The sequence below is a fragment of the Variovorax sp. AC194 genome (genome assembly GCF_979257995.1).
On sequence record NZ_OZ409823.1, the window covers coordinates 4,709,739 to 4,764,927 of the forward strand.

51 protein-coding genes (2 of these 51 only partly in view) are annotated in these 55,189 nt (G+C 68.3%); 21 read left to right on the top strand and 30 right to left on the bottom strand.

Going from position 1 to position 55,189, the window contains the following annotated elements; all coding sequences use genetic code 11:
- Positions 1–427 carry the start of a glycerol-3-phosphate dehydrogenase gene (glpD, locus tag ACZYRS_RS22375; RefSeq protein WP_463421027.1) on the bottom strand. 1,250 nt of this gene lie to the left of the window's left edge, so 427 of the gene's 1,677 nt are visible here — the first part of the coding sequence; it begins with the start codon at positions 425–427; its stop codon lies off the left edge, out of view.
- A 121-nt stretch (positions 428–548) separates the two neighbouring features.
- Between glpD and ACZYRS_RS22380 the strand changes: the two genes are divergently transcribed.
- Together ACZYRS_RS22380 and glpK are read left to right on the top strand one after the other, a co-directional pair.
- A complete protein-coding gene (locus tag ACZYRS_RS22380; protein WP_093434009.1) occupies positions 549–1,319 on the top strand; it encodes a DeoR/GlpR family DNA-binding transcription regulator in 771 nt (256 codons plus the stop codon).
- A gap of 32 nt (positions 1,320–1,351) precedes the next feature.
- The gene (gene glpK / locus ACZYRS_RS22385; protein WP_463421028.1) at positions 1,352–2,851 is read left to right on the top strand and encodes a glycerol kinase GlpK; all 1,500 of its coding nucleotides are present in this window, start codon (positions 1,352–1,354) and stop codon (positions 2,849–2,851) included.
- A gap of 18 nt (positions 2,852–2,869) precedes the next feature.
- Here glpK and ACZYRS_RS22390 read toward each other — a convergent pair whose 3' ends face one another.
- Entirely contained in the window at positions 2,870–3,334 is a 465-nt protein-coding gene (locus ACZYRS_RS22390) for an SH3 domain-containing protein (RefSeq protein WP_463421029.1), read from the bottom strand.
- 212 nt (positions 3,335–3,546) lie between these two features.
- Here ACZYRS_RS22390 and ACZYRS_RS22395 point away from each other — a divergent pair, with 212 nt between their 5' ends.
- Positions 3,547–5,235 carry a phosphoethanolamine transferase gene (locus ACZYRS_RS22395; RefSeq protein ID WP_463421030.1) on the top strand — a complete coding sequence of 563 codons (1,689 nt, stop codon included), beginning with the start codon at positions 3,547–3,549 and terminating at the stop codon, positions 5,233–5,235.
- Positions 5,236–5,251: 16 nt separating this feature from the next.
- On the opposite strand, the gene ACZYRS_RS22400 is transcribed toward ACZYRS_RS22395, so the two are convergent.
- The 4 genes from ACZYRS_RS22400 to ACZYRS_RS22415 form a co-directional block, all read right to left on the bottom strand.
- Positions 5,252–6,208, bottom strand: a complete 957-nt coding sequence (locus ACZYRS_RS22400) for an alpha-E domain-containing protein (protein ID WP_463421031.1) — start codon at positions 6,206–6,208, stop codon at positions 5,252–5,254.
- Between the two features lie 29 nt (positions 6,209–6,237).
- The gene (locus tag ACZYRS_RS22405; RefSeq protein WP_198785914.1) at positions 6,238–7,746 is read right to left on the bottom strand and encodes a circularly permuted type 2 ATP-grasp protein; all 1,509 of its coding nucleotides are present in this window, start codon (positions 7,744–7,746) and stop codon (positions 6,238–6,240) included.
- A 167-nt stretch (positions 7,747–7,913) separates the two neighbouring features.
- Complete coding sequence (locus tag ACZYRS_RS22410) at positions 7,914–8,738, bottom strand: oxepin-CoA hydrolase, alternative type (RefSeq protein ID WP_463421032.1); 825 nt, start codon at positions 8,736–8,738, stop codon at positions 7,914–7,916.
- A 228-nt stretch (positions 8,739–8,966) separates the two neighbouring features.
- Positions 8,967–11,396 carry a DNA internalization-related competence protein ComEC/Rec2 gene (locus tag ACZYRS_RS22415; protein ID WP_463422522.1) on the bottom strand — a complete coding sequence of 810 codons (2,430 nt, stop codon included), beginning with the start codon at positions 11,394–11,396 and terminating at the stop codon, positions 8,967–8,969.
- 407 nt (positions 11,397–11,803) lie between these two features.
- On the opposite strand from ACZYRS_RS22415, the gene ACZYRS_RS22420 reads away from it, so the two are divergent.
- The 6 genes from ACZYRS_RS22420 to ACZYRS_RS22445 all read left to right on the top strand — a co-directional run bounded on the left by ACZYRS_RS22420 (position 11,804) and on the right by ACZYRS_RS22445 (position 20,918).
- Positions 11,804–15,370: a transglutaminase family protein gene (locus ACZYRS_RS22420; RefSeq protein WP_463421033.1), complete on the top strand. Its 3,567-nt coding sequence runs from the start codon at positions 11,804–11,806 to the stop codon at positions 15,368–15,370.
- A 63-nt stretch (positions 15,371–15,433) separates the two neighbouring features.
- Positions 15,434–18,196 (top strand): circularly permuted type 2 ATP-grasp protein, encoded by a 2,763-nt coding sequence (locus ACZYRS_RS22425; RefSeq protein WP_463421034.1) that lies wholly within the window; start codon positions 15,434–15,436, stop codon positions 18,194–18,196.
- 32 nt (positions 18,197–18,228) lie between these two features.
- On the top strand, positions 18,229–19,047 hold the full coding sequence (locus tag ACZYRS_RS22430; RefSeq protein ID WP_463421035.1) for a basic amino acid ABC transporter substrate-binding protein: 819 nt from the start codon (positions 18,229–18,231) through the stop codon (positions 19,045–19,047).
- A 22-nt stretch (positions 19,048–19,069) separates the two neighbouring features.
- Positions 19,070–20,044 (top strand): transglutaminase family protein, encoded by a 975-nt coding sequence (locus ACZYRS_RS22435; RefSeq protein ID WP_463421036.1) that lies wholly within the window; start codon positions 19,070–19,072, stop codon positions 20,042–20,044.
- A complete protein-coding gene (locus tag ACZYRS_RS22440) occupies positions 20,041–20,499 on the top strand; it encodes a RidA family protein (RefSeq protein WP_463421037.1) in 459 nt (152 codons plus the stop codon). The genes ACZYRS_RS22435 and ACZYRS_RS22440 overlap by 4 nt, the downstream gene beginning before the upstream one ends.
- Positions 20,500–20,555: 56 nt before the next feature.
- On the top strand, positions 20,556–20,918 hold the full coding sequence (locus ACZYRS_RS22445) for a DUF2845 domain-containing protein (RefSeq protein WP_198789516.1): 363 nt from the start codon (positions 20,556–20,558) through the stop codon (positions 20,916–20,918).
- 3 nt (positions 20,919–20,921) lie between these two features.
- On the opposite strand, the gene ACZYRS_RS22450 is transcribed toward ACZYRS_RS22445, so the two are convergent.
- Positions 20,922–21,857 (bottom strand): LysR family transcriptional regulator, encoded by a 936-nt coding sequence (locus ACZYRS_RS22450; RefSeq protein WP_463421038.1) that lies wholly within the window; start codon positions 21,855–21,857, stop codon positions 20,922–20,924.
- Between the two features lie 143 nt (positions 21,858–22,000).
- Here ACZYRS_RS22450 and ACZYRS_RS22455 point away from each other — a divergent pair, with 143 nt between their 5' ends.
- Positions 22,001–23,140, top strand: a complete 1,140-nt coding sequence (locus ACZYRS_RS22455) for a DSD1 family PLP-dependent enzyme (RefSeq protein ID WP_463421039.1) — start codon at positions 22,001–22,003, stop codon at positions 23,138–23,140.
- A 22-nt stretch (positions 23,141–23,162) separates the two neighbouring features.
- On the opposite strand, the gene ACZYRS_RS22460 is transcribed toward ACZYRS_RS22455, so the two are convergent.
- The 3 genes from ACZYRS_RS22460 to ACZYRS_RS22470 all read right to left on the bottom strand — a co-directional run bounded on the left by ACZYRS_RS22460 (position 23,163) and on the right by ACZYRS_RS22470 (position 25,676).
- Positions 23,163–23,594 (bottom strand): YybH family protein, encoded by a 432-nt coding sequence (locus tag ACZYRS_RS22460; RefSeq protein WP_463421040.1) that lies wholly within the window; start codon positions 23,592–23,594, stop codon positions 23,163–23,165.
- Between the two features lie 106 nt (positions 23,595–23,700).
- Positions 23,701–25,260 (bottom strand): serine hydrolase domain-containing protein, encoded by a 1,560-nt coding sequence (locus tag ACZYRS_RS22465; protein ID WP_463421041.1) that lies wholly within the window; start codon positions 25,258–25,260, stop codon positions 23,701–23,703.
- A gap of 68 nt (positions 25,261–25,328) precedes the next feature.
- Complete coding sequence (locus ACZYRS_RS22470; protein WP_463421042.1) at positions 25,329–25,676, bottom strand: hemagglutinin; 348 nt, start codon at positions 25,674–25,676, stop codon at positions 25,329–25,331.
- 99 nt (positions 25,677–25,775) lie between these two features.
- Between ACZYRS_RS22470 and ACZYRS_RS22475 the strand changes: the two genes are divergently transcribed.
- A complete protein-coding gene (locus tag ACZYRS_RS22475; RefSeq protein WP_463421043.1) occupies positions 25,776–27,506 on the top strand; it encodes a GMC family oxidoreductase in 1,731 nt (576 codons plus the stop codon).
- Here the strand turns inward: ACZYRS_RS22475 and ACZYRS_RS22480 are convergent.
- Genes ACZYRS_RS22480 through ACZYRS_RS22515 form a run of 8 tightly spaced genes read right to left on the bottom strand, consistent with a single transcriptional unit; the run spans position 27,406 to position 34,140 of the window.
- Positions 27,406–28,431: a LacI family DNA-binding transcriptional regulator gene (locus tag ACZYRS_RS22480; protein ID WP_042580493.1), complete on the bottom strand. Its 1,026-nt coding sequence runs from the start codon at positions 28,429–28,431 to the stop codon at positions 27,406–27,408. The two genes, ACZYRS_RS22475 and ACZYRS_RS22480, sit on opposite strands and share 101 nt — an antisense overlap.
- A gap of 1 nt (position 28,432) precedes the next feature.
- Positions 28,433–29,413 carry a 2-hydroxyacid dehydrogenase gene (locus ACZYRS_RS22485; protein ID WP_463421044.1) on the bottom strand — a complete coding sequence of 327 codons (981 nt, stop codon included), beginning with the start codon at positions 29,411–29,413 and terminating at the stop codon, positions 28,433–28,435.
- Between the two features lie 5 nt (positions 29,414–29,418).
- A complete protein-coding gene (locus ACZYRS_RS22490; protein ID WP_463421045.1) occupies positions 29,419–30,372 on the bottom strand; it encodes a sugar kinase in 954 nt (317 codons plus the stop codon).
- 7 nt (positions 30,373–30,379) lie between these two features.
- Entirely contained in the window at positions 30,380–31,123 is a 744-nt protein-coding gene (locus tag ACZYRS_RS22495) for a sugar phosphate isomerase/epimerase family protein (protein ID WP_463421046.1), read from the bottom strand.
- A gap of 32 nt (positions 31,124–31,155) precedes the next feature.
- On the bottom strand, positions 31,156–31,911 hold the full coding sequence (locus tag ACZYRS_RS22500; RefSeq protein WP_233102124.1) for an amino acid ABC transporter ATP-binding protein: 756 nt from the start codon (positions 31,909–31,911) through the stop codon (positions 31,156–31,158).
- A gap of 27 nt (positions 31,912–31,938) precedes the next feature.
- Positions 31,939–32,736: a transporter substrate-binding domain-containing protein gene (locus ACZYRS_RS22505; RefSeq protein ID WP_013540638.1), complete on the bottom strand. Its 798-nt coding sequence runs from the start codon at positions 32,734–32,736 to the stop codon at positions 31,939–31,941.
- A gap of 53 nt (positions 32,737–32,789) precedes the next feature.
- Entirely contained in the window at positions 32,790–33,443 is a 654-nt protein-coding gene (locus tag ACZYRS_RS22510; protein WP_198789506.1) for an amino acid ABC transporter permease, read from the bottom strand.
- A 25-nt stretch (positions 33,444–33,468) separates the two neighbouring features.
- On the bottom strand, positions 33,469–34,140 hold the full coding sequence (locus ACZYRS_RS22515; RefSeq protein WP_013540636.1) for an amino acid ABC transporter permease: 672 nt from the start codon (positions 34,138–34,140) through the stop codon (positions 33,469–33,471).
- Positions 34,141–34,274: 134 nt separating this feature from the next.
- On the opposite strand from ACZYRS_RS22515, the gene ACZYRS_RS22520 reads away from it, so the two are divergent.
- The gene (locus ACZYRS_RS22520; RefSeq protein ID WP_463421047.1) at positions 34,275–35,978 is read left to right on the top strand and encodes a hypothetical protein; all 1,704 of its coding nucleotides are present in this window, start codon (positions 34,275–34,277) and stop codon (positions 35,976–35,978) included.
- Between the two features lie 16 nt (positions 35,979–35,994).
- Positions 35,995–36,732, top strand: a complete 738-nt coding sequence (locus ACZYRS_RS22525; RefSeq protein WP_463421048.1) for a metallophosphoesterase family protein — start codon at positions 35,995–35,997, stop codon at positions 36,730–36,732.
- 3 nt (positions 36,733–36,735) lie between these two features.
- On the opposite strand, the gene ACZYRS_RS22530 is transcribed toward ACZYRS_RS22525, so the two are convergent.
- From ACZYRS_RS22530 to ACZYRS_RS22540, 3 genes are read right to left on the bottom strand one after another with little or no spacing between them, the layout of a single operon-like run.
- Complete coding sequence (locus tag ACZYRS_RS22530) at positions 36,736–37,272, bottom strand: cysteine hydrolase family protein (RefSeq protein ID WP_463421049.1); 537 nt, start codon at positions 37,270–37,272, stop codon at positions 36,736–36,738.
- A 4-nt stretch (positions 37,273–37,276) separates the two neighbouring features.
- The gene (locus ACZYRS_RS22535; RefSeq protein ID WP_463421050.1) at positions 37,277–37,690 is read right to left on the bottom strand and encodes a hypothetical protein; all 414 of its coding nucleotides are present in this window, start codon (positions 37,688–37,690) and stop codon (positions 37,277–37,279) included.
- Between the two features lie 40 nt (positions 37,691–37,730).
- On the bottom strand, positions 37,731–39,320 hold the full coding sequence (locus ACZYRS_RS22540; RefSeq protein WP_463421051.1) for an esterase/lipase family protein: 1,590 nt from the start codon (positions 39,318–39,320) through the stop codon (positions 37,731–37,733).
- 215 nt (positions 39,321–39,535) lie between these two features.
- On the opposite strand from ACZYRS_RS22540, the gene ACZYRS_RS22545 reads away from it, so the two are divergent.
- Complete coding sequence (locus ACZYRS_RS22545) at positions 39,536–40,657, top strand: MBL fold metallo-hydrolase (protein WP_198789500.1); 1,122 nt, start codon at positions 39,536–39,538, stop codon at positions 40,655–40,657.
- 27 nt (positions 40,658–40,684) lie between these two features.
- Here ACZYRS_RS22545 and ACZYRS_RS22550 read toward each other — a convergent pair whose 3' ends face one another.
- The 6 genes from ACZYRS_RS22550 to ACZYRS_RS22575 are packed head-to-tail and all read right to left on the bottom strand — an operon-like array spanning position 40,685 to position 47,860.
- Entirely contained in the window at positions 40,685–40,876 is a 192-nt protein-coding gene (locus ACZYRS_RS22550) for a hypothetical protein (RefSeq protein ID WP_463421052.1), read from the bottom strand.
- A complete protein-coding gene (gene parC, locus ACZYRS_RS22555; protein ID WP_463421053.1) occupies positions 40,876–43,281 on the bottom strand; it encodes a DNA topoisomerase IV subunit A in 2,406 nt (801 codons plus the stop codon). Before parC ends, ACZYRS_RS22550 begins: the two co-directional genes overlap by 1 nt.
- A 52-nt stretch (positions 43,282–43,333) precedes the next feature.
- On the bottom strand, positions 43,334–44,455 hold the full coding sequence (locus tag ACZYRS_RS22560; RefSeq protein WP_463421054.1) for a Kelch repeat-containing protein: 1,122 nt from the start codon (positions 44,453–44,455) through the stop codon (positions 43,334–43,336).
- A gap of 13 nt (positions 44,456–44,468) precedes the next feature.
- Positions 44,469–45,359, bottom strand: a complete 891-nt coding sequence (locus ACZYRS_RS22565; RefSeq protein WP_198789496.1) for a lytic transglycosylase domain-containing protein — start codon at positions 45,357–45,359, stop codon at positions 44,469–44,471.
- A 19-nt stretch (positions 45,360–45,378) separates the two neighbouring features.
- The gene (locus ACZYRS_RS22570; protein ID WP_198789495.1) at positions 45,379–45,837 is read right to left on the bottom strand and encodes a hypothetical protein; all 459 of its coding nucleotides are present in this window, start codon (positions 45,835–45,837) and stop codon (positions 45,379–45,381) included.
- 34 nt (positions 45,838–45,871) lie between these two features.
- Positions 45,872–47,860, bottom strand: a complete 1,989-nt coding sequence (locus ACZYRS_RS22575) for a DNA topoisomerase IV subunit B (protein WP_463421055.1) — start codon at positions 47,858–47,860, stop codon at positions 45,872–45,874.
- Positions 47,861–48,015: 155 nt separating this feature from the next.
- Here ACZYRS_RS22575 and ACZYRS_RS22580 point away from each other — a divergent pair, with 155 nt between their 5' ends.
- The 6 genes from ACZYRS_RS22580 to ACZYRS_RS22605 all read left to right on the top strand — a co-directional run bounded on the left by ACZYRS_RS22580 (position 48,016) and on the right by ACZYRS_RS22605 (position 52,969).
- Positions 48,016–49,239, top strand: coding sequence for an MFS transporter (locus tag ACZYRS_RS22580; protein ID WP_463421056.1), 1,224 nt, complete (start codon positions 48,016–48,018; stop codon positions 49,237–49,239).
- A gap of 17 nt (positions 49,240–49,256) precedes the next feature.
- Positions 49,257–49,397 (top strand): hypothetical protein, encoded by a 141-nt coding sequence (locus ACZYRS_RS22585; protein WP_463421057.1) that lies wholly within the window; start codon positions 49,257–49,259, stop codon positions 49,395–49,397.
- Positions 49,398–49,413: 16 nt separating this feature from the next.
- On the top strand, positions 49,414–49,983 hold the full coding sequence (locus ACZYRS_RS22590) for a class I SAM-dependent methyltransferase (protein ID WP_463421058.1): 570 nt from the start codon (positions 49,414–49,416) through the stop codon (positions 49,981–49,983).
- A 43-nt stretch (positions 49,984–50,026) separates the two neighbouring features.
- Complete coding sequence (gene dapA / locus ACZYRS_RS22595; RefSeq protein WP_443083382.1) at positions 50,027–50,953, top strand: 4-hydroxy-tetrahydrodipicolinate synthase; 927 nt, start codon at positions 50,027–50,029, stop codon at positions 50,951–50,953.
- A 142-nt stretch (positions 50,954–51,095) separates the two neighbouring features.
- Entirely contained in the window at positions 51,096–52,187 is a 1,092-nt protein-coding gene (gene bamC / locus ACZYRS_RS22600; protein WP_198789489.1) for an outer membrane protein assembly factor BamC, read from the top strand.
- Between the two features lie 5 nt (positions 52,188–52,192).
- Positions 52,193–52,969 carry an MBL fold metallo-hydrolase gene (locus ACZYRS_RS22605; RefSeq protein ID WP_198789488.1) on the top strand — a complete coding sequence of 259 codons (777 nt, stop codon included), beginning with the start codon at positions 52,193–52,195 and terminating at the stop codon, positions 52,967–52,969.
- 74 nt (positions 52,970–53,043) lie between these two features.
- Here the strand turns inward: ACZYRS_RS22605 and ACZYRS_RS22610 are convergent, their stop codons facing one another.
- The 3 genes from ACZYRS_RS22610 to ACZYRS_RS22620 form a co-directional block, all read right to left on the bottom strand.
- A complete protein-coding gene (locus ACZYRS_RS22610; RefSeq protein ID WP_198789487.1) occupies positions 53,044–53,310 on the bottom strand; it encodes a hypothetical protein in 267 nt (88 codons plus the stop codon).
- Positions 53,311–53,404: 94 nt separating this feature from the next.
- Complete coding sequence (locus ACZYRS_RS22615; RefSeq protein ID WP_463421059.1) at positions 53,405–53,908, bottom strand: hypothetical protein; 504 nt, start codon at positions 53,906–53,908, stop codon at positions 53,405–53,407.
- Positions 53,898–55,040, bottom strand: coding sequence for a JmjC domain-containing protein (locus ACZYRS_RS22620; RefSeq protein ID WP_463421060.1), 1,143 nt, complete (start codon positions 55,038–55,040; stop codon positions 53,898–53,900). The genes ACZYRS_RS22615 and ACZYRS_RS22620 overlap by 11 nt, the downstream gene beginning before the upstream one ends.
- Positions 55,041–55,054: 14 nt before the next feature.
- On the opposite strand from ACZYRS_RS22620, the gene ACZYRS_RS22625 reads away from it, so the two are divergent.
- On the top strand, positions 55,055–55,189 hold the beginning of the coding sequence (locus ACZYRS_RS22625) for an FKBP-type peptidyl-prolyl cis-trans isomerase (RefSeq protein ID WP_198789484.1). 390 nt of this gene lie beyond the right edge of the window; only the first 135 of its 525 coding nucleotides appear in the window; the start codon lies at positions 55,055–55,057; its stop codon lies off the right edge, out of view.

A 55,189-nucleotide genomic window follows, 5' to 3' on the forward strand; every position in this document is an offset into this window, starting at 1 on the left:
CGTACATGAACAGGCCGATGCGGATCATCCAGGCCGGCCGCATCGAGGGGTCGTGCGGCATCACGAAGCGCAGCGGCCACATGATGTGCGGCGCGCTCTTGAGCAGCACCTCGCGCTCCTGCAGCGCCTTGCGCACGAGCGAGAACTCGTAGTACTCCAGGTAGCGCAGGCCGCCGTGGATGAGCTTGGTGGAGGAAGAAGACGTGTGCGAGGCGAGATCGTCCTTCTCGCACAGCACGACGCGCCAGCCGCGGCCGGCGAGGTCGCGGGCGATGCCGCAGCCGTTGATGCCGCCGCCGACGATCAGCACGTCGCAATCGATCGGTGGCAGAGGCGAACCAGAGGAGAAATCGCTCACAGCAAAAGGGCCCGTTGAATCGTGACTTTGGTCACTGAAGGGCGCCATTGTATTTTCGGGTTTTTTCATTTGGATTCCTTTTGGCGCGATTTTCCTCCGAGTTTTCCCTTAGTCCGGTTCGTTTTCTTTCGCTTTAAAGTGACGCGCCCTGTACGCTGCCCGCAGTCTTTACGCACTCCACGACGCCCCTGTGAATTCCAACCCGCGCCAGATCAACCTCCTGGACACCGTGCGCACGCGCGGCTCCGTCACCGTCGAGCAACTGGCCGACATGCTGGGCGTGACCTTGCAGACCGTGCGGCGCGACGTGCAGCGGCTGGCCGACGAGGGGCTGCTCACGCGCTTTCACGGCGGCGTGCGCGTGCCCAGCTCGACCACCGAGAACATCGGCTACCAGCAGCGCGAGACACTGCACGCCGAAGGCAAGGCGCGCATCGCGCAGCGGGTGGCCGAGCTGGTGCCCAACGACTGCTCGCTGATCCTGAACATCGGCACCACGACCGAGGCCATCGCCAAGGCGCTGATGCGCCACACGGGGCTGCGCGTGATCACCAACAACCTGAACGTGGCGACCATCCTGAGCGGCAACGCCTCGTGCGAGGTGATCGTGGCCGGCGGCTCGGTGCGCGCGCGCGACCGCGCCATCGTGGGCGAGGCCACCATCGATTTCATCCGCCAGTTCAAGGTGGACATCGCGCTCATCGGCGTCTCCAGCATCGAGGCCGACGGGTCGCTGCGCGACTTCGACCTGCGCGAAGTGAAGGTGGCGCAGACCATCATCGCGCAGGCGCGCGAGGTGTGGCTCGCGGCCGATGCGAGCAAGTTCAACCGGCCGGCGATGATCCAGCTGGGCACGCTCTCGCAGATCGATCGCCTCTTCACCGACGCCGCGCCGCCCGCGCCGTTCGCCGACCTGCTGCATGCCGCGCAGGTGCGCCTGGAAATCGCGCGCGGCCACTGAAGCACGGGCATGACACAAGGAACAACGACCGAATGACGACCACCTACCTGCTCGCCCTCGACCAGGGCACCTCCAGCTCCCGCAGCATCGTGTTCGACCGCGAAGGCCGCATCGTCGCCATCGCGCAGAAGGAGCTCACGCAGATCTACCCGCAGCCCGGCTGGGTCGAGCACGACCCGATGGAAATCTGGCGCAGCCAGCTGGCCACCGCGCGCGAAGTGCTCGTGAAGGCGAAGCTCAAACCCACCGACATCCACGCCATCGGCATCACCAACCAGCGCGAGACCACCGTGCTGTGGAACCGCAAGACCGGCCAGCCGGTGCACCACGCCATCGTCTGGCAGGACCGCCGCGCCGAGCCGCTGTGCGCGCAGCTGCGCGACGAAGGCATGACCGACACCATCCGCGAGAAGACGGGCCTGGTGATCGACGCGTATTTCTCCGGCACCAAGCTGCGCTGGCTGCTGGACAACGTGCCCGGCGCGCGCGCCGATGCCGAGCGCGGCGAGCTGGCCTTCGGCACCGTGGACAGCTGGCTCATGTGGCAGCTCACCGGCGGCAAGGCGCACGTGACCGACGTGAGCAACGCCTCGCGCACGATGCTCTTCAACGTGCACACGAACGAATGGGACGCCGACCTCTTGAAGGCGCTCGACATCCCGGCCGCGCTCCTGCCGAAGGTACAGCCTTCGAGCTCGCATTTCGTCGACACCGATGCGGCGCTGCTCGGCCACAGCCTGCCCGTGGGCGGCGTGGCGGGCGACCAGCAGAGCGCCCTCTTCGGCCAGGCCTGCTTCGAGGCCGGCATGGCCAAGAACACCTACGGCACCGGCTGCTTCCTGCTGATGCACACGGGCGGCGCGTTCCAGCCCTCGCACAACGGGCTCCTGGTGACGAGTGCTGCGCAGACCGATGCGACACCGCAGTACGCGATGGAAGGCAGCGTGTTTGTCGGCGGCGCGGTCGTGCAATGGCTGCGCGACGGGCTCAAGGCCATCAAGGGCAGCGCCGAGGTGCAGTCGCTCGCCGAGAGCGTGCCCGATGCGGGCGGCGTGATGATGGTGCCGGCCTTCACTGGCCTGGGCGCGCCGTACTGGGATGCCGATGCGCGCGGCACGATCACCGGGCTCACGCGCGGCACGACCGTCGCGCACATCGCGCGCGCGGCGCTGGAGAGCATCGCCTACCAGAGCGCCGCGCTGCTGCAGGCCATGAGCCGCGATGCGGTGGTCGCGGGCGGCAAGCCGGTGGCCGAGTTGCGCGTGGATGGCGGCGCGAGCGTCAACGACCTCTTGATGCAGTTCCAGGCCGACCTGCTGGGCATTCCGGTGGTGCGGCCCGAGGTCATCGAGACCACCGCGCTCGGCGCCGCGTACCTCGCGGGGCTGTCGACCGGCGTCTACGCCGATGCGCGCCAGCTCTCGAAACTGTGGAAGGTGGAGCGGCGTTTCCTGCCGACCATGGGCCGCGCGCAGGCCGAGGAATCGATGGCGCGCTGGGAGCGCGCGGTGCGTCAGGCCACCGCGACCTGATCCGATGAGTGCCGGGGCCTACCAGCCCCAGACCAGGCGCCGCGCCACCCACCCGGTGCCGCCGCCTTCGTGCCGCACCTTGACCCAGTCGCCGCGGCGCTCCAGCGTGCGCAGCACGTCGCCGTAGCCCGCGCGCTTCACGATGGGGCTGCGCGTGCTCGGCGACTTGCGCAGCACCGCCACCTTCGCCTTCACCACGTGATGCGGCGTCCTGGCGGTCATCGGGCGGTAGACCCAGGCCTTGTCGTTCTCGAAGTCGCTGACGTGCAGCCAGTTGCCCTTGCGGCCGATCACGCGGAATGGATAGCCCTTGCTCACGGTCCAGTGGGATTCGTAGCGCTGGCCGGGGCCAGTGCGCATGTTCAGGGTGTCGACCGCGGCGCTGACCATCTGTCGTTGAGGTGCGGCCGACGCGGACGGCAGGGCCATCCACGAGAGGGCGAAGGCGAGCAGGAGCGCGGGCAGCCGGCTGAATCTGGACATGGAGAGAGGGTTCCTTTCAAAGGGGATCGAAGTTTTTACGGCGAGGCCGCGCCTTGCCGGGCGAGCCCATCTGGGCGCGTGAGGCGCGATAAGTTCCTTGAGGGATATCCCGACGTGCCACCGGCATGGCCCCCGCAGCCGTCGGGGCACTGGCCTTCGCGGCGCATCGGCGGACGCAGAATCCGAACGCCCCATCGACTCGCATCCCACGCTTGACTTCCGCTCCCTCCGACGCCCCCGCATCGCGCGGCAATGCCCTGCTCGCCTGCGGCGTGGTCGGCGCCACGCTGCTCGCACTGATCGCGCTGGGCCACGACGGCCGCCGCATCGCACAGCTCGCGGTGCTCGCCGCGCCGGTGGTGCTGTGGCTCGCATGGCCGTTGAAGAGCGCGCGCATGCGGCGCGTGCGCACGGTGCTCGTGTGGCTCTGGGCCATGGGCTTCGCGCTCGACGGCGCGGTGCGCGCCTACCTGCTCGACACCTACCAGGCCGCGCCCGACGGCGCGATGGTGCTCGGCGCGGCGGCCAACACCAATGCGCGCGAGAGCACCGAATACCTGTGGATGCATTGGCGCTCGGCCGTCGTCTGGTCGGCCGCGCTCGCCGTGGCCGGCGTGCTCGTGGGCATGTTCGCGCGACGCGGCGCCGTCTTCGATGCGGCTGCATCGTCTGTGCGCACGCGGTCGCCGTTCTGGCTCCGGTCGCTGGTGCTGGTCCTGCTGCTCGTCGCCTGCGTGGCCTATGCGAGCAAGCCATGGCGCCGGCTGCATCCCGCGATCTTCTGGGCCGGCTGGTCGCAGTCGGTGCACACGCTGCGCGCCGCCTGGGCCGACCAGGAGAAGGTGCGCGACCGTGCGATGGCGCAGGCCCGGGCCATCGCGCCGGTGGCATTGCAGGCCGGCCCTTCCACGGTGGTGCTGGTCATCACCGACAGCATCAACCGCGACAACATGGCGCTCTACGGCTACGGCCGCCCGACGACGCCGCGCCTGCTGGCGCACAAGGCGCAGGCCGGCGAGCAGATGACGGTGCTCAAGAACGCCTGGTCGGTGGACGCGAGCACGCTGCCCGCGCTGCGCAACATGTTCCACTTCGGCCTGCCCCACGCTGAGAACGCCGAGAACGCCGAGAACGGCAAGAACGGCGAGAACCCCCCGCACCTGCTGGCCCTGGCGCGCGCCGCCGGCTACAAGGTCTGGTGGATCAGCAACCACGACGACCTGGCCATCGAGCAGCAGCACGCGCGCTTCGCCGACGTGGTGGACATGGTCAATCGCACGCCCGGCCGCGCCAGCGCCTCGCTGGACGGCGAGATCCTCGACTGCGTGCAGGAGGCCTTTGCCGACACGAGCACCGACCGCAAGCTCATCGTGGTCCACCTGATGGGCGCGCACCCGCACTACAGCCTGCGCTTTCCCGAGAACGCCAACCCGTTCGACGACGACGTCGATGCGGTCGAGACCGGGCTGGTGAAGGACGGCCGCTCCGCCTGGGTGCGGCGCTTTCGCCAGGAGTACGACGCGGCGCTGCTGTACCACGACTTCGTGGTGTCGGAGCTGCTGCAGCAGACGCGCAGCGCGGGCAAGCCCGACGAATACCGCGCGTGGATGTACCTCTCGGACCACGGCCAGGAGGTCGGCCACGGCAGCGACCGCGCGGGCCACAGCCCGTCGACCGCGTCGGGCTACCGCATTCCGGCCGTGGTCTGGCGCAACCGCGAGCCGCTGCCGGGCGGCGCCGCGCAGCAGCAGCCCTTTCGCGCGGACTGGACCGGATGGACGCTGATGGACCTGCTCAAGATCCAGTGGAGCGGGCAGATGCCCGAGCGCAATGTGCTGGGTGATGCCTACCGCTGGCAGGCGCCGAAGATCCCGGTGGCCGTCGAGTCGTTTTCACGCTAACGGCCCCGGGGCTCGCTCAGTGCGCGGGGACCAGGAAGTCCTGGCTGATGCGCCCGCCGAGCTCGTTCACGCGGTCGAGGAACTGCGTGAGGTACGCGTGCAGCCCCGTCGCCAGAATCTCATCGACGCGCGCGTACTGCAGGTCGGCCAGGAGCTTGCCGGCGCGGCGCTGCGTTTCGGCGCTCTGCTCGTTCTGCACCTTCGCGAGGTTGTTGACCACCTCGGCCAGGCTCGCGTGCAGCGAGCGCGGCATGTCGGCGCGAAGGATCAGGAGCTCGGCCACGCGCTCGGGCTTGATCACGTCGCGGTACACCTTGCGGTAGACCTCGAAGGCCGAGACGCTGCGCAGGATCGCGCTCCAGTGATAGAAGTCGTACTCCTGGTCTTCCTCGGTGGCGGCGCCGAAGAATTCGCTGTTGAGCGCGTGGAACTTCACGTCCACCAGGCGCGCGGTGTTGTCGGCGCGTTCGAGGAAGGTGCCCAGGCGCGAGAAGTAGAAGGCCTCGTCCTGCAGCATCGTGCCCAGCGTCACGCCGCGCGAGAGGTGCGAGCGGAACTTGACCCATTCGAAGAACTGGCCCGGGTCGCGCTCGAAGTCGCCCTGGCGCAGCATGCGGTTCACTTCGAGCCAGGTGGTGTTCTGCGTTTCCCACGCTTCGGTGGTGAGCGCGCCGCGCACGGCACGCGCGTTCTCGCGCGCGGCCTTCAGGCACGAGACGATCGAGGAGGCATTGCTCTCGTCCTTGACCATGAACTCCATCACCTCGTTGGGCGTGATCTGCTCGTACTTCTTGTTGTAGAGCGGCAGCAATTCGCTGATGGACAGCACGCCCTGCCAACCGTACTTGGCCACTTCGGCCGATTGCGGCAGCAGCGAGGTCTGGTAGTTGACGTCGAGCATGCGCGCGGTGTTCTCGGCGCGCTCGGTGTAGCGGGACATCCAGTAGAGGTGATCGGCGGTGCGTGACAGCATTGTTTGTTCTCCTGATTTCCTGCTTGCACTCAGACCGATGACGAGGCGCTCTGCGACTGCGACTGGGACTGCGATTGCGCCCTGGGCGCACGCTCGGCTTCGAGGATCCAGGTGTCCTTGGTGCCGCCGCCCTGCGAGGAATTGACCACCAGCGAACCCTCTTTCAGCGCCACGCGCGTGAGGCCGCCGGGCACCATCTGCACCTCCTTGCCCGAGAGCACGAAGGGCCGCAGGTCGATGTGGCGCGGCGCGATGCCCGCATCCACGAAGGTCGGCGAGGTCGACAGGCTCAGCGTGGGCTGCGCGATGTAGCCGTCGGGCTTGGCGATCACGGCTTTCTTGAAGTCCTCGATCTCGGCGTGCGTGGCGGCCGGGCCGATCAGCATGCCGTAGCCGCCGGCGCCGTGCACCTCCTTCACGACCAGGTCCTTCATGTTGTCCAGCGTGTACTGCAGCTCGTCCTTGTTGCGGCACATGTAGGTCGGCACGTTCTTCAGGATCGGCTTCTCGCCGAGGTAGAACTCGATCATCTTGGGCACGTAGGGGTAGATCGACTTGTCGTCGGCCACGCCGGTGCCCACCGCATTGCAGATCACCACGTTGCCCGCGCGGTAGGCGCGCATGAGGCCGGCCGTGCCGAGCGTGGAGGTGGGGCGGAACACGTCGGGGTCGAGGAAGTCGTCGTCCACGCGGCGGTAGATCACGTCCACGCGCCGCGGTCCGCGCGTCGTGCGCATGTAGACGAAGTCGTCCTTGACGAACAGGTCCTGCCCCTCGACCAGCTCGATGCCCATCTGCTGCGCGAGGAAGGCGTGCTCGAAGTAGGCGCTGTTGTACATGCCGGGCGTGAGCACCACCACCGTGGGCTCGGCCGTGGCGGGCGGCGCGCTCGCGCGCAGGGTTTCCAGCAGCAGGTCGGGGTAGTGCGCGACGGGCGCGATGCGGTTCTGGTTGAAGAGCTCCGGGAAGAGCCGCATCATCATCTTGCGGTTTTCCAGCATGTAGCTCACGCCGCTGGGCACCCGCAGGTTGTCTTCGAGCACGTAGTACTCGCCGTTGCCGTCGGCATCGGGGGCGCGGACGATGTCGATGCCCGAGATGTTCGAGTAGACGTTGTGCGGCACGGTCACGCCCATCATCTCGGGGCGGAACTGCGCGTTGTTCAGGATCTGCTCGGCCGGGATGATGCCGGCCTTGATGATTTCCTGGTCGTGGTAGACGTCGTGCAGGAAGCGGTTGAGCGCCGTCACCCGCTGCACCAGCCCCTTTTCCATGCTGTCCCACTCGTGGGCGGGAATGATGCGGGGCAGCAGGTCGAACGGAATGAGCCGCTCGGTGCCCGAGCCGTCCTCGTCCTTGGCGCCATACACCGCGAAGGTGATGCCGACCCGGCGGAAGATCAGTTCCGCCTCTTCGCGCCTCGATCGCATCACCTCACCGGGTTGCTTCGCAAGCCATTGGTCGTAGCGCTTGTAGTGCTGTCGGATTGCAGCCCCCGCATAGGGCAACTGCTCATACATCTCATCGAATTTGTGCATGGAACGACCAATCTCCTTGAGCCATAGCTTAGCAAGTTCAGGGCCAAACTTTGGCTAACCCCCAGGCTTCGCGCACTTCGTGTCGCTTCGCCAACCCCCTTGCAGGGGGCAACACCTGCGGCCCGGCAAAGCCGGTTCCGCGGTGTTTCACGAATGGCGCGCCCCTGCTATCTCCTGTTGCGGGCCGTGAGAAATTCCTTGATGCGCTTGCCGCTTTCGTCGCTGTAGAGGCGCTCGACCAGCACGCCGCGCTCGGCCTCGAGTTGCTCCCGGCGGCTGCGGCCGCGCGCCGCATACACCAGCTCCTTGATGCGGGCCTGCACGTCGAACGGGCCTTGCGCGAGTTTCTGCGCCCAGGCGAGCGCGGCGGCGTAGGCCGTGCCGCGCGGCACGATGCGGTTCACCACGCCCCAGTCATGAAGCCGGCGGGCGTGATGGACCGAGCCGCCCAGCAGGATCTCGAGCACGGCCTGCGGCGGCAGCGAGCGCACCAGCGAATCGGTGCCGCCGCCGTCGATCGACAGGCCGAAGTTGACGTTGGACATCACGAACTCCGCGTCCTCGGCCGCGACCACGAGGTCGCACGCAAGGCACAGCGAAAAACCGCTGCCCGCCGCCGTGCCCTCGACCGCGGCGATGACGGGCTGGGGCGCTTCCTGCATCGCCATGACCCATTCGTTCAGCGCGTCCGAATGCGCCAGCTGCTCCGATTGCGGGAGCTTGCGCTGCCGCACGAGCCGCCGCAGGTCGCCGCCGACGCAGAAATGTTCGCCCTCCCCGGTCAGCACGATGGCGCGCACGGTACGAAAGCCCGAAGCGGCGCGTATCGCTTTCGCGGCGGCCCGGTAGATCGATGGATTGACGGTGTTGCGCGCCGCGGGATTGCTGATGGTCAGCACCAGCACCGCCCCCTCGCGGTGCATCTGGAGCCTGGCGGTGGGGGTCGCGGTGGCCCCGGCGCCGGTGATGGTGGGAACGGCTGCGGCCATCATGGCGTCCGCCTGCCGATCGGTTGGTGCTGACGCCTGTTCTTGTGAAACATGCGGCCTCCTCATGTTGTTTCGGATCGATACAACGCATCAGGCGCCGCGATACGCGACGAGGCAACCGGCCATACCCCCTTGGTTTAACAATTAGTTCACATTTTTCAGCAATTCCCCTTCAACGCGACCGTGGCGGCGAACCACGCCGGATGGCGGGAATCGGCCAGCGACGGCACGTCAGGGCACGCGGTGCTGCCAGTAGCGCGCATGGCGATCGCGCTCGCAGGCCACCTCGGCGAGCCGCACGCTGGTCCATTGCGCGGCGCCGCAGCGCACGCTCTCCACCACCCGCACGCCGCGCTCCGCATAGCGCGCGACCACCTCTTTCGCCGGGTGCCCGAAGCGGTTGCGGTAGCCCGCCTGGACCAGCGCGATGCGCGGGTGCACCGCCTCGAGCAGCGCCTCGCTCGACGATGTCTTGCTGCCGTGATGAGGCACCAGCAGCACGTCGGCCGCGAGCGCGCCGCCGCGCTGCACGAGCGCGCGCTCCTGGTCGCGCTCGATATCGCCGGCCAGCAGCACGGCCGCGCGGCCATTGCCGATGCGCAGCACGCACGAGACCGCGTTCGATTTGGCCGTGGCCGTGTAGTCCGAGGCGAGCGGATGCAGCAGCTCGAAATGCACGCCGTCCCAGTTCCATTGCCGGCCGGCTTCGCACACTTCCCCGGGGTGTTGCGCGCGCAGCGGATGCGTCGCCTCGATCGAACTGAGCAACAGGGCCCCGGGCTGCATCGCAAGCACCGCGGGCGCGCCGCCGGTGTGATCGATGTCGCGGTGGCTCAGCACCAGCATGTCGAGCCGCTCGTCGAAGGCGCGCAGCAGCGGCACGAGCACGCGATGGCCCGCATCGCTCTCCAGGCTGTAGCGCGGCCCGGCGTCGTAGAGCAGGCTGTGCGTCGCGGTGCGCACCAGCACCGCGCTGCCCTGCCCGACGTCGGCCGCGAGCAGTTCGAATTCGCCGGCGGCGGGCCGCGGCATCTGCCACAGCAGCACGGGCAGCAGCAATGGCAGGCCGAGTGCGCGCATCGATCGCGGCAACGGCATGGCGAGCAACGCGCCGCCTGCCACGCCGCAGGCCGCCATCCACCACGGCGGCGCGGCCATCGACAGCGTGGCGAACGGCAGCCCCGCAAGCCATTGCAGCAGGACGGCGAGCGCCTGCACGGCCCAGGCCGCGACGTGCCACAGCGGCGCCGCGACCGCGCCCAGCATGACCAGCGGCGTGATCACCAGCGTGACCCAGGGAATCGCGATGGCGTTGGCCAGCAGCCCCACCACCGACACCTGCTGGAACAGCAAGAGGCTCAATGGCGTGAGCGCCAGTGTGATCACCCATTGCTCGCGAAAGAACAGGAACAGCCGTTGCACGGCGCCCGTTTTCCGCTCTCCCGCCTCCGTCGAATCGGTGGCGAAGAGCACGCCCACCGCGACGAAGCTGAGCCAGAAGCCCGCCTGCATCAAGGCCCACGGATCGATCGCCACCACCACCGCGGCGGTCAGCAGCCAGACATGCGGCCACGGCCAGCGCCTGCCGGTCAGGCGCAGCAGCGCGACGGTGGCGAGCATCCACACCGTGCGCTGCGACGGCACGCCCCATCCGCTGAAGAGCGCATAGAGCGTGGCCAGCAGCACGCCGCCGATCAGCGCGGCCTGGGGTGCGGGAAGGCGCAGCATCAACCGCGTGCTTCGTCGCCACAGCGCGCCGGCGATGTGTGCGGCGAGCCACGCGAACATGGTGATGTGCAGGCCCGAGATCGACATCAGGTGCGCCACGCCCGTGGCCCTGAACACGTCCCAGCCGGCGCGGTCGATGGCGCCTTGGTCGCCGGTGACCAGCGCGGCGATCACGCCGGCCTGGCGGCGGTCGGCCACGCGCTCGAACACGGCATCGCGCACCGCTTCGCGTGCGCGCTCGATGGGATGCCACCAGGTGTTCGCGACATACGCCGGCGCCGCATCGTGCGTGCCGGTTCGCACATAGCCGTTGGCATGCACGCCCTGCTCCCACAGCCAGAGTTCGCTGTCGAAGCCATGCGGATTGAGGTTGCCATGCGGCGCCCTGAGCCGCACCGTGAGTTGCCATCGCTCGCCGGCATGCACTGCGCCGGCTGCGACGGACGAAGCCGCGCGCCCCTCCGTCGCACGGCCCCACAGCCCGGTGTTCTCCCCGTACCAACCGAGCGCGATGCGCGAAGGCACCACAGGCGGTGCATCGTTGCGCGCATCGGCCCAACGCGCGGATTCGACGTCGAGATGAAACCGCGTTCCAGTCTCGTTGCGCTGCGGCATCCGCGAGACCACGCCGGTCACCTGCAGGTCGCGCCCTTCGAGCGACGGATCGAGCGCATCGCCTGCGTAGGCAACGGCGCGCCAGCCCGCGAGCCCCGCACCGGCCAATGCCCCGCACACCAGTGCCGCGACCAGCAACAGCCGCCCGAAAGCACGCCGCCACCACAGCCCCGCAACACCCGCGAACAGCAAGGCCGCATAGGCCCCCGCCCGCCACAGCGTTGGCTGATGCAACTGCAACGCCGCACCGGCGAGCGATCCCCCCAATGCGGCAAACGCCCACGACACGCCCCTGCCGGACGCACGCGACGGCGTCAGCACACGACTCCACGACACATGATGCAAACCCTCCCCGAACCCGCGCTCGATGGCGCGTTAATTGCTTGGCTTCCAGGGCCTGCCACCCATTGAACGCCCTCGCGCTGGCCCCGCCATGCGGTGGATGTGCGGAGGACGGCGCAGCCCATGGTCATCCATGGGCAAGCCGGCCGACAAAGCAGACGCCGTATGGCGGGGCCAGCCCGGAGGGAAACCCTGATGCGCGGGTCATTGCGGCGTTGCCCTTCGCTTGCGTAGCGGTGCTACGCGGCGCTCAGGGCGCCTTGCACTGCCCCGCGCATCAGGGTTTCGCGAGGGCGTTCAATGGGTGGCAGGCCCTAGGCTAGTATGCGTCTCACAAGAGACATCTTTTCGATGCAATCTCGCAGTACTGCACATAAAAACGCATGTCCATTCACGCCGCACTCCACCACGTCACCCACTACAAATACGACCGCCTGGTGCAGTTGGGCCCGCAGGTCGTGCGCCTGCGGCCCGCGCCGCATTGCCGCAGCAACGTGATCTCGTACTCGCTCACCGTCGAGCCGGCCGAGCACTTCGTCAACTGGATGCAGGACCCGTTCGCCAACTACCAGGCGCGGCTGGTGTTCCCCGAGAAGACACGCGAATTCAAGGTCACCGTCGACCTCGTGGTCGAGATGGCGGTCTACAACCCCTTCGACTTTTTCCTGGAGCCGCAGGCCGAGAACTTTCCGTTCAAGTACACCGCCTCGCAGGCCGAGGAACTCGCGCCCTACCTCGTGGCCGATCCGGCGACGCCGCTGGTGGAGGCCTACCTCGAGAAGATCGACCGCAAGGAGCAGCGCACCATCGACTTCCTGGTGGGCCTGAACCAGCAGGTGCAGCAGGACGTCAACTACCTCATCCGCATGGAGCCCGGCGTGCAGTCGCCGGAAGAGACGCTCACCAACGGCAGCGGCTCGTGCCGCGACTCGGGCTGGCTGTTGGTGCAGCTCCTGCGCCACATGGGGCTGGCCGCGCGCTTCGTCTCGGGCTACCTCATCCAGCTCACGCCCGACGTGAAGGCGCTGGACGGCCCGAGCGGCACGACGGTCGACTTCACCGACCTGCACGCCTGGTGCGAGGTGTTCCTGCCGGGCGCGGGCTGGATCGGCCTGGACGCCACCTCGGGCCTCATGGCCGGCGAAGGCCACATCCCGCTCGCCTGCACGCCCACGCCGTCGAGCGCGGCGCCCATCGAAGGCGGCGTGGACGAATCGGAGGTCGAGTTCGGCCACGAGATGAAGGTCACGCGCATCTACGAATCGCCGCGCGTCACCAAGCCCTACACCGAAGAGCAATGGGCCGAGGTGCTCTCGCTCGGCGATGCCGTCGATGCGCGCCTGAAGGCCGGCGACGTGCGCCTCACGATGGGCGGCGAGCCCACCTACGTGGCCACCGCCGACCGCGACGCGCCCGAGTGGAACACCGACGCGCTCGGCCCCACCAAGCGCGGCTACGCGACCGAGCTCGTTCACAAGCTGCGCGCCGAATACGGCAACGGCGGGTTCCTGCATTTCGGCCAGGGCAAGTGGTACCCGGGCGAGCAGCTGCCGCGCTGGGCCCTCTCGATCTTCTGGCGCGCCGACGGCCAGACGCTGTGGCACGACCCGGCGCTCTTCGCCGACGAACGCTTCCCCACGCACTACACGAGCGAGGACGCACGCCGCTTCACCACCACGCTGGCCGGCAACCTCGGCCTCACCGAGCGCTACATCCAGCCCGGCTACGAAGACACCTACTACTACCTCTGGCGCGAACGCCGCCTGCCGGTGAACGTCGATCCTTTCGAGTCGAAGCTGGACGACGAGCTCGAACGCGTGCGCCTTCGCCGCGTGTTCACGCAGAAGCTGGACGCGGTGATCGGCTACATGCTGCCCATCGAGCCGGGCCACGCGAACGGCGATGCGCCCGCGCTCGCCGGCCCCGGCTGGAAGACCGGCCCCTGGTTCCTGCGCGACGACCGGCTCTATCTCATTCCGGGCGATTCGCCCATGGGCTACCGCCTGCCGCTCGACTCGCAGCCGTGGGCCAGCAAGGGCGACTACCCCTACCTGATCGAGCGCGACCCGACCGCCCCGCGCGGCGCGCTGCCGAGCGCGGCCGACTACCGTGCGCGCTACAGCACAGGCGCTGTCGGTGCAGCCGGCTCCACGGGCGCCAACCTCGGCGACGTGCCCTACACCTTCGGCACGCCGCCCGTGGTGCCCGCATCGTTGCGCATGCAGAGCCCCGGCGATGCGGCCAGCGGTGATGCCGCAGCGGCCGCCGCATGTGCCGCCGACGCGAGCGCCGATGCCTCGGCCACCTCCGCCACCTCCGCCCCGTCCGCCACACCTGCCACCCGCCAGCCCCTGCGCGGCGAATCGGCCCACTGGGTCACGCGCACCGCGCTGTGCGTGGAGGTGCGCGATCCGCGCCGCGCCAACGGCCCGTCGGCCGAGAAGAAGGGCAGCGCCTCGGGCGTGCTCTACGTCTTCATGCCGCCGCTCGCGCGCCTGGAGGACTACCTGGACCTCGTCGCCGCCGTCGAAGCCACCGCGCGCGAGCTGGACATGCGCATCGTGATGGAAGGCTATCCGCCGCCGCGCGATCAGCGCCTGAAAATGCTGGCCGTCACGCCCGACCCGGGCGTGATCGAAGTCAACATCCACCCGGCCCACAACTGGAAGGAACTGGTCGCGCACACCGAGTTCCTCTACAACGCCGCGTTCGAGACGCGCCTGTCGGCCGAGAAGTTCATGACCGACGGCCGCCACACTGGCACCGGCGGCGGCAACCACTTCGTGATGGGCGGCGCGACGCCCGCCGACAGCCCGTTCCTTCGCCGGCCCGAGCTGCTCGCGAGCCTCTTGCTCTATTGGCACAACCACCCGTCGCTGAGCTACCTCTTCTCGGGCATGTTCATCGGCCCGACGAGCCAGGCGCCGCGCGTGGACGAGGCGCGCAACGACCAGGTCTACGAACTGGAAATCGCCCTGCAGGAAATCGCGAAGAACCGCGAGATCTACGGCCAGAACATGCCCGCATGGCTGGTCGACCGCACGCTGCGCAACATCCTCATCGACGTGTCGGGCAACACGCACCGCAGCGAGTTCTGCATCGACAAGCTCTACTCGCCCGATTCGAGCACCGGTCGCCTGGGCCTGCTGGAGCTGCGCGCCTTCGAGATGCCGCCGCATGCGCGCATGAGCATCGCGCAGCAACTGCTGATCCGCGCGCTGGTGGCCCGCTTCTGGGACGAGCCCTACAAGGCGCCGGTCACCCGCTGGGGCACCGAGCTGCACGACCGGTTCCTTTTGCCGACCTTCGTGAAGATGGACTTCGACGACGTCATCAGCGAGATGCGCCAGGCCGGCTTCGCGTTCGATCCCGACTGGTTCGCGCCGCACTTCGAGTTCCGCTTCCCGCTCGTGGGCCAGATGCAGGCGATGGGCGTGGAGCTCTCGCTGCGCAACGCCCTGGAGCCGTGGCACGTGATGGGCGAGGAAGGTTCGGCGGGCGGCACGGTGCGCTATGTCGATTCGTCGCTCGAGCGCATCGAGGTGCGCGTGACGGGCCTGAACGAGAGCCGCCACGTCGTCACCGTCAACGGCAAGGTGCTGCCGCTGCAGCCCACGGGCGTGACCGGCGAATTCGTCGCGGGCGTGCGCTACAAGGCCTGGAACCCGCCCTCGGCGCTGCACCCGAGCATCGGCGCCCACGCGCCGCTGACCTTCGACCTGGTGGACACCTGGATGAAGCGGTCCCTCGGCGGCTGCCAGTACTTCGTGGCCCACCCGGGCGGGCGCAACTACGACAGCTTCCCGGTCAACGCCTACGAGGCCGAGAGCCGCCGCCATTCGCGCTTCACGCGCATGGGCCACACGCCCGGCCTCATGCGCACGCCGCCGGCCACCATCGAGCTGCCGGGCAGCCGCGAATTCCCGTTCACGCTCGATCTGCGCCGATAAGGGGTCATTTAGCACACTGCCAGAGCGGCCGCGCCGTGACGGCGGTGTGACAATCCACCCCCTGTGGAACCTTTGAACGAATCCCTGTTCGACGCCCAGGCCCTGGAGTTTCCAGCGGCCCTGGCGTCGGCGCTCGCACCGGCCGCGCTGCCCGGCCACTTCGACGAGTTGCGTGGCCAGGCCACCGCGGCTGCGCCCGCGAGGCCCGCTTCCGGTGGTGCGGCGCCGGCGACTGCGCCGGCCCCGCTGCTGTACGACGCGGCGGCGGAGCGGCCGGCGGCCACGCCGTCGCAGTCCCAATCGCAATCGTCCCAATCGCAGTCCCAGTCGCAGTCCCAGTCGCAGCAGCAAACGTCGTCCAACGACAAACCGCCGCTCACTCCCGCCTGGAACGCCTTCTTCGACCAGCTCGGCCCGGGCGGCTTCAACGACCTGCCGCGCCGCGCGGTGAGCCTGGAGCGGCAGATCCGCGACAACGGCGTCACCTACAACGTCTACGCCGACGCCAACGGACCGCAGCGCCCCTGGTCGCTGGACCTCTTTCCGCTGATCGTCTCTCCCGAGAGCTGGAGCCAGATCGAGGCCGGCGTGCTGCAGCGCGTGCGCGTGCTCGACCGCGTGATGGCCGACGTGTACGGCCCGCAGCAACTGCTGAGCGAAGGGCTCCTGCCGCCGGCGCTGGTGCGCGGCCATCCGGGCTACCTGCGCGCGCTGCACGGCGTGAAGCCGCCGGGCGACACCTGGCTGCACATCGCGGCCTTCGACCTCGCGCGCGGCCCCGACGGCAACTGGTGGGTGGTGTCGCAGCGCACCCAGGCGCCCTCGGGCCTGGGCTACCTGCTGGAGAACCGCCTGGCCATCACGCGGCAGTTTCCGCAGGCCTTCGAGGCGCTGCACGTGCAGCGCCTGGCCGCCACCTACAGCGCCATGATGGACGGCCTGCAGCGCATGTGCCCGGCCGGCGTGCCGCCCCACATCGCCCTCCTCACCCCCGGCCCGTACAACGAGACCTACTTCGAGCACGCGTACCTCGCGCGGTATCTGGGCGTGACGCTGGTCGAGGGCAGCGACCTCACGGTGCGCGACCAGCGCCTGTACCTCAAGACCCTGCAGGGCCTGCGCCCGGTGCACGGCCTCATCAAGCGGCTGGACGACCAGTTCCTCGACCCGCTGGAACTGCGCCCCGATTCCACGCTCGGCGTGCCCGGGCTCCTGCAGGCGATTCGCGCCGGCAATGTGCTGGTGGCCAACATGCCAGGCTCGGCGTTCCTCGAATCGCCCGCATTGCTCGGCTTCCTGCCGGGCCTGGCGCGCCGGCTGATCGGCGAGAAGCTCAAGCTCCCGGCCCTCCCCACCTGGTGGTGCGGCGAGCGCGCCGCGCTCGAGGCGGTGCTGCCGCAGCTGGGCGATTGCGCCATCAAGCCCACCTACCCCGGCTTCGACGGCCAGACCAGTTTCGACGCGGTGCTCGGCAGCCAGCTCGGCCGCCGCGAGCTCGATGAATGGGCCGGCCGCATCGTGCGCGAGGGCGATGCCCACACCGTGCAGAGCTACCTGCCGCTGTCGCAGATGCCCACCTGGGCGAGCGACCTGGGCCCCGGCCACATCGCGCCGCGCGCGGTGCTGCTGCGCGTGTTCGCGGTGAGCGACGGTGCGCAGTCGTGGCGCGTGCTGCCCGGCGGGCTTGCACGGCTTGCGGGCGCGAATGCGCAGATCGCCTCGATGCAGCGCGGCGGCAGCAGCGCCGACGTGTGGGTGCAGACGCACGGCGAGGTCGATCGCACCACGCTGCTGCAGCCGCACGCCACGCCCGCCTCGCTCGCGCGGCACCGCGCGCCGGTCACCAGCCGCGCTGCGGAGAACATGTTCTGGCTCGGCCGCTACACCGAGCGCGCCGAGAACGCGGTGCGCCTGGCGCGCCTCACGCTCAACCTGCTGGGCGGCGAAGACCAGTCGTCGCGCCCGCTGCTCGAATGGCTGCACCGCATGGCCGTGCGCAATGCGCTAGTGCCGGCCGAGGCGCCGAGCGCGCCGCAATCGCGCCGGGTGTTCGAACGTGCGCTGGTGGCCGAGCTCGGCGACGTGGACAAGGGCGGCAGCGTCGGCTACAGCCTGCGCTGCATCCGCGAGGCCGCTGCTGCCGTGCGCGAGCGGCTCTCGCAGGACAACTGGAACCAGATCGTGCGCGCCGAGGCCGACTTCCTGCGCCGCGCGGCCGAGCAGGCCGGCGAAGGCAGCTTCGCCGCCAGCGCCGCGCTGCGCGCGCTCGAATCGGCCAGCACCGCGCTGGCCGCGATGACCGGCGCGCAGACCGACCGCATGACGCGCGACGACGCCTGGCGCCTGCTGTCCATCGGCCGCCACATCGAGCGCCTGGGCTTTTTGTCGAACGCGCTGGAAGCCGGCTTCGACAACGGCGCCGTGCACGAGGTCAGCGGCTTCGAGGCGATGGTGGCGCTGTTCGACAGCACCATCACCTTCCATGCGCGCTACCAGCAGCGCCGCGACGTGGCCACGCTGGTCGACCTCTTGGTGCTGGATGCCGAGAACCCGCGCTCGCTGGCCTGGGTCACGCAGACCCTGCGCGGCCGCATCGCGCGGCTCGCGGGCAGCGCGCCGGGCAAGCTCACCGCGCTGTCGTACGAGCTGCCCGATCCGGCCACCTGGACGCTGGAACACCTTTGCGCTACCGGACCCGAAGCGAACTATCCCGCGCTGGTGCAGTTGCTCGCCAACTGCGAGACGGCGGCCTACCATGTGTCGGACGCCATCGGCACGCGCTACTTCACGCTCACCTCCGAATCGCTGCGCTCGGTCGGCGCGTGATCTCACAACGATATTTCGAAGGAGGCACTTCCATGTCAGGCATCGCCATCAACCGCCGATTCACACTGACCACCGCGGTACTTGTCGCCGGCCTCATGCTCGCCGGCTGCGGCAAGCAGGAAAGCGCCGCGCCCACCGCCGCCTCCGCGCCGCCGCCCGCCGCCGCCCGCGTGCTGGTCGTGGGCACCGACGCCGCCTACGCGCCCTTCGAATCGCAGAACGAAAAGGGCGAGGTCGTGGGCTTCGACATCGACGTGGTCAAGGCCGTCGCGCAGAAGGCCGGCATCGAGGTGAAGTTCGTCAACACGCCGTGGGAAGGCATCTTCAATTCGCTCGACCAGGGCGACCGCGACCTGCTGGTGTCGTCCATCACCATCACCAACGAGCGCCGCCAGACCATGGACTTCTCGCAGCCCTACTTCGAGGCCCGGCAGCTCATCGCGGTCAAGAGCGATTCGCCGGTCGCGAAGTTCGAGGACATCAAGAACCTGAAGGTCGGCGTGCAGAACGGCACGACCGGCGACGAGGTCGTGGGCAAGCTGCTGGGCAAGTCGAGCACCGCCATCAAGCGCTTCGAATCCACGCCGCTCGCGCTGAAGGAGCTCGAAGCCGGCGGCGTGCAGGCGGTGGTGGCCGACAACGGCGTGGTGGCGCACTACCTGGCCAACAACGCGGGCGGCGGTTTCAAGACGGTGAGCGATGCGGGCTTTCCGGCCGAGCAGTACGGCATCGCGGTGAAGAAGGGAAATGCCGAGCTGCTCGCCAGGATCGACAAGGGCCTGGCGGACATCAAGGCCGACGGCACCTACGCGAAGATCTACGCCTCGCACTTCGGTGCCGAGTCGAAATAAAAAAACAACCCACGATCTCGCCATGCTGCTGCACGTCACCCACGAAACCCGCTACGAGTACGCACCGCCGGTCGAGACGGCGCAGCACCTGGCCCACCTGAAGCCGCTGGCCACCGGTTCGCAGCGGCTGGTGAGCCACCAGCTCGCGATCGATCCAGCACCGGCCCAGCGCAGCGAGTTGCCCGACGTCTACGGCAACACCCGCGCCTTCTTCGCGCTCGAAGCCACGCACGACCGGCTGGTGGTCACCGCCGAGAGCGTGGTCGAGACCTCGGTGCCGGTGCTCTCGAGCGCGGTGGCGCGCGAGCTGCCCTGGGAGGCCGTGCGGGAGCGCTTTCGCTTTCGCAAGGACGCCACCTTCGATGCGGCTTCCGAGTTTGTCTTTCCCTCGCCCTACGTGCCGCGCCACGACGATTTCGCCGCCTATGCGCGCGCGAGCTTCGTGCCCGGCCGGCCCACCTTCGACGTGGCGATGGACCTCACCGAGCGCATGTACCGCGACTTCGACTACGACGCCGACAGCACCGAGATCAACACCCCCGCCGTCGAGGCGCTGGCCCAGCGCAAGGGCGTGTGCCAGGACTTTGCGCACATCATGATCGCGTGCTTTCGCACGCTGGGCCTGCCCGCGCGCTACGTGAGCGGCTACCTGCTCACGCAGCCGCCGCCCGGCCAGCCGCGCCTGGTGGGCGCCGATGCGTCGCACGCGTGGGTGTCGGTGTACCTGCCCGGCCACGGGGAAGAGGACGACGGCCCCGAAAGCGCCGGCGGCTGGGCCGATTTCGACCCCACCAACGGCCGCCAGCCCGGCGAAGACTACGTGACGCTGGCCATCGGCCGCGACTACTCCGACGTCTCGCCGATGCGCGGCGTACTGCATGGCGGCGCCAGGCACACGCTGAGCGTCGGGGTGACCGTGCAGCCCGTGGGGGAAGTGGTCCAGGCGCCGCCGCAAAGCCAGACACAATCGTCATCCCAAGACAAGGAGTCTCCATGAGCGTTTACGACAAACTTTCCAGCCTCGGCATCACCCTGCCCCCGGTCTCGGCCCCCGCCGCCGCCTACGTGCCTTTCGTGCAGACCGGCAACCTCGTGTTCCTCTCGGGCCACATCGCCAAGAAGGACGGCAAGGTCTGGGCCGGCCAGCTCGGCGTGAACATCACCACCGAGGAAGGCAAGCAGGCCGCCCGCGTGATCGCCATCGACCTCCTGGGCACGCTGCACGCGGCCGTGGGCGACCTCAACAAGGTCAAGCGCATCGTCAAGGTGATGAGCCTGGTGAACTCGGTCGGCACCTTCACCGAACAGCACCTGGTGACCAACGGCGCGAGCGAATTCTTCGCCGAGGTCTTCGGCCCCGAAAAGGGCGCGCATGCGCGCAGCGCCTTCGGCGTGGCGCAAGTGCCGATGGGCGCCTGCGTCGAGATCGAGCTGATCGCCGAAGTCGGCTGATCCGTCAGAAAAAAACGCCCCGCTGGCCGGGGCTTTTTTTCGAACCTTCGACCGTCATGAACACCGTCCTGCGAACCCTCGCCTCGACCGCGCTTCTGTTCGCCGTCCTGCAGCCCGGCGGCGCTTCCGCGCAATCGCTCAGCTGCGGCGGCTTTCTCGCGGGCGTTGGCGAATCGAAGTTCTCCGTCCTCAACAAATGCGGCGAGCCGGTGCTCAAGGACATCGTCTGCGTCCCCCGCCCGCAGGTCGAAGTGATCCTCGCGCCGGGCGTGCGCGGCGGCACGCGGCAGATCATCAGCCAGCAGTGCATCCCGATGGAAGACTGGACCTACCACCGCGGACAGGGCAATTTCCTCGGGATCGTTCGCTTCTACAACGGCGCTGTCGAATCGGTGCGCGACGGCGATCGCGTCCAGTAAGAACTAGGGTGAGCTGCCGAAGCTCTCCTCCAGGAATTCGATCAACGCCTGCACGCGCGCCGTGCGCCCCTTGCGGGTCGGCACCAGCAGCACGACCGGTGCGCTGTCGAATTCCCAATCTTTCAGCACCCGCACCAGCGAGCCTCGCGCGATCGCGTCCGCCGCGTCCCATTCGGAGCGCAGCACCAGCCCCATGCCCTGCTCGGCCCAGTGCCGCGCCACGCTGCCGTCGTTGGTGACGAAGGCCGGCGCGATGCGCAGCGTCTCGCGCGCGCCCGCGCGCCCGAGTGTCTTCGCGTTCGCCTTCGCCTTGGGGTTCGCCGCGCGGCGCACATGCCACAGCGTGACGTCCTCGTCGTTCTCGCGGATGACGATGCAGTCGTGCGCCATCACGTCGCGCGGAATGCGGGGCGTGCCGCGCGCGCGCAGGTACGCGGGGCTCGCGCACAGCCAGCGCGCGTTGGCGCTCAGCGTGCGCGCGACCCACGACGAATCGCGCACCGTGCCGATGTGGATGATCGCGTCCGCATCGTGCCGGTCGGGCCACGGCGTCTCGCGCAGGTCGAACTGGATGCGCAGGCCCGGATGCAGCCGCGCGAAGCGCGCGAGCATCGGCGCCACGTACTGCCGGCCGTAGCCGAAGGGCGCAGCGATGCGCAGCGTGCCGGTGAGCCGGCGGTCGTCGCGCTGCATCGATTCGCGCAGCCCCTCGATCTGCCCGAGCAGCGCCGCGGCCTCGCGCGCGAAGCGCTCGCCCTCGGCGGTGAGGCTCAGGCGCCGCGCGGTGCGGGTGGCGAGCGAGAGACCGAGCGCGGCCTCGAGCTTGCGCAGCCGCATCGACAGCGCGGGCGGCGTGACGTCGAGCGAACGCGCCGCGGCGCTGAGCGAAGGCTCGCGCAGCAGGGCCGCTGCCAGTTGCATGTCCTCGATCTGGATCATTAACCTGTGCTTAACGATTGATGAGTCTGCATTGAAGCACAACGACGGCTCGGGAACGTACAGTCCGCGACCAGGCAAGCCCTTGCTGCCCCAGCCAGCGCCCACCCGCGCGCCAAGCTCCTCGACCTGAACGGAACGCTGCCATGAACGCCCCTACTCTCGCCACCATCGACACGCCCGCCGCCATCGTCGAGCGCCCGCGCATGCAGCACAACATCGCACGGATGCAGGCGCGCATGAACGCGCTCGGCGTGCGCTTCCGCCCGCACGTGAAGACCAGCAAGTGCATCGACGTGGCGCGTGCGCAGCGCGACGCGGGTGCGCAGGGCATCACCGTCTCCACGCTGAAGGAGGCCGAGCAGTTCTTCGCCGCCGGCTTCACCGACATCCTCTATGCCGTGGGCATGGCGGCGCACCGGCTGCCGCATGCGCTCGAGTTGCGCCGCCGCGGCTGCGCGCTGTCGATCATCACGGACGGCGTGACCTCGGCGCGCGCCATTGCCGAGTTCGGCCGCGCGAACGGCGAGGCCTTCGAGGTGCTGATCGAAGTCGACACCGACGGCCACCGCTCCGGCATCCGCCCGGACGACGACGTGCTGCGCGAAGTCGCCCACGTGCTGCACGACGGCGGCATGCGCCTGGCCGGCGTGATGACGCACGCAGGCTCCAGCTACGACCTGGACACGCCGGAAGCCCTCAAGGCCATGGCCGAGCAGGAGCGCAGCGGCTGCGTGCGCGCCGCACAGCGGCTGCGCGATGCGGGCCTGCCCTGCGCCATCGTCAGCGTGGGTTCCACGCCGACGGCGTTGATGGCCGAGGGCCTCGATGGTGTGACCGAAGTGCGCGCGGGCGTCTACGTGTTCTTCGACCTCGTGATGCGCAACGTCGGCGTCTGCAGCACGGACGAGGTCGCGCTGAGCGTGCTCACCACCGTGATCGGCCACCAGGTCGAGAAGGGCTGGGCCATCGTCGATGCGGGCTGGATGGCCATGAGCCGCGACCGCGGCACGCAAAAGCAGAAGCGCGACTTCGGCTACGGCCAGGTCTGCGATCTCGACGGGAATGTGCTCGACGGCTACGTGCTCAGCGGCGCGAACCAGGAGCACGGCATCCTCTCGCGCGAAGGCGAGCCCGACACCAACATTGCGACGCGCTTTCCGATCGGCACGCGCCTGCGCATCCTGCCCAATCACGCCTGCGCCACAGGCGCGCAGTACCCCGAGTACCAGGCGCTGGGTGAAGACGGCGCGCTGCAGACGTGGGGCCGCTTCCACGGCTGGTGATCAGCTCTTCTTCACTTCTTTTTCACTTCTTCTTCGGCGCTTCCTTCGCCATGCCGTCGGCGTGGCGGTGCATCAGCTTCCAGTCATCGCCCTCGCGCCGGAAGACCTCGGTGATGCGCAGGTCCATCGGCACCGGTTCGCGCTTGCCCTCCATGTTCACCCTGGCGTGCTGGATGCCGACCCAATAGGCCACGCCGTCGCCTGCGCCCATCTGGAAGATCTCGAAGCTGCTTTCGCTGCCCTTGTCGAAAGAGGCGGCATCGAGCGTGTAGCGCGTGGCGACCTCCTCGGTGCCGTGCACATGCCCGCCGCCCGGCCCGAAGAAGGTGGCGTCGGAAGTGCGCGCAAGCAGCGCACCCAGGGGTGCCGCATCGCCGCACACATAGGCTTGCGCGGCCTGCTCGCGCTGCTTCATGAATCGCTCGAAGTGAGCGAGGTCCTTGCTGTCTGTCATGGGTGTCCTTTTCAACAGGGAATGACCTGTTGTGCGACAGCCGCCGGCCGCGGCATGCATGCCGATACCCGATTGCGATGCAGGACACCTCCGACCCGGAGGGCGTTCAGGCCTTCGCGCGGGTCCCCGTGAGCGTCGGCAATTCGGTCGCGCTCGAGTTGACGTTCACGCTGCGATCGAAGCGCATGTAAGGCCCCGAGAACCGGCACTCCACCGTGTCGCGGAACGCCGACTCCACGAAGGTCCATGTCATGACGAAGGTGCGCGCATCGCGCCACTCGCCGCTGGCCACCACGCGCATCACGTCGGGCTGGTACTCGTGGTGCAGCTTGTTGCCGGTGATGGTGGTGTCGCCCTCGAAGGGCTTCTTCAACCCGGCCTGCACCTTGTGCGTGCCGCGGTCGTCTTCCATCGTGAAGGTGCAGGTGTCGCCTGTGAAATCGAGACGCATCGACTTGACCTTCTCCGCGTTGTCCGGAAAGTCGAAGCGCACGCCCGAGACGTTCGCCGCGACGGGCGAACTCGTCGGCTTCACCGGTGGCAACAGTTGCAATGTGCGCGTGCGGTTCTTCAGCGCGGTGTAGTCCTTCTCATTGGCCGTCGCCGTGCCGCCGAATGCCGCGGGAAAGTGCTTGTAGAGGATGCCCGCATTGAAGCCCGCCTTCGGCGGCAGCGCCGAGTTGAGCGCGAGCACCGCGTTCTGCTCGGGGAACACCACCGCGTACTGGCCGAACAATCCGTCGGCGTTGTAGGCCCCATGCTGGCCCAGCCACCACTGGTAGCCATAGCGGTCCTTGGTGTGCGGCTGGTGGACCGAGGCGACCCATTCCTTCGTGAGGATCTGCCTACCGTTCCACTGGCCGTTCTGCGCATGCAGGATGCCCAGCTTGAGCGAATCGACCGTCTTCCAGCTCAGGCCGTTGGCGCCGGGCGAGATGCCCTCGGGCCCCACGTCCCACTCGTAGCCGGTGATGCCCAGCGGATCGAAGAAGCGGGGCTTCAAGTAATCGGCCGTCGACTGCCCCGTGGTCTTCGTGACGATGGCCGACAGCATGTAGGTGGCCGCGCTGGTGTAGACGAACTTGCTGCCCGGCGTGTAGACCACCGGGATCTTGAAGAACTCCGCGATCCAGCTCGTGCGGATCGGCCGCCACACCGAGCCCGACACCATCGACTCGTGGCCGGTGCGCATCGTCAAGAGGTCGCGCACGGTCATGGCCGCGAGGTTGGCGCTGACGGTGGGCGGCAGATGCTCGGGGAAGAAGGAGACGACCTTGTCGTCGAGGCCGAACTTGCCGTCGGCAACGGCCATGCCCACGGCGCACACGGTCACGCTCTTGGTGAGCGAGTGCGTCATGTGCCGGCGCTCGGGCTTGTAGGGGTCCCACCAGCCTTCGGCCACCACATGGCCGTTGCGCCAGAGCATGAAGCTGTGCAGCTCGAACGCGCCGCGCTCGGCATCGTCCAGGAAAGCGAGGATCGCCGCGGGCGAGATGCCCTGCGCCTCGGGCCGGCTGCGCGGCAGGCCGTCGGCAAACACCGGTGCGCCGGCGCCGGTGGCGGCCCAGCCGATGCCGGGGAGCGACGCCATGGCGGTGCCACCGAGGGAAAGCCGCAGCAGGCCGCGGCGCGAGATGGCGGAAGGGATCGTCGTTGTCTCTTGCATGTTGTTGGCTTCCTGGTCTTCCCTGTCTTGCTGGTGGACAGGTCGCCCCAGTTTGGCGCCGGCAGCTGTCAGTCGCCTGTCGGCTTCGACAGGGGAAACCCGGCCGGCCCGAAGGGATGCACGCCGGCCCGGGCGGCGGAATCGATGATCTCGGTCCACGACTTTCCTGCTGCCCGCAACTGGTCCACCGAGGGCCCGAGGACGTTGCCGTATGCCTGCATCGTCCGGGCTTCGATGCGCGCCAGCAGGTCGGGCGGCGTCAGGTCGCGGTAGGCCTCCTTGAGGCGATTGCGCTCGGCCACGACCCAGCGGGCGACCTGCTCCTCGCCCGTGCCCGCAGCGAGCATTGCCGATGCCGACCGGGCGAGCGCATTCACTGCGGCTTCGTAGCGGGAACGCACATCGGGCTCTGGCATCGTGACTTCTCCTGGCGCCGGCGGATCGGTGCCGGTCCTTCCGCGCCATCGTACAGTTCGAGCTCCCGCGGCAGAACACAACAACGACGGAGACATGCCATGGAATTCGACTACGTGATCGTGGGCGGAGGTTCGGGCGGCGCCACGCTGGCCTCCCGCCTCAGCGAAGACCCGGGCGTCACGGTCTGCCTGCTCGAAGCCGGCGGCGACGGCCGCGGCATCCTGGTGCGGGCGCCGGCCGCCACGGTGGCGATGCTGCCGGGCCGCCCGCGCATCAACAACTACGCCTACCAGACCGTGCCGCAGCCCGGCCTGAACGGGCGCCGCGGCTACCAGCCGCGCGGACGCGGCCTCGGCGGATCGAGCGCGATCAACGCCATGCTCTACGTGCGCGGCCACCGCGACGACTACGACGACTGGGCGAACGCCGGCTGCGCGGGCTGGTCGTTCGACGAGGTGCTGCCGTACTTCAAGCGCGCCGAAGGCAACGAGCGCGGCGAGAGCGCGCTGCACGGCGCCGACGGGCCGCTGCAGGTCTCCGAGCAGCAGAGCCCGCGCCCGATCACCGAGGACTTCGTGCGCGCGGCGGCGGAGTGCGGCATCGCACGCAACGACGATTTCAACGGCCCCGAGCAGGAAGGCGCGGGCCTCTACCAGGTCACGCAGTTCCACGGCGGCACGAAGAACGGTGAGCGCTGCTCGGCGGCCGCGGCGTACCTGCATCCGGCGATGAACCGCCCCAACCTCACCGTGCTGACCGGCACGCAGGCCCTGCGCGTGGTGCTCGAGGACAAGCGCGCCACCGGCGTGGAAGTGCGGCGCGGCGGCACCACCGAAGTCATCCGCGCGCACCGCGAAGTGGCGCTGTGCGGCGGCGCCTTCAACTCGCCGCAGCTGCTGATGCTCTCGGGCATCGGCGACCCCGCCGAGCTGGCCCGCCACGGCATCGCGGTGCGGCATGCGCTGCCGGGCGTCGGCCAGAACCTGCAGGACCACACCGATTTCATCCTCGCCTACACCTCCAAGGACACCGACCTCTTCGGCATCGGCGTGAAGGCCGGGCTGAAGTTGACGAAGGCGATCTTCGAGTGGCGAAAGAGCGGCAAGGGCCTCGTCGCGACGCCCTTTGCAGAGGGCGGTGCCTTCATCAAGTCATCGCCCGAGGTGCGCCGGCCCGACCTGCAATTGCACTTCGTGATCGCGATCACCGACGACCATGCGCGCAAGCTGCACATGGGCTTCGGCTTTTCGTGCCACGTGTGCGTGCTGCGGCCCAAGGGCCGCGGCGACGTGCGGCTCAACGATGCGAACCCGCTGTCGGCGCCGCGCATCGACCCGCGGTTTCTCTCCGAGGCCGAAGACATGGCGCTGCTGTTGCAGGGCGTGAAGAAGATGCGCGAGATCCTGCGCGCGCCGGCGCTTCAGAAGTACCGGCACGGCGAGCTCTACACGGCCGATGCGCACACCGACGAAGCGCTCACGCAACACATCCGCGCGCGCGCCGACACCATTTACCACCCGGTGGGCACCTGCAAGATGGGCGTGGACGCGATGGCGGTGGTCGATCCGAAATTGCGCGTGCACGGCATCGAGAACCTGCGCGTGGTCGATGCCTCGGTGATGCCGATGCTCGTCGGCGGCAACACCAACGCGCCGACGATCGTGATTGCCGAGCGTGCGGCCGACTGGATGCGCGGGCCGATCACATTCGACCGCGCGGTGCAGGACGCTAGAGAGCCTGCGACGAACCCCGCACCATCAGCTCTCCCGGAAGCAGCAGCTGGCGCGGCGCCGAATCCAGCCCCCGCAGCCGCTCGATCAGGCATGTAGCAGCCGTGCGGCCGATGGCATCGGTGGGCTGAGCGACGGTGCTCAGGCCCGGCCCGATCAGCGAGGCCCATTCGGGATCGTCGAAGCCGACGAAGCCCAGGTCATCGCCGAACTGCAGGCCCAGCCGCGCCATGGCCTGCGCCACGCGCAGCGTGACCACGGCGTTGCCCGCGACCACGGCGGCGCGGCGGCCGCGCCTGGCGCGCTTGCGCAAGGCGGTCAGTGCGGCGTCCAGCGCATCGTTTTCACCCTCGACCGATTCGAACACCTCGCCCGCCACGCGCGGCTCGTGTGCCGTCACGCAGGCACCGAACGCCGCGGTGCGCTCGCGCCGCGAGCTCACGCCCTTCTGCGGCTCGGTGACGTAGAGCAGTTCGCGGTAGCCGCCTTCGAGCAAGTGCCCGCAGGTGGCCTGCATCGCTGCGTGGTTGTCGAGCGAGACGAAATCGGTGTGCATGCCGGTGTGGCGCCGGTCGACCAGCACCGCGGGCTTGCCGTGCAACGTGACCGCATCGACCACGTTGCTGCCGCGGCCCAGCGTGTTGAGGATGAAGCCGTCGACCTGGTAGCCCGCGAGCGCATCGATCGCTTCGCGCTCGCGTTCGCTCTCGTTGCCGAGGTTGAACAGCATCACGAGGTAGCCGGCGTCCTGGCAGGCCTTCTCGGCGCCGCGCAGCACCGCCACCGAATACGGGTTGGTGATGTCGGCCACGATCAGCCCGATGAGCCGCGAGCGGCCGTGGCTCAGCGCCTGCGCCATCGGGCTCGGCGAATACGCGAGCTTGGCGATGGCCACCTCGACGCGCGCGGCGATGTCGGGGCTGAGCAAGCGCTCGCGGTGGTTGAGGAAGCGAGAGACGGTGGCTTTGGAAACGCCCGCCGCTTCGGCGACATCGGCGATGGTGGCGCGGCCCGTGGGCTTCATGTCACGCGGCGGCGGTGTCGTACGGCGCCGTCGGCTTCTCACCGGCCAGCGCCTGCAGCAGATTGGTCGTCGCGAGCTCGGCCATCGCGTGGCGCGTCTCGTGCGTGGCCGAGCCGATGTGCGGCAGCGGTGTCACGCGCGGGTGCGTGCGCAGCGGCGAATCGGCGGGCAGCGGTTCCTTCGCGAACACGTCGAGGCCCGCGGCGCGCAGCGTGCCGTGGTCCAGCGCGTGCAGCAGCGCCTCTTCGTTCACGGTGGCGCCGCGGCCGCCGTTGATGAACGAGGCGCCCGGCTTCATGCGCGCGAAGAAGGCGGCGTCGATCATGCCGCGCGTGGCATCGGTCAGCGGCAGCATCGCGAGCACGATGTCGGCGCGCGCGAGCAGGTCGTCCAGCGGCGTGTGCGTGGCGCGGCCCTGCAGCTCGGGCGCCTGCGCGGCCAGGTCGACCGGGCGACGCGCGTGATAGAGCACCGGCATGCCGAAGCCCAGCGCGGCGCGGCGCGCCACGGCCTGGCCGATGCGGCCGAAACCGAGGATGCCCAGCGTCTTGCCGTGCACGTCGGTGCCGAAAAGTTCTTCGCCGATGTTCTTCGTCCAGCGGCCTTCGCGCACGAGGTTCGAGAGCTCGACGACGCGGCGCTGCGTGGCCATGAGGATCGCGAACACCGTGTCGGCCACCGTCTCGGTGAGTACGTCGGGCGTGTGGCACAGCACGATGCCGCGCCTGTGCAATTCGGCGAGCGGGTAGTTGTCCACGCCGACCGACACGCTCGAAATCACCTCGAGTTGCGGCGCCGCATCGAGCAGCGCGGCGTCGACCGTGTGGCTCGATCCGATCAGGCCGTTCGCGGTCGCGAGCGCGGCGGCGAAGGCCTCGGGCGCCTTGCGCGGATCGGCCACGGTCACGTTGTGGGCCGCTTGCAGGCGCGCCAGCTGGTCTTGGGGCAGGGGCCGGAAAACGAGCACGTTCTTTTTTGTCATGGTGTTCAGAGCCCCGCGGCTTCGAGTTCTGCGCGCGTCGGCAGGCCTTCGGTATCGCCCAGCACCTGCACGGCGCGCGCGCCGATCCAGGCGCCGCGGCGCACCGCCTCGGGCACGCTCCGGCCTTCGAGCAGCGCGCTCACCACGCCGGCCGCGAAGCCGTCGCCCGCGCCCACGGTGTCGATCACTTCCTTCACCGGAAAGCCTTCGACGCGGCCGGTGCCGGCCACGTCGCTGTCGTAGTACGCGCCCTCGGCGCCGAGCTTCACCACCACGAGCTTCGCGCCGCGTTCGCGGTAGAAGCGCGCGACGGCCTCGGGCTCGCTGTGGCCGGTGAGGAGCAAGCCTTCTTCGATGCCGGGCAGCACCCAGTCGGCGCGCGAGGCGAGGTCGTTGATCCAGTGGCGCATCGTCTCGGTCGAAGACCACAGCGTCGGGCGCAGGTTGGTGTCGAACGAGATCGTGCGGCCCGCGGCGCGCATCACGTCCATGGTCTTGAGCGCGGCCTGCAGGCTGGTCTCGGAGATCGCGGCGAACACGCCGGTGGCGTGCAGGTGGCGCGCCGAGCGCAACCAGGCCTCATCGACATCGGCCGGCCCCATCTGGCTCGCGGCCGAGCCCTTGCGGTGGTATTCGACCGGCGGATCGCTGCCGTCGGTGACGCGGCCCTTGAACTGGAAGCCGGTGCGCTGCGCCGCATCGCAGATGACGTGCGAGCAGTCGATGCCCTCGCCCTTCATCGTCGCGAGCAGCGCGCGCCCCATCGAGTCGGTGCCCAGGCGGCTGGCCCAGCCGACCTTCAGGCCAAGCCGCGAAAGGCCGATGGCCACGTTGGTCTCGGCGCCCGCGGTGCGCTTGTGGAACGCCTGTGCGTCCTCCAGCGGCCCGGGGCGGTCCGCCACGAGCAGCAGCATGGCCTCGCCGAACAGGGCGACATCGAAAGCGGTGGGTTCTGGCATGTGGGGTCTACGCCCGTGCGGCGCGGATGAATTCGATTTGCGTGCGGGTGACGGCCAAGAGGTCGTCGCCCACCAGAGGGTATTCGATGGCGTGGGGCACATCGGCGGGCAAGGCGCGCAATACCGCGCGCCATGGCGCGGCCGAATCGCCCAGCGGCACCGCCACCCACTTGTGCGGAAGGCGCTGCGCGCCCTTGCAATGCACATAGCGCACGCGGTGGCCGAGCACCTGCGCGGCCTGCAGCGGGCATTCGCCGAGCCAGTGCCAGTTGCCCATATCGAAGGTCATGCCGAGCGACACGCCGGCGCGGTCGGCCGCGTCGAAGAAGGCCTGCAGCGCGGGCAGCGTGCCGGCGCGCACGGTCTGGTCGTTCTCGATCAGCAGCTCGATGCGGGTCTCGGCGAGCTCCACCTTCAAGCCCCAAAGCGAGCCGTGCGAGGACGCCTGGAAATCGCCGATGGACATCTTCAGCCGCTTCGCGCCGACGCGCGTGGCGGCGGCGATGCCGCGCTTGAGCGCCGCGCTGTCGAGCCAGCCGCCTTGGGCCCACAGGCCTTCAGGGCTCGAATAGACAGAAGCAAGACCGTTGAGCGATGGCAGTTCGGCATCCGCATCGCGCAGCATCTCGCCGCGCACTTCCACCGAATCGGCGCCAGCGGTGCGCGCGAGTTGCGAGCACCAGAGCTGGCCGTGCCGCCCCACCTCGGCCGCGCCGAAGGAGGACAGGGAAATCAGGACCTCGAAGGACATCAATAGGCGATCAGTGGGCGATCAATGGGCGATCAATGGGCTTGGTGGGAACTGAGGATCTGGCCGAGGAACTGGCGCGTGCGCTCGTCCTTCGGGTTGCCGAAGAATTCTTCGGGCGGCGCCTGTTCGACGATCTTGCCTTCGGCCATGAAGATCACGCGGTCGGCCACGCTGCGGGCAAAGCCCATCTCGTGCGTCACGCACAGCATGGTCATGCCGTCTTCGGCCAGGCCGATCATGGTGTCGAGCACTTCCTTGACCATCTCGGGGTCGAGCGCCGAGGTGGGCTCGTCGAACAGCATGATCTTGGGCGACATGCACAGCGCGCGTGCGATCGCCACGCGCTGCTGCTGGCCGCCCGAGAGCTGGCTCGGGTACTTCTTGGCCTGCTCGGGAATGCGCACGCGTGTGAGGTACTTCATCGCGACCTCCTCGGCCTCGGCCTTCGTCATGCCGCGCGAGCGCATCGGCGCGAGCGTGCAGTTCTCAAGAATGGTGAGGTGAGGGAACAGGTTGAACTGCTGGAACACCATGCCCACTTCGGCGCGCACCGCGTCCACGTTCTTGCCGCCCGCCGTGAGGTCGATGCCATCGACCACGATGCGGCCCTTCTGTACCGTCTCCAGCCGGTTGATGCAGCGGATGAGCGTCGATTTGCCCGAGCCCGAAGGCCCGCAGATCACGATGCGCTCGCCCTGGCGCACCGACAGGTCGATGCCGGTCAACACCTGGAATTCACCGTACCACTTGTTGACCGCTTCCATGCGGATGATCGATTCCGTCGTCATGCCAGGGGTTCCTTCCAGCGCTCTTGGTTATTGCATCTTCGGGAGGTCGGCCTGCAGCCACTTTTGATAGAGCTTGTTCAGCTCGCCGTTGGCGGTGTTCTTCTGCACGAATTCGTTCACGGCCTTGGTCAGCTCTTCCTGCCCCGGGCGCATCGCAATGCCCATCGACTGCTGCACCAGCGTGAACTTGTTTTCGTAGGTGCCGGCGGGCACGCGCTTGGCGATCTGCGCGGCGACGGTGACCGAGCAGCCGATCGCATCGACCTGGCCCGAGATCAGCGCCTGCATGGCCGAAGCGTCGTCGTCGAAGCGGCGGATCTCGGTGCCTTCGGGTGCGGCCTTGGTCACGGCCACGTCTTGCGTCGAGGCGCGAGCCACGCCCACGCGCAGGCCCTTCAGGTCGGTGGCTGCCTTGATGGGCGTCTTGGTCGCGCCGTACAGCACGATGGTGGCGGCCGCGTAGGGCTGCGAGAACTGCACCTGCTTGGCGCGCTCGGGCGTCACGGCGAGCGAAGCGACCAGGAGGTCGACCTTGTTGGTCAGGAGGAAGGGAATGCGGTTCGGGCCGGTCACCGGCACGATGTTGGCCTTCACGCCCCAGTCCTTGGCCAGCAGCTTGGCCACGTCGGCGTCGTAGCCGTCGGGCTGGTTCTTCGCATCGGTGGTGCCGTAGGGCGGAAAGTCCACGAGCATGCCGATGGTGATCTCGCCCTTCTTCTTGATGTCGGCCACGCTTTGCGCCGAGGCGAAAGGCGCGAACACGGTGAGGGCGGCACCGAGGCCAAGGGCTGCGAGCGCTGCGCGGCGGGTAGAGGTACGGGTCATGGGATGTGTCTCCTGAATAAAGAAAGGAAGCGACGAGAAAAACGAAAAGATGGTCAGCGTGCGAGGGCCCGGGCGCGCTTGCGCTCCATGCGTGCCGCCAGCAGAGAAAGGGGCCAGCAGATCACGAAATAGATCGCCGCCACCACCGAGAACACGATGAGCGGCTGGAAGGTGGCGTTGTTGATGATCTGCCCCGCGCGGGTAATCTCGGTGAAGCCGATGATGGCCGCGAGCGACGTGCCCTTGATGATCTGCACCAGGTAGCCCACCGTGGGCGCGAGCGCGATCTTGAAGGCCTGCGGCAGCACCACGTCGCGCATGCGGGCGCCGTACTTCAGGCTCAGCGCCTCGGCCGCTTCCCACTGGCCGCGCGGAATGGCTTCGATGCAGCCGCGCCAGATCTCACCCAAGAAGGCCGCGCTGTTCAGGATGAGCGCCACGCCCGCGGCGATCCACGGGTTGATGTCCAGCCCCAGCACCGGCGCGCCGAAGAAGATGAGGAACAGTTGCAGCAGGAGCGGCGTGCCCTGGAACACCTGGATGAAGACCATCGAGGCATTGCGCGCCCAGGTCGAATCGGAGGTGCGCATGAGCGCGATGACCAGGCCCAGGACGGCGCCGCCGACGAACGCGATGGCCGACAGCGCCAGCGTCCACTGGGCCGCCTCGAGGATGAAAAGGAATTCGGGAAAGCCGAAGGTGCGCATGATGTTTTCTTCCGTTCGGCGCTCGTTACCGGCGGTCCGGATAGTTGAGCGTGCGCTTGTAGATGAGCTTGAACATCGCCGAGAAGGCCAGCGCCAGCGCGAGATAGATGGCGGCCACCACGATGTAGATCTCGAAGCTGCGGAAGGTCTGCGACTGCAGGTTGGCGGCCACCGAAGTGAGGTCGTCGGCCGAGATGACCGACACCACCGCCGAACTCAGCATCAAGAGGATGAACTGGCTCGTGAGCGCCGGATAGATGGCCTTGAGCGCGGGCTTGATGATGACGAAGCGGAAGATCTCCCAGGGCTTGAGGTTGAGCGCCCGGCCCGCCTCGATCTGCCCCTTGGGAATCGACTCGATGCCCGCGCGGATGATCTCGGTGGCGTAGGCGCCCAGGTTCACCACCATCGCCACCAGCGCGGCCGTCTGCGGCGACCAGCGCAGGCCGATGGCCGGCAGCGCGAAGAAGAAAAAGAACAGCTGCACGAGGAACGGCGTGTTGCGGATCACCTCGATGTAGGCATTGACGATGAAGCGCAGCCACCCCGGCCCCGAGGTCTTGCCCCAGGCGCAGAAGATCGCGACCACCAGGCCCAGCACCGTCGCGATGAGCGAGAGCTGGACCGTGATCCACGTGCCCTTGAGCAAGAGCGGCCAGGCGGCGAAAACGGCGTCGAATTGAAACTGGTAGTTCATGGTTCGGCGTACACGGCAGGGCCGTGCGCAGGCCTCCAAAAGAATGCTTGCAGCTTATATGAAACCGGTTTCAGACTTGACTAGGGATTCCCCTAGGTGGGCGTTTTGACCTACCTTCTGCCTACACTGGCGCGATGCTGAACCCACCCGCGGCTACCTTGACCACAGAGGCGCATGCACCTGCCCCCGGTGCTCCCGTCGTTCAGCATTTCAGGCAGGCACTGCTCTGGCCGCTGCGCCTCATGCCCTCGGCCGATGCGAGGTACGCGCACCACGGCCCCTGGCAGGTGCTGCGCGACATGGGCGATGCGTCGCCCTGGCGCGAAGAGGTCGACGAATACACCGGTGACAGCAGCCGCTTCCACGAGCGGCACTACAACGAGTTCGTGAGCTTCCTGCCGTATGTGCAGCGCTTTCTCTACGGCGAAGGGCGTTCGCGCACCAAGGGCGACGACGCTGCTTCCGGCAGCGACGGCGATTCGCCGATGCGCATCTTCCGCCGCCACGACATCGCGGCCGTGCGCGTGGTGTCGCAGCCCGGCGATGCGCCCATCACGCTGGACGTGGTGCACTGCGACCTCTACTTCTTCTTCGACATCGACGTGGTGCTGCTCAACCTCGAAGTCGGCGCGAACCACCTGAGCCTTGCGCAGGCGCAGGACATCCTCTACCGCTTCGGGCGCGCCTACCCCTCGGGCTGGGAGCCCGACGGCTCCGCGCTGCATTGCATGGCGAGCGTCGAATGGCTGGGCGCCGACGGCCGCGTACTCGCGAGCTCCGATGCGCAGCAGCGCGAGAGCTTTCTCTCGCACGTGGCGCAGCACCGCGCGCCGCGCATCTCCTCGCACTGGGCCTACCTGATGCAGCCGCTGGTGAGCGACCATTCCGAAGACCCCGGCGCGCTGCGCTACCGGCAGATCGAGTACTACCGCATGCCGGTGATGGCGTACCTGTCGATGGACGATCCGCGCCGCCTCACGCGCGACGACTTCGTGCGCCTGGCGCTCGTGACGGGCGCGGGCACGACCGATGCCCACCTGCCCTACGCCGACCATCACCTCGCGGACTTCGAGCACAAGTACTGCTACGACCGCTTCTGGGTCGACGCGGGCGCCGCGCCCAACACACGGTACCTGTGCAACGGCCACGCGCTGGTGGTGGTGGGCGATGCGCATTCCGAATTCTTCTGCTGCCGCGACCGCGGCGTGCTTGCGCAGTTCAGGCACCAGCACTTCCTGCTGTTTCTCATCGCGCATTTCCAGAAGGCGTCGCTCCTGATGTTCTCGGACCAGCTGGTCGAGGCGCTCAAGCGGCTCGATATCCGCAGCACGCCGAGCGTCAAGCAGTTCAAGCGCGCGATCCGTTCGAGCTTCGAGCGGTTCCTGCGCTTCACGCACCGCTACTGGTTCCATGAAATTTCCGAGCAGGCGCAGGTGCGTGCGCTCTCGCACATGTGCGCCGCGCACCTCGGGCTCGATCCGCTGTACGACGAGGTCAAGTCGCGCATCGCCGACATGAACACCTACCTCGATGCCGACAGCCTGCGCCGGCAAGCGAGCACCGTCGTGCGGCTCACGGTGGTCACGCTGTTCGGGTTGATCGGCACGATCACCACGGGCTTTCTCGGCATGAACCTGCTGGCCGAGGCCGATGCGCCGCTGTGGCGCAAGGCGATCTGGTTCGGCGTGGTGTTCGTCGCGACGACGTGGCTCACGATCTACACGATGGTGAAGTCGCAGCGGCTGTCGGACTTCATCGATGCGCTGTCGAACGACCGGCTGGGGTTCCGCGGAAAGATGGCGGCGCTCGCGCGGGTGTGGCGGCCGGGGGCGGACTAGGATTTAGAGTCGGCCGATGCGCATCGCCATCGTCTCGGACATTCACGGCAACCTCCCCGCACTCGAAGCCGTGGTCGAGGACATCGAGCGCCGCGGCGCGGACGCCATCGTCAACCTGGGCGACAGCCTCTCCGGTCCATTGATGCCGCTGGAGACCGCGCGGTTCCTGATGGCGCAGGACTGGGTTCAGCTTGCGGGCAACCATGAGCGCCAGCTGCTCACCGTGCCTGCGGACCGGCGCGGCGCATCCGACGCATTCGCGCATGCGCGCCTCGGCGCAAAGGAGTTCGCGTGGATCGCATCGCTCGCGCACACGCACCGCTTGAGCGCGGAGGTGATGCTGTGCCACGGCACGCCGGCGAGCGATCTCGAATACTTCCTGGAGACCGTCGAGCCCGATGACTTCCGCGCGGCCACGCAGGCGGAGATCGATGCGCGGACCGGCGAGGTCGATGCGGCGTTGATCGCCTGCGGTCACACGCATATCCCGCGTGTGGCGCGTGCCTCCGGCGGGCCGCTGATCGTCAACCCGGGCAGCGTCGGCCTGCCGGCTTACGACGACATCCATCCCCATCCGCACGCCGTCGAAACCGGCTCGCCGAATGCGCGCTATGCAATCGTCGAGCAGCGCGACGGCGACTGGAGCGCCAGGCTGATCTCCGTTCCGTACGACCACACGGCGATGGCACGACTGGCGCAGGAGAACGGGCGGCCGGACTGGGCCCACGCGCTGGCTACCGGGCGCATGCCCTGAGGGTCAGTCGCCGAATGCGATCCGTGCGCTGTCGATGGCGCCGATGCGCACGCCGAAACTCGTGATGTCCGCGAGCGTCGCGTTGTGGTGCGCGCGGATGAACGCGCCGGTGGCATGCGGCTTGTCGTGCGAGGTGTGCGCATCGGCCGCGAGCACCACCTCGTAGCCGAGCGCCGCGGCGCGGCGGGCGGTGGTGTCCACGCAGAACTCCGACGAGTAGCCGCAGATCACCACGCGCCGCACGCCCTGCCCCATGAGCCATGCCTCCAGCGGCGTGCGCAGGAAGGAATCGGGCGTGGTCTTGCGGATCTTCGTGTCGGCCGCATCGACCTCGAGCGCATCGGCGAGCTGCCAGCGTTCGGAATCGAATTCCAGGTCGACCGCGTTCTCGTGCTGGATGAAGGCCACCGGCACGCCGGCCGCGCGGGCGCGCGCGGTGAGCGCGTTGATGCGCTCGATGGTTTCGTGCGCCTCGTGCGGTCGCGGCGGGTCGTCGCAAAGGCGGCGCTGCACATCGATGACCAGAACCGCAGTTGTCATGGCGTCAGAAGGCAAGGCCCCTGACCGACCAGAGGATGGCGCCGGACAAGAGCGTGGAGATGAGGGCGACGACCGCGCTGGCACCGAACGAGGTGCCGATGCCGATCTGGAAGCCCAGTGTGTAGGCCACGAACAGCGCCGCCATCGCCAGCAGCGCCGGCGTGCCGTTCACGTGGTGAATGCCTGCCGCGGCGAAGAAGCTCATGTAGGCCAGCAGGGCCAGCGCCACGAAGAGAGATGCGTAGAAGACCGACTTGAAGGATTCGCCCAGGCTCGGCGACACGCCCGCCACCACCTGCGCCGAGATCTTCACCACCACCGTCACGAACAGCACCAGCGCACAGACCGCGATCGTGAGCTTGAGCGGCGCCATGAAGGCGAAGAAGACGAAGGCGCCGATGAAGAGGAGGTAATGCATGTGAGGTGCGATTGTGGGGCCATCCGCACCGGCCAAGGTCTCAGCTCCAGGCGCTCACTTCCAGCCGCACCTTGCCCGTGATGCCGGGCGCCCCCGGCCCGGCGCCCAGGCTGGAGAGCGGCACGATGAACTGCTGCTTGCCGCCGGCCAGCTGCTTGGGGCTCATCGGCAGCGACGCCTGTCCCGCGGTGTCGGTCTGCCAGCCGTACTTGACGTTCCAGTTCTGCGCCGCGTCGCCCGCCTGGGGCGGCGCGATCTCGATGACGAGCGTGTCGCGAAAGAGCGAGCTGCCTTCGTAATGCCCGTCGAGCCAGAACTTCTTGTTCACCTGGTAGTCGGGCACGCGCACGCCCAGCGTCATGGCGTAGGCGAGCGTCGGGCGGTCCTGGTTGACGCGGGCCTTGTTGGCGAGGAACACGGTCGAGAGATAGATCGAGCGCCGCTCGATCGTCTTCGGATCGGTCAGCTCCTTGTGCGTGCGGCAGGCGGGCGAGTCTTCCTCGGCCACGCGGCGGCTCAGGTACCAGCGCTTGCCGCGTGGCGCGGCCAGGAGCTCGACTTGGTAGAGCGCATCGATGTCGGCGTCCTTGGGGAGATCGGGCGGCAGGGTCACGCCGTCGACGTCGAACCACAGGTCCACCCGCACGTCGCCGAAGAGAAAGCGCACGAGGTTCTGGTAGGCCTCCTCGGAGTTGACGATGCCGAAGTAGCCCGAGTGCGAACGAAAGGCGTAGGCGGTGGCCACGGGCTGCGTCTTCTTGTTCGCGTCGATGGACCAGAGCGAGGCGTTCTCGATGCGCACCAGCCCGTCGCTGCCATGGCCCGCGAACATGCGCGAGAGCCCCTTGGCGGTCTCGTAGTCGCCGCGGTTGGAGCCGACCATGCAGAAGACTCGCTCGGCCGGAAAGGCGGTGGCCGGGAGGTAGTCCATGCGGCCGTTGACGGCCGGCGTGGCGAGGAACTCGGACATCTTCTCGCGGTTGAAGGTGTTCATCTCGTTGGCCGTGAGCCAGGCCGGGATGTTGACGCCGCCCATGTCGATGCCGTTGTGCGGCGTGGCATAGGTGAACACCTTGTCGACGCAGGCGCGCGCGGCGGGGTCGCCCAGCGCCGGGTTCTGCAGGAAGGCGCGCACCACCAGCCCGCCCATCGAATGCGCCACGAGGTAGCAGCGAAAACCCGGTGCGGCGGCCGCCCCTTCGCGCTGCGCCACGAGGTCGCGCACCCGCAGGATCAGCTTGCTCAGCCCCTGCGCGTAGAACTTGATGTTGCGCGACTTGCCGTCGCCCAGAAGCTCCGAGCCGGTGTCGTAGTAGCGATAGATGATGACCGAGGCCGAGGGGATGCCGTCCACGTCCTTGCCGGTCTCGTCGGGCGAGGGCTTCCAGTCGTCGTCCAGGATGTCGAGGCCGTTCTGGTAGACGCTCTGGTACTGGAAATCGGCCAGCAGGCGCACCACCGGCGACTCGAAGACGAACTTCTGCGCAGGCGCGTCTTTCTTGACGGTGGCGCGGTAGACCGTGGAGCCGATGTTGAAGCCGCAGAACGGGTCGGCCGCGGTCTCGTCGCGCTCCGATTCGGTCATGGCGTAGCCACGCACGTAGATGATGGGATAGCGGTTGCCGCTCATGTGTATCGCCTTCTCATGGCCATGAAGGGCCCGAGTGTGCCGGGGTGGCGCGCGGCATGCCATAGAGCGCATGGCATAGGAGCGGGCGCGGCGGGCTCGGTGCGCCCGGCCGCGAATCCCCCTGCCGGCCGAATGTTTCTGTCGCTGAAACCATTGAAACATGCGCCCGGGATAGTCTCGCCCCCAACACAAACACACGTCCAGAGGTTCTTCCCATGGCTGACGATTCGGCTTCGCAGGGGTCCTACCTGCCCCAACTCCTGCGCCGGGGCACGGCGCTCGCCGCGGCCGGCTGCGCCTTCGTCGCGGGGTGCAGCGCCGCCGGCGGCGGAGAGACCCGCTACGAGAACTCGCCGCAGTTCCGCGACGGCGTGTTCCAGAACATGGCCAACCCCGACGAGAAACCCTCGGCCAGCGCCTGGCGCATCTGGTCGCGCTTCATCGTCGGCAGCAAGGTCGACACGGTGCCGGTCGATGCGATTCCCGTGCGCGAAATCAGCGCCAAGGACCTGGACGCGCTCGACGCCAAGGCCAACCACGTGGTGCGGCTGGGGCACTCGTCGCACCTGCTCAAGCTGCGCGGCAAGTACTGGCTGATCGACCCCGTCTTCAGCGAGCGCGCGTCGCCCGTGCAGTGGGCCGGCCCGAAGCGCTTTCACAAGCCGCCGCTCACGCTGGAGCAGTTGCCGCCCATCGAAGGCGTGATCCTCTCGCACGACCACTACGACCACCTGGATGTGGCGACCATCGAATACCTCTCGAAAAGCGTCAAGCGCTACTTCGTGCCGCTGGGCGTGCGCTCGCGGCTGGTGGTGATGGGCGTGCCGGCCGAGCGCGTGACCGAGCTGGACTGGTGGCAGGACGCCGAGCACGACGGCGTGAAGCTCACCGCCACGCCGGCCCAGCATTTCTCGGGCCGCACGCTCTCGGACCGCGGCCGCACGCTGTGGGCCTCATGGGTGGTGCAAAGCGGCGAGCAGCGCATCTTCTACAGCGGCGACTCTGGGTACTTCCAGGGCTTCAAGCAGATCGGCGAGCGCTTCGGCGGCTTCGACCTGGCGCTGATGGAAAACGGCGCCTACGACGCCTACTGGCCCGGCGTGCACATGACGCCCGAGCAGAGCGTGCAGGCCTTCGAGGACCTGCGCGGCAAGGTGTTCTTCTCGGTGCACAACAGCACCTTCGACCTCTCGTTCCACACCTGGCACGACCCGCTGGACCGCATCGCGAGCCTCACGGAGGCCAGGAAGATCGAGCTGGCGACGCCGGTGATCGGCGAGGTGGTGACGGTGGGGCAGGCGCGGACGAACACGCGGTGGTGGCAGGGGCTGCGCTAGCCGCTGCCTGCGCGCCCCCTCCCCTACTTACTTGCCGTTTTCGCGCCGCTCGCGCGCCCGGCGCACCTGCCGCGTCTCGATGGCCTGCGCCGCGGCGCGGTCCTTCTCGCGCCGCTTGGCCGCGCGCTTCATCCGGAAGTGCCGGCCCACCAGGAAGCTGGCGAGGCCGGTCACCACCGCGATGAAAAGGCCGATGACGCTGATGTCGATGCCGCCCATCACAACACCCGCACGATGCTGGCCGGCTTGAAGCCCAGGTCGGCCGCCTTGCCCTTGCGCGCACGGGTGCCGCGCGCGTTGTTCAGGGTGCGGATCTCCAGCGTCTCGTCGCGCTCCTTGCCGCCGCGGCCGATGCCTTCGATCTTCACGCTGCGCGTGTAGGCCGCGGCGCCCGCCAGGGTGTCCTTGGGTTCCAGGTCGATCAGCGTGAGGCCGCGGCCGCCCTTGGGCAGGCTCTTGAGCTCGGCGATGTCGAAGGTCAGGATGCGGCCGCCGGTCGAGGCGCAGGCCACGTGCGTGGCCGCGGGCATCGGCTCGGCGCCGCTCGCGCCGCCCACGAGCGACGGGCGGCACAGCTGCTCGCCCTCGCCCACGTCGATGAAGGCCTTGCCGCCGCGCTGGCGCGACATCATGTTCTCCACCGTCGCGATGAAACCGTAGCCGCCGGTGTTGGCCAGCAGCACGCTCGCGCCCACCGGGCCCGCGAAGAAGTGCGTGACGTGCGTGCCGGCATCGAGCTCGATGAGCGTGGTGACCGGTTGCCCGTCGCCGCGCGCGCCGGGCAGCGACGCCACGGGCACCGTGTAGACGCGCACCGACTTGTCCTTGGAGGAGCCGAAGACCAGCAGCGTGTCGACGCTGCGGCACTCGAAGGCGCCGTAGAGCGCGTCGCCGGACTTGAAGCTGTACTCGGGCGTTGCAGAACCGCTGCCGCCGTTCGCACCGGCCTTCTCGCTGGCCCAGCCCTTCTGCGCGCGGACCCAGCCCTTCTGCGACACGATCACGGTCACGGGCTCGTCGACCACCTTCACCTCGGCCACGGCGCGCTTCTCGGCCTGGATCAGGGTGCGGCGCGGGTCTTCGAAGGTCTTGGCATCGGATTCGATTTCCTTGATCAGCAGGCGGCGCAGCGTGGCCGGGCTGCCCAGGATGTCTTCGAGCTTCTTTTGCTCTTCGCGCAGGCCCTTGAGTTCCTGCTCGATCTTGATGGCTTCGAGCCGCGCGAGTTGGCGCAGGCGGATTTCAAGGATGTCCTCGGCCTGCCGTTCGCTGAGGTTGAAGCGCGCGATGAGCGCCGCCTTTGGATCTTCCGCCGCGCGGATGATCGCGATCACCTCATCGATGTTCAGCAGCACCAGCTGCCGGCCTTCGAGGATGTGGATGCGCTCGAGCACCTTGTTCAGCCGATGCCGCGAGCGCTTCTCGACGGTGATCTCGCGGAACGCGATCCACTCGTTGAGCATCTGGCGCAGCGACTTCTGCGTGGGCTTGCCGTCGATGCCCACCATCGTCAGGTTGATCGACGAGGAGGTCTCCAGCGAGGTCTGCGCGAGCAGCGTGGTGATGAATTCTTCCTGGCTGATGCGGGACGTCTTGGGCTCGAACACCAGGCGCACGGCGGCGTCCTTGCTCGATTCGTCGCGCACCACGTCCAGCACCGAGAGCATCGCGGCCTTCAGTTGCGTCTGGTCGGCCGAGAGCGCCTTCTTGCCGGCCTTGACCTTCGGGTTGGTGATTTCCTCGATCTCTTCGAGCACCTTCTGCGTGCTCACGCCGGGCGGCAGCTCGTTCACCACGAGCTGCCACTGGCCGCGCGCGAGGTCTTCGATCTTCCAGCGCGCGCGCACCTTGAGCGAGCCGCGGCCGGTGCGGTAGGCGTCGGCGATGTCGCTCGCGCCGCTGATGATCTGCGCGCCGCCCGGGTAGTCGGGGCCGGGCACGATGGCCAGGAGCTCTTCTTCGCTCAGCTTGCCGTTCGACTTGATGAGCGCCACGCACGCGTCGGCGATCTCGCGCAGGTTGTGGCTCGGGATTTCGGTGGCCAGGCCCACGGCGATGCCGCTCGCGCCGTTGAGCAGCGTGAAGGGCAGCCGCGCGGGCAGGAGGCGCGGCTCCTCGGTGCTGCCGTCGTAGTTGGGAATGAAGTCGACCGTGCCTTCGTCGATCTCGTCGAGCAGGAGGCTGGTGATGCGCGCGAGGCGCGCCTCGGTGTAGCGCATGGCCGCGGCGCCGTCGCCGTCGCGGCTGCCGAAGTTGCCCTGGCCGTCGACCAGCGGATAGCGCTGCGAGAAGTCCTGCGCCATGCGCACCAGCGCGTCGTAGGCGGCCTGGTCGCTGTGCGGGTGGAAGCGGCCGAGCACGTCGCCGACCACGCGCGCGCTCTTGACGGGCTTGGCGCCCACGGTGCCGTTGGTGCCGCCGAAGCCGAGGCCCATGCGCGACATCGAGTACAGGATGCGCCGCTGCACCGGCTTCTGGCCGTCGGACACATCGGGCAGCGCGCGGCCCTTGACCACGCTGAGCGCGTATTCGAGGTAGGCGGTCTGTGCGTAGTCGGCCAGCGTGAGGGTGGTGTCGCCGTCGGTGGGACCGGCGAGATCGAGCGGAGGTTGGGAGTCGTCCATGAAGAAGAGAGAAAGAAAAACAGTTGCTGCAGGCCGTGCGCTTCGTTCGCGCTCAGCCCAATGTGAAAGCCTCGTGCACCGCGGACTGCACGGCACCGCCGAGCACCGCGCCGCCGCCGGCCACGTAGATGAAGTCGCCGATCACCGCGGCGCCCACGGCATGGCGCGGCGTGGTCATCGGGGCATGGCGCTGCCAGGTGTCGTCCACGGGATCGTAGCTTTCCATCTGGCCGAACACCTTGGCCTGGCGCGGCACGCCGCCCACGAGGAAGCCCCCCTCCCCGCCCATGGCGAAGAAGCGGCCCCGGTACACCACGAGGCCATGGCCCGAGCGCGCGGTGGGCAGCGGCGCGCGCAGCTCCCAGGTGTCGCGCGTGGGCAGGTAGACGTGGTGCAGGTCGGTGTTGTATTCGAAGGTGTTGAAGCGCCCGCCGATCACGTGGATCTGGTTGCCGTGCGAGACGCAGCCCACGTGGTCGCGCGCGCCGGGCAGCGGCTTGCGTGCCGTCCAGCGGTCGGCCTTGGGGTCGTACACCTCGTGCCAGCCGACGCTCGCGCGCTCGGCCGCGGGCTCCGAAGCGCCGCCGATCAGGTGCAGCGCGCCGCCGAGCATCACCGCGGCTGCCGCGCCGCGCGGGCGCGGCAACGGCGCAATCGCGCTCCAGCGGTTGGCGGCGATGTCGTAGACGAAGGCGTTGGTGTCCGAGCGGCGGTTCTGCTCGACGAAGCCGCCGAGCGCGTAGACGCGACCGTCCTCGGCCGTCACCGCGACGTGGTTGGCGCCGCGCGGCAGCGGCGCGCCGTCGAGCCAGCGGTCGGCCTTCGGGTCGTAGATGTGGTGGTAGTCGCGGTTGACCGCGCCTTCGCCGTAGCCGCCGACCACGTGCATGCGGCCCATCGCGGCGGTCGCCCAGGCCATTTCGCTGCGCGGGATCGGCAAGGCGGCGCGCGCCATCCAGCGGCCTTGCGGGCCGGCCGGCGCGGGGCTGTCGGTGACGCGCTGCGATTCCTGCTCGGGCGTCATGTGGTGCGGCACGCCGCCTTGCAATCGCGCGTAGGGTTCCTTCGACGAAGGCGCTGCCGGCAGCGTGTCGTGCGTGGCCGCATGCTGGGCGCGCGCGGCGCCGCCCACCGCGCAGGCGGCGGTCGCGAGGACGAAGCTTCGACGGTGCATGGCTGGCTCCTCTTCAGGACACGGGCGGCTCGACCGCGCCGGCCGGCACCTGCGGTTGCTCGGGAATGTCTGGCATCGCGGGCATGCCGCCGGGCGAATCGGGCGGCATGTTGCCACGGCCCAGCGCCCCGCCCTTGGGCACCACCAGCTCCATGCGGATGCGCCCCGGCGTCTTGCCGCCGCGCGCGCCGCCGCCGCCCGTTGCCACCGAGGGCTTGAGGTAGGCGTACAGCTGCAGCACGGTCTGCACGTAGTTCTGCGTTTCCTTGTAGTTCGGGATCTTGTTGCCCGCGCGCTGCACCGCGCCCTCTCCCGCGTTGTAGGCGGCGAGCGCGAGTTCGATCTGCCCCGGGAACATCGCGATCAGGTCGCGCAGGTACCGCGAACCCGCGGCGATGTTGATGCGCGGGTCGAACAGCTTTTTCTCGATGGTGCTGCGCTTGTCCGCCGCGACGCCGTAGCGCTGCGCGGTCGCGGGCATGAGCTGCATGAGGCCCATCGCGCCCTTGGGCGAGACGGCCTGCGCGTCGAAGCCCGATTCGGTGGCGATCAGCGCCTGCAGCAGTTCGTAGTCGATCGAATGCTTGTTCGACGCATCGCGCAATGCCGACTTGGCGGTCTTGTAGCTGGGCGAGGCTTCGAAGAGCGCGAGCAGGGTCTGCGACGCGGGCGGCACCTTGCCGTCGATCTTGCGGCCGTTGCGCCCGAGCGGGGAGATGCCCTGCGCCGTGTCGAAGCTCTGGCCGCCGCGAAAGAAGATCTGGTAACGCTCGTCGATCTTCTCGGAGGCGAAGTGCGCGACGCCCTTGCTGTCGATGTAGCCGTAGATGTCAGCGGCGTGCGCGCCCTGCTGCGACAGCACGAGGGCCGCACACAGGAGGAACGGACGAAGCCAGCGTGTCATGGCGATGCGGGCCCTTGCCTCAGAACCACCAGCCGTAGCGCTTGCGGCGCCCGGCGTGGACCGCGGCGTCGTCGCTCAGGCTGCGCACGCGCCCCGTGCCCTTCAGGCCGACCCAGATCAGCAGCACGCCCAGCATCACCGCGGCGAGGAAGAACGGCACCTGCCGCACTTCGATGCCATCGGCGAGCAGCCTCACGGCGACCGCGAGAAAGGCGGCGGCCGCGGTCCAGCAGACGATCCGGCGCATCCACAGCCACCCGGTGGCCACGGCGCGCTCCAGCCAGCTGGGTTCGGGGCCGTCGTTGGCCGCGTCGTCCCACCAGCCCATCCAGACGAACAGCACTGCCAGCAGGACAACGAGGCCGGCAAAGAGCATGTCCGGCGGCGTGACCACCGGATGGGCGCGCGCCACCATGAGGATCGCGCCCGCGGCGCAAGCCCATGCCAACGAACCGCAGATGATCTGGTGCCTGTTCATGCCCTGTCGTGAAGAATGCCTCGGGTCCGGGAAATCAGACGTCGATATCGACGTCGTCGGCGCGCAGTTCCATCAGCTCGCGCCGGGCGGCCGCTTCGCCCTTGCCCATGAGCTTGGTGATCTCGCCCTGGGTGGATGTGAAGTCGAAGCGTCCCAGCTGGACCTTCATCAGGCGCCGGGTATCGGGATTGAGCGTGGTTTCCCACAATTGTTCCGCGCTCATCTCGCCCAGGCCCTTGAAGCGGCTGATGCTCCAGGCGCCTTCGCGCACGCCGTCTTTACGCAGCTTGTCGAGCGTGGCGGTGAGTTCGCCCTCGTCGAGCGCGTAGACCTTGGAGGCCGGCTTCTTGCCGCGCGCGGGCGCATCGACGCGGAACAGCGGCGGCTTGGCGACATACACGTGGCCGGTTTCGATGAGTTTCGGAAAATGGCGAAAGAACAAAGTGAGCAGCAGCACCTGGATGTGCGAGCCGTCCACGTCGGCGTCGGAGAGGATGCAGATCTTTCCGTAGCGCAGGCCGCTCATGTCGGGCGTGTCGCTCGGGCCGTGCGGATCGACGCCCACGGCCACCGAGATGTCGTGGATTTCGGTGTTGGCGAAGAGCCGGTCGCGCTCCACTTCCCAGGTGTTGAGCACCTTGCCGCGCAACGGCAGGATGGCCTGGCTTTCCTTGTCGCGGCCCATCTTGGCGCTGCCGCCGGCCGAGTCGCCCTCGACCAGGAAGACTTCGTTGTGGCTGATGTCCTTGCTCTCGCAGTCGGTCAGCTTGCCGGGCAGCACGGCCACGCCGGAGCCCTTGCGCTTCTCGACCTTCTGGCCGGCGCGCTGGCGGGTCTGCGCGGCCTTGATGGCCAGCTCGGCCAGCCTCTTGCCGTAGTCGACGTGCTGGTTGAGCCAGAGCTCCAGCGCGGGGCGCACGAAGCTGGACACCAGCCGCACCGCGTCGCGCGAATTCAGGCGCTCCTTGATCTGGCCCTGGAATTGCGGATCGAGCACCTTGGCGCTGAGCACATACGAAGCCCGCGCGAACACGTCTTCGGGCAGCAGCTTCACGCCCTTGGGCAGCAGCGAATGCAGCTCGATGAAGCCCTTCACGGCGGTGAAGAGGCCGTCGCGCAGGCCGCTCTCGTGCGTGCCGCCGGCGCTGGTGGGGATCAGGTTGACGTAGCTCTCGCGCACCGGCTGGCCGTCTTCGGTGAAGGCCACGCACCAGTCGGCGCCCTCGCCTTCGGCGAAGTTGTCGGCGTTCTTGTCGGCATGGCCGCTGCCCTCGAAAAGCGGGATCACCGGGTCGCCGTTGAGCGTCTGCATGAGGTAGTCGCTCAGGCCGCCCTTGTAGAGCCACTGCTGCGTGTCCTTGGTCTTCTCGACCGTGAGCGTGACGCTCACGCCGGGCATCAGCACGGCCTTGCTGCGCAGGAGGTGCGTGAGCTCGCTCATCGGGAGCGCGGCGGTCTCGAAGTACTTGGCGTCGGGCCAGGCGCGCACCGTGGTGCCTTGCTTGCGCTCGCCGGCTTCGAGCTTGCGGATCTCGAGTGGCTCGATCACGTCGCCGCCGCTGAAGGTGAGTTTGGCGATCGAACCTTCGCGGTGGGTGGTGACTTCGAGCCGCTTGGACAGCGCATTGGTCACCGACACGCCCACGCCGTGCAGGCCGCCCGAGAAGCTGTAGGCGCCGCCCGAGCCCTTGTCGAACTTGCCGCCGGCGTGCAGGCGGGTGTACACCAGCTCGATCACCGGGGCCTTTTCTTCGGGGTGCAAGCCGAACGGGATGCCGCGGCCGTCGTCCTCGATGCTCACCGAGTTGTCGGCGTGCAGCGTGACCTTGATCTTCTTGCCGTGGCCGGCCAGCGCCTCGTCGGCGGCGTTGTCGAGCACTTCCTGGATGACGTGCAGGGGGTTGTCGGTCCGGGTGTACATGCCCGGGCGCTGCTTGACGGGCTCGAGGCCCTTGAGCACGCGGATGGAGCCTTCCGAGTAGCCGGAAGCGGAATCTGAGGATGTCTTGGGGGAAGTCGCCATGGGGGCGGATTGTAGTCAGTCGCCACCAAACAACTGGATACCCATACAGCAGGCGCTTTGATGCCGGATGCGCATTGAAACGGCCCCGATAAATCATCAATGGCTTCGGCCGCCCGCCCGCCTGCCGCAGCACGCAAGTGGCTACATTCGACGGCATGCAAGCTCCAACGCCCACCCTATCGATCAAGCAAGTGCTCTTTTGCGGCGCCATGATCGTCACGCTCTCGATGGGCATCCGCCACGGCTTCGGGCTCTGGCTGCAGCCGATCACGCAGGCGCAGGACTGGAGCCGACAGACCTTTTCCTTCGCGCTGGCGATCCAGAACCTCTCGTGGGGCATCTTCGGTGTGTTCGCGGGCATGCTGGCCGACCGGTTCGGCGCGTTCCGGGTGCTGATCGGCGGGGCGATCTTCTACGGGCTGGGGCTGCTGGGCATGGCGCATTCGCCGACGCCGCTGCTGTTCACCCTGAGCGCGGGCGTGCTGATCGGCGCGGCGCAGGCCGGCACCACCTACGCGGTGATCTACGGCGTGATCGGGCGGCAGATTCCGGCCGAGCGGCGCTCCTGGGCGATGGGCGTGGCAGCGGCGGCCGGCTCGTTCGGCCAGTTCCTGATGGCGCCCATCGAGGGGCGCCTGATCGGCCATCTGGGTTGGCAGACCGCGCTGGCGGTGCTCGCGGTGCTGGTGCTGGTGATCGTGCCGCTGGCCTTCGGCCTGCGCGAACCGCGGCGCGAGGCACTGGCCGGCCATCGTGAGCAGTCGGTGCTGCAGGCGGTGGGCGAAGCCTTCCGCTACCCGAGCTTCGGCCTCTTGATGGCGGGCTATTTCGTCTGCGGCTTCCAGCTGGCGTTCATCGGCATCCACATGCCGACGTACCTGCGCGACCGGAGCCTGTCGGCCGACGTGGCCGGCTATGCGCTGGCGCTGATCGGGCTCTTCAACGTGTTCGGCACCTACACGGTCGGGCTGCTGGGGCAGACGCTGGCCAAACGCAAGATCCTCGCGGTGATCTACTTCGCGCGGGCGGTGTCGATCGCGCTGTTCCTGATCGTGCCGATCTCGCCGGTCAGCGTGTACGTGTTCTCGGCGGCGATGGGCTTCCTCTGGCTCTCGACCGTGCCCGCGACCAACGCGATCGTGGCGGGCATCTTCGGGGTGGCGCACCTGTCGATGCTCAGCGGCTTCGTGTTCCTGAGCCACCAGGTCGGCTCGTTCCTGGGCGTGTGGCTGGGCGGCTACCTGTACGACACCACCGGGAGCTACGACATCGTCTGGTACATCGCGATCGCGCTGGGCGTGTTCGCGGCGCTGATCAACCTGCCGGTCAAGGAACACGCCATCGCCCGCGGGACCGGACCGGCGGCGGTGCCGGGCTGATTGCGGACAATCGGACCATGACCTCGCAGATGCGCCACCACCTCGCCCACGCCGGCTGGCTCGCGGCCGTGCTGGCGGCGCTGGGGGGCGTATTCATGCTCTATACCCCTCCGGAATTTCTCGTGACGCTGGTCGACCAGGTGTGGTCGTGCTTCTGAGGCGGGCCGATCTGCCATGAAAGATGCAGCGCCATCGCACGGAACGGGTGCGCCTTCGGAATGGATCGTGCGCTGGTCGCACCTGCTGGCCGCCGATGCGACCGTGCTCGACGTGGCCTGCGGCTCGGGCCGGCACATGCAGTGGTTTGCCGGGCGCGGGCACCCCGTGACGGGCGTCGACCGGTCGCCGGAAGCCATTGGGGCAGCAGGCGCCTTCGGCCGGACCGTCATGGCCGACATCGAATCCGGCCCCTGGCCTTTCTCGGGCCAGTCTTTCGGGGCAGTGGTCGTCACCAACTACCTGTGGCGCGCCCGCATGGCCGACATCGTGGCCGCCGTGGCCCCCGGCGGCGTGCTGCTCTACGAGACCTTCGCCACGGGCAACGAAACCGTGGGCAAGCCGTCGCGGGCCGACTTCCTGCTGCAGCCCGGCGAGCTGCTGGCCGCCTGCCGGGATCTGCGCGTGGTGGCCTACGAGGACGGGTTCCTGGCCGAACCGGCCCGCTTCGTGCAGCGTATTGCCGCCATCCGCCCGTCGGCCCCGGTGACCGGCCAGCCCCTGCGCGCCCTCCTGAAGGGAAACTGAGGGGACAGGGCCGGCTGTCTTGGCGGGGCCCGGAGTAAGTAGAATCGGCGCTTTCGTCCACCGACAAAGAGATTCCCCCTTGGAGCAACTGACAGGCAGCATCGTCGCGCTCGTCACGCCGATGCACGACGACGGCAGTGTCGACTACCCCGCCCTGCGGCGACTCATCGACTGGCACATCGACGAAGGCACCGACTGCCTCGGCGTGGTCGGCACCACCGGCGAATCGCCGACGGTCGACGTCGAAGAGCACTGCGAAATCATCCGCGTCTCGGTCGAGCAAGCCAAGGGCCGCGTGCCCGTGATGGCCGGCTGCGGCGCCAATTCGACGAAAGAAGCGATCGAGCTGGCCAAGTTCGCCAAGGGCGTGGGCGCCGATTCGCAGCTGCAGGTCGTGCCCTACTACAACAAGCCGACGCAAGAAGGCCAGTACCAGCACTTCAAGGCCATCGCCGAGGCCGTGGGCGACCTGCCCGTCGTGCTGTACAACGTGCCCGGCCGCACCGTCGCCGATATGGCGCACGACACCGTGCTGCGCCTGGCGCAAGTGCCCGGCATCATCGGCATCAAGGAAGCCACCGGCAACATCGAACGCGCCCAGTGGCTCATTCGCGACCTGCCCAAGAACTTTGCCGTCTATTCGGGCGACGACCCGACCGCCGTCGCGCTCATGCTGTGCGGCGGCCAGGGCAACATCAGCGTCACGGCCAACATCGCGCCGCGCAAGATGCACGAGCTGTGCGTGGCGGCGCTTGCCGGCGACGTGAAGCGCGCGATGCAGATCCAGTTCGAGCTCATGCCGCTGCACCGCAACCTGTTCGTCGAACCCAATCCGATTCCGCTCAAGTGGGCCATGGCCCGGCTGGGCCTCTGCGGTGGCACCCTGCGCCTGCCGCTCACCGAACTCGGTGAAGCCAGCCGTCCGGCGGTCGAGGGTGCGCTGCGCGCCACCGGCTTGCTCAAGGACTGAGCGCCCTCCCAGTACACGCCTCGCGATTTGATGTTTCCCTGGCCGCAACAAGGTTAAGCAACCTTTTGCCCGAACTGTGCTCAGAGATGGCGGGCACTGCGGCCCATAGATTGACCGAACCATTCCAACAAGGAAGACGACGTTGAAGAACCTTTCGCAACTTTCGCGATATGCACTGCTGGCCACCCTGGTTGCCAGCCTCGCCGCCTGCTCCGTGCTCGAGAGCGACAAGATCGACTACAAGAGCGCCGGCAAGGCCCCGACGCTCGAAGTCCCGCCCGACCTGTCGCAGCTCTCGCGCGACAACCGCTACGCAGTGCCCGGCGGCGCAGTCACCGCCAACGCATACCAGGCCGGCGTCGCGAACGCACCGGGTGTTCCCACCGCCGTCTCCAACATCGGCGACGTGCGCATGGAGCGCGCAGGCACGCAGCGCTGGATCGTCGTCAATCGCACGCCCGACCAGCTCTGGGACCCGGTGAAGGACTTCTGGCAGGAAAGCGGGTTCCTCTTGACCACCGAGCAGCGCAACCTGGGCATCATGGAAACCGACTGGGCCGAGAACCGCGCCAAGCTGCCGCAGGACATCATCCGCGGCACGCTGGGCAAGCTGGTCGACTCGGTCTACTCGACCGGCGAACTCGACCGCTTCCGCACCCGCATCGAACGCACGACGAACGGCACCGAGATCTTCATCAGCCACCGCGGCATGCAGGAGGTCTACAACAACTCGCGCCAGGACCAGACCGTGTGGCAGCCGCGCCCGAGCGACCCTGAACTGGAAACCGAATTCCTGCGCCGCCTGATGGTCAAGCTGGGCGTCTCGCAAGAGCAGTCGAAGATCCTGGCCGCCACCTCGGCACCGGCGAAGACCGCCACCATCGCCAGCGTGGGCAACCAGCCCGTGGTGCAGATCAGCGAAGGGTTCGACCGCGCATGGCGCCGCGTTGGCCTCGCCCTCGACCGCACCGGCTTCACCGTGGAAGACCGCGACCGCAGCGCCGGCATCTACTTCGTGCGCTACGTGACGCCGAACCCCGACAAGAAGGAAGAAGGCTTCTTCGGCAAGCTGTTCAGCAGCTCGTCCAAGGACGAAAAGCCGATCAAGTTCCGCATCCTCGTGAAGAGCCAGGGCGAATCGACCACCGTCTCGGTGCTCAATGAAGCCGGCGCGCCCGAAAGCTCGGCCAACGCGCAGCGCATCGTCAAGGTCATCGCCGACGACCTGAAGTAACCCGCATGCTCCGCTTCCGAAGCCTCGGCAGCGGCAGCACGGGCAATGCCGCGCTGGTCGAAGCGACCAGCGGCGGCCGCACCTCCAGGCTCCTGGTCGACTGCGGCTTCGGCATCCGGCAGCTCGACCAGCGGCTGGCCCTGGCGGGCCTCGCCGCCGCCGACATCGACGCGATCTTCATCACCCACGAGCACGGCGACCACATCGGCTGCGCCCACACGCTCTCGCGGCGCAACCGCATTCCCGTCTGGATGAGCGAAGGCACCTGGCTCGCCACGGGCGGACGTGATTTCGAAGGCCGGCTGAACCTGGCGCGCGACGATGCGGAATTCGCGGTCGGCGACATCGGCGTGCAGCCCTTCACCGTGCCGCACGATGCGCGCGAGCCGCTGCAGCTGCGCTGCACCGACGGTGCGCGCACGCTCGGCGTGCTGACCGATCTCGGGCACGCCACCGCGCACGTCCTGAACCGCCTGGCTGGCGTGCATGCGCTGCTGCTCGAGTTCAATCACGACAGCGACCTCCTGGCCGGCTCGGCCTATCCGCCCTTCCTCAAGCTGCGCGTGGGGGGCAACTACGGGCATCTGTCGAATTCAGCGGCAGCCGACATCGCGCGCGCAATTCGTCATGAGGGCCTGCGCCACGTGGTTGCGGCGCACCTGAGCGAGCAGAACAACCGGCCCGACATCGTGCGGCGCCTGATGGCCGAGGCGCTGGGCGGACATGAGGCGGAAATGCTTACCGCCACCGCCGCCGAGGGCTCGCCCTGGCTGGATGTCTGACCGCCAGCTGACCTGTCAAAGATCCAAGTAGAAAAGCCGCCCTGGGGCGGCTTTCTGCTGTGTGAAGACCCGGCTTATTGCTTGGGTGCTTCGTTCTTCTTCGCGGCTTCCGTCGCTGCGTTCGCGTTGTCCAGGGCCGACGAAGCGCCAGGCGACGGCGCGCTTGCGGCCGGATCTGCGGAAGGTGCCGGCGCGGCTGCGGGGGGCGGTGCCGCGGGCTCGGTCACGGGCGCGGGCGGCGGGGTCACGACTGCCGGTGCGGCGTCTTCTTTCTTGCCGCAGGCAACGAGTGCGGCAGCGGCGATCAACGAGGCAATCAGGACGGACGACGACTTCTTCATGAGAACTCCTTTGGCAAAGAATGTCTGGAACGAAAAAATTCTAGACCCGCATCTCCGCCTGAATGTGTCTCGCGGCCGCATTCGCGGCATTGGCTTACAAGCCGAGTGTCGATGCCGGAAATGCCGGCCGCGCGAGGCGCCAGCTCTCGTCGATGGCCTCGCGCAATTCGCGGCGGGCGCGCGGATCTGCGCCGCAGACGCCGCGGCTGCGCTCGGGGTCGATGCGGTGCGCAAACCACGCGGGCGTCCAGATCGCGCTGGGCACCTCGGCGCCTGGCGCCTTGCCGGTGGCACGGCATTCGATGATGTGGTCCCACATGCGGCGCCACGGCACGAAGCGCGCGTGGCCGCGCTCGATCACGTCGAAGCGCTGCGCCAGCAGCACGAAGCGCCGGCCGCTGGCCGACCAGGCCTGCAGCGCTTCGATGCTGGCGCGCTCGCCCAGGGGCCAGTCGGCGAAATCGGGATCGCTGAAGACGATCTCCTTCCAACCCTCGCGCGCCGCGGCCGACAGTGCATTGCGCACGATCTCGCCGAACGCCTCGCGGCCGTCGAAGCGGCCTTCCAGCAGCAGCGGCGAAGTGTCGTCAGCCGGCATGGACCCAGCCCGCCTCGCACCACTCGCCCAGCAGCGCCAGTGCGCCTTCGCTGGCCCGCGCCAGTTCGCGCGCGCCGAGCGCGCGCTGGTCGGCCAGTTTTCGCATCAGCGTCGCATCGGCACCGCCTGCGCGGAAGCTCTCGCCGTTGATGTAGATGTGGCGCGTGTCGTAGAGCATGCGCGTGCGGCGGTCGAGCGCCACGTGCTGCATCGCGCCGGGCATGTTGCCGCCTTCGTCGAACCAGATGTTCGCCTTGGGCTCGGTCAGCGATTCACCGAGGGCGCGGTCGATGGCGTCCGGATCGCGCAGCGCGGCCTCGACGGCCTTGCGCGCGAAGTCCTGCAATGCGGCGGGCATCGCGGCCGGCGCGTCGACCGCGGGCTGCGCCGGGTCGCGGTAGCGGGCCAGTTCCGCGGGGCCGGCGTCCTCGAGGTCTTCCGAATAGGCCTGCGCCATGCGCGCGAGCAGATCGGCGCCGAGCTCGCCCAGGGCGGATGAGCGCAAGCCGATGGAAAAGGTCATGCAGTCGTCGCCCACCGCGACGCCTTCATGCGCGTACTTCGGCGGCAGGTAGAGCATGTCGCCGGGCTCGAGCACGAAGGTTTCTTCGGGCTCGAAGTTCTCGAGGATCTTGAGCGGCACATCCGGCTGCAGGCTGAGGTCACCCTGCTTGCCGATCGACCAGCGGCGCCGGCCCTGCGCCTGCAGCAGGAACACGTCGTAGCTGTCGAAATGCGCGCCGACGCCGCCGGTGTCGCTCGCGTAGCTGATCATGAGGTCGTCCAGGCGCGCGTCGGGCAGAAAGCGGAACTGCCGCAGCAGGTCGTGCACGCCCTCGTGGTGCAGGTCGACACCCTGCACCAGCAGCGTCCAGGCGGGTTGCTTCAGGGGCGGCAGGGCACGCCTTGGCAGCGGGCCGTGCTTGAGCGACCAGCCGGCCTTGCCGTGGCGGATGAGGCGCGATTCGACCTCTTCACGCTCGGCCAGCGCAAACAAGGCGCTGCGGTCGATCGGTGGCACCATGGCGGGAATGGCCTGGCGGACCAGCAGCGGCTTTTTCTGCCAGTACCGCCGCATGAACTGCGCGGCGCTCAGGCCGCCGAGCAACGGCAGCGGTTGTGTAATCTCCATGGGAGAATTCTGCAATGGAAATCTCTGAACAATGCGTGGTCGGTTTGACCTGGACGATGAAAGACACGCTCGGCGACGTGCTGGACGTGCTCGACGAGCCGGTCGAATTCATGGTGGGCGGCGACGATCTCTTCGACGTCATCGAGGCG

What these genes read in the sequence shown, in the direction of transcription:
- glpK (WP_463421028.1), top strand. Translation starts at nt 1,352, where the DNA reads ATGACGACCACCTACCTGCTCGCCCTCGACCAGGGCACCTCCAGCTCC.
- ACZYRS_RS22445 (WP_198789516.1), top strand. Translation starts at nt 20,556, where the DNA reads ATGAACACCGTCCTGCGAACCCTCGCCTCGACCGCGCTTCTGTTCGCC.
- ACZYRS_RS22455 (WP_463421039.1), top strand. Translation starts at nt 22,001, where the DNA reads ATGAACGCCCCTACTCTCGCCACCATCGACACGCCCGCCGCCATCGTC.
- ACZYRS_RS22440 (WP_463421037.1), top strand. Translation starts at nt 20,041, where the DNA reads ATGAGCGTTTACGACAAACTTTCCAGCCTCGGCATCACCCTGCCCCCG.
- ACZYRS_RS22590 (WP_463421058.1), top strand. Translation starts at nt 49,414, where the DNA reads ATGAAAGATGCAGCGCCATCGCACGGAACGGGTGCGCCTTCGGAATGG.
- ACZYRS_RS22565 (WP_198789496.1), bottom strand. Translation starts at nt 45,359, where the DNA reads ATGACACGCTGGCTTCGTCCGTTCCTCCTGTGTGCGGCCCTCGTGCTG.
- ACZYRS_RS22610 (WP_198789487.1), bottom strand. Translation starts at nt 53,310, where the DNA reads ATGAAGAAGTCGTCGTCCGTCCTGATTGCCTCGTTGATCGCCGCTGCC.
- ACZYRS_RS22570 (WP_198789495.1), bottom strand. Translation starts at nt 45,837, where the DNA reads ATGAACAGGCACCAGATCATCTGCGGTTCGTTGGCATGGGCTTGCGCC.
- ACZYRS_RS22505 (WP_013540638.1), bottom strand. Translation starts at nt 32,736, where the DNA reads ATGACCCGTACCTCTACCCGCCGCGCAGCGCTCGCAGCCCTTGGCCTC.
- ACZYRS_RS22510 (WP_198789506.1), bottom strand. Translation starts at nt 33,443, where the DNA reads ATGCGCACCTTCGGCTTTCCCGAATTCCTTTTCATCCTCGAGGCGGCC.
- ACZYRS_RS22500 (WP_233102124.1), bottom strand. Translation starts at nt 31,911, where the DNA reads ATGACGACGGAATCGATCATCCGCATGGAAGCGGTCAACAAGTGGTAC.
- ACZYRS_RS22540 (WP_463421051.1), bottom strand. Translation starts at nt 39,320, where the DNA reads ATGAGCGGCAACCGCTATCCCATCATCTACGTGCGTGGCTACGCCATG.
- ACZYRS_RS22615 (WP_463421059.1), bottom strand. Translation starts at nt 53,908, where the DNA reads ATGCCGGCTGACGACACTTCGCCGCTGCTGCTGGAAGGCCGCTTCGAC.
- ACZYRS_RS22580 (WP_463421056.1), top strand. Translation starts at nt 48,016, where the DNA reads ATGCAAGCTCCAACGCCCACCCTATCGATCAAGCAAGTGCTCTTTTGC.
- ACZYRS_RS22470 (WP_463421042.1), bottom strand. Translation starts at nt 25,676, where the DNA reads ATGCCAGAGCCCGATGTGCGTTCCCGCTACGAAGCCGCAGTGAATGCG.
- ACZYRS_RS22485 (WP_463421044.1), bottom strand. Translation starts at nt 29,413, where the DNA reads ATGACAAAAAAGAACGTGCTCGTTTTCCGGCCCCTGCCCCAAGACCAG.
- parC (WP_463421053.1), bottom strand. Translation starts at nt 43,281, where the DNA reads ATGGACGACTCCCAACCTCCGCTCGATCTCGCCGGTCCCACCGACGGC.
- ACZYRS_RS22435 (WP_463421036.1), top strand. Translation starts at nt 19,070, where the DNA reads ATGCTGCTGCACGTCACCCACGAAACCCGCTACGAGTACGCACCGCCG.
- ACZYRS_RS22575 (WP_463421055.1), bottom strand. Translation starts at nt 47,860, where the DNA reads ATGGCGACTTCCCCCAAGACATCCTCAGATTCCGCTTCCGGCTACTCG.
- ACZYRS_RS22520 (WP_463421047.1), top strand. Translation starts at nt 34,275, where the DNA reads ATGCTGAACCCACCCGCGGCTACCTTGACCACAGAGGCGCATGCACCT.
- ACZYRS_RS22430 (WP_463421035.1), top strand. Translation starts at nt 18,229, where the DNA reads ATGTCAGGCATCGCCATCAACCGCCGATTCACACTGACCACCGCGGTA.
- ACZYRS_RS22475 (WP_463421043.1), top strand. Translation starts at nt 25,776, where the DNA reads ATGGAATTCGACTACGTGATCGTGGGCGGAGGTTCGGGCGGCGCCACG.
- ACZYRS_RS22450 (WP_463421038.1), bottom strand. Translation starts at nt 21,857, where the DNA reads ATGATCCAGATCGAGGACATGCAACTGGCAGCGGCCCTGCTGCGCGAG.
- ACZYRS_RS22605 (WP_198789488.1), top strand. Translation starts at nt 52,193, where the DNA reads ATGCTCCGCTTCCGAAGCCTCGGCAGCGGCAGCACGGGCAATGCCGCG.
- ACZYRS_RS22525 (WP_463421048.1), top strand. Translation starts at nt 35,995, where the DNA reads ATGCGCATCGCCATCGTCTCGGACATTCACGGCAACCTCCCCGCACTC.
- ACZYRS_RS22460 (WP_463421040.1), bottom strand. Translation starts at nt 23,594, where the DNA reads ATGACAGACAGCAAGGACCTCGCTCACTTCGAGCGATTCATGAAGCAG.
- ACZYRS_RS22410 (WP_463421032.1), bottom strand. Translation starts at nt 8,738, where the DNA reads ATGATGGCCGCAGCCGTTCCCACCATCACCGGCGCCGGGGCCACCGCG.
- ACZYRS_RS22560 (WP_463421054.1), bottom strand. Translation starts at nt 44,455, where the DNA reads ATGCACCGTCGAAGCTTCGTCCTCGCGACCGCCGCCTGCGCGGTGGGC.
- ACZYRS_RS22420 (WP_463421033.1), top strand. Translation starts at nt 11,804, where the DNA reads ATGTCCATTCACGCCGCACTCCACCACGTCACCCACTACAAATACGAC.
- ACZYRS_RS22550 (WP_463421052.1), bottom strand. Translation starts at nt 40,876, where the DNA reads ATGGGCGGCATCGACATCAGCGTCATCGGCCTTTTCATCGCGGTGGTG.
- ACZYRS_RS22495 (WP_463421046.1), bottom strand. Translation starts at nt 31,123, where the DNA reads ATGTCCTTCGAGGTCCTGATTTCCCTGTCCTCCTTCGGCGCGGCCGAG.
- ACZYRS_RS22535 (WP_463421050.1), bottom strand. Translation starts at nt 37,690, where the DNA reads ATGCATTACCTCCTCTTCATCGGCGCCTTCGTCTTCTTCGCCTTCATG.
- ACZYRS_RS22465 (WP_463421041.1), bottom strand. Translation starts at nt 25,260, where the DNA reads ATGCAAGAGACAACGACGATCCCTTCCGCCATCTCGCGCCGCGGCCTG.
- ACZYRS_RS22530 (WP_463421049.1), bottom strand. Translation starts at nt 37,272, where the DNA reads ATGACAACTGCGGTTCTGGTCATCGATGTGCAGCGCCGCCTTTGCGAC.
- ACZYRS_RS22585 (WP_463421057.1), top strand. Translation starts at nt 49,257, where the DNA reads ATGACCTCGCAGATGCGCCACCACCTCGCCCACGCCGGCTGGCTCGCG.
- ACZYRS_RS22405 (WP_198785914.1), bottom strand. Translation starts at nt 7,746, where the DNA reads ATGCACAAATTCGATGAGATGTATGAGCAGTTGCCCTATGCGGGGGCT.
- ACZYRS_RS22620 (WP_463421060.1), bottom strand. Translation starts at nt 55,040, where the DNA reads ATGGAGATTACACAACCGCTGCCGTTGCTCGGCGGCCTGAGCGCCGCG.
- ACZYRS_RS22490 (WP_463421045.1), bottom strand. Translation starts at nt 30,372, where the DNA reads ATGCCAGAACCCACCGCTTTCGATGTCGCCCTGTTCGGCGAGGCCATG.
- ACZYRS_RS22545 (WP_198789500.1), top strand. Translation starts at nt 39,536, where the DNA reads ATGGCTGACGATTCGGCTTCGCAGGGGTCCTACCTGCCCCAACTCCTG.
- ACZYRS_RS22400 (WP_463421031.1), bottom strand. Translation starts at nt 6,208, where the DNA reads ATGCTGTCACGCACCGCCGATCACCTCTACTGGATGTCCCGCTACACC.
- ACZYRS_RS22480 (WP_042580493.1), bottom strand. Translation starts at nt 28,431, where the DNA reads ATGAAGCCCACGGGCCGCGCCACCATCGCCGATGTCGCCGAAGCGGCG.
- ACZYRS_RS22515 (WP_013540636.1), bottom strand. Translation starts at nt 34,140, where the DNA reads ATGAACTACCAGTTTCAATTCGACGCCGTTTTCGCCGCCTGGCCGCTC.
- ACZYRS_RS22390 (WP_463421029.1), bottom strand. Translation starts at nt 3,334, where the DNA reads ATGTCCAGATTCAGCCGGCTGCCCGCGCTCCTGCTCGCCTTCGCCCTC.